Here is a 56,874-nt window from a genome sequence, read left to right as displayed (position 1 = left end):
GCTGCCAATCACAAAGGCAATCAATTGATAGCGGCGCGTGTCATAACCAAGCATTTCAGCGCGATGCGGATTCTCACGAATCGCCACCAGCACATTGCCGAATCGCGAATTGACCAGCACCCGCAACCCCAGGTAGCAAAGCACCAGCAGGGCCAGAAGCAGGTAATAAAGCGGCACGCCCGAATACAGCGCGATATCGCCCCCCGGCCAAGGAATGGTCAACGGCGGCATACCGGTCATGCCATTGTCGCCACCCAGCCGTGCATCGCCGATCGCCCATTGCGAGCCAGCGGTCTGTGCCATAAAGGTGGCAAATACCAGCGTGGTCGACAGCGTAACGATACCCAGGAAGACACCGCTGATTCGCCCGTAGAAAAGAATGTAACCAAGTAGCGCCGCCCCCAGGCACGACACCCCAACCCCAATCAACACGCCGACGAGGGTCATACCGTAAGCCGCGCCAAAGTTGATCGTGACGACACCGTACGTGTATCCGGCAAGCCCGAAGAAAGCCGTCTGGCCAAAGCTGAGCGACCCCGTGTAGCCCCAGATCAACGACAGCCCAAGCGCCATGAACACCCAGCAAAAGAAGTAGGCCGTATTACCGACGCTCCAGGCATCCGCAAAGGCGGGGTAAACGATGGCGGCCCCAATGGCCAAGGCAAAGCCAACCCAAAACAACGGGCCGCGACCCAGTGTTTGCGGACCGTTAACGAGCCGCATCCAGTTGGGAACTCGAGACGACGAAGGTGTCGTCACCGATCCTTCTCGCTGCAACATACCCATTTATGTACGCCCCTTGAGTAACCAGCCAGACAGGCCTTGTGGGAGAATGCGGATAACCACCATGACGGTTATTAATAGCCCCACCTGGCCTATTAGCTGCCCTTGCCAACCGGTCAGAAAGGCCTTGATGACCGCGAGTGTGGCCGCCGCCGGTGCGGTACCCAGGAACACATCCGCGCCACCGACAACCACCGTCACGAAGCTCTCGACCAGGAAATTGGCACCCAGCGTCGGCACGATGGAAATCGTCGGTGCATAAAGCGCACCGGCCAACCCGGCCAGGGCCGCCCCGAGGCCAAAGGTGAGTGAGTACATACGTCCGGTGTCGATACCCGCCGCTTTCGCCATGTGCGGTGCTTGAATGGTGGCGCGCGAGTGGATGCCGAACGTCGTATGGTGAAACAGCACATACAGGCCAACGAGAAGAAGCACGGCGACCCCAAGCAGCACCATCCGATAGGTAGAGTATGTGTAGTCGCCCACCGAAAAGCTGCCAAGCGGCGTACTGATGCCCGACATGCTTGAGCCAAGCAGGATCAGCGTGCCCTGGGTAAGAATCAGGCTGATCCCCCAGGTGGCCACAATAGAGTCCAGCGGCCGGTGATAGAGGCGGTGGATGATCGTGCGCTCTAGCACAATGCCAAGTATCCCGGCGGCCAGACTGCCACACAGCATCGCGATGGGCAGTGGCACCCCCAGGCGTGCCGTTACGACCGTGACGTAGGCGCCGCACATGATGAATTCACCATGAGCCAGGTTGATGATGCCCATCATCCCGAAGATCACCGCAAGCCCCATGGCAGATAGCACCAGAAAAGCAAACGCATCCCCAAACTGATAGAAAGCTGTGAACGCTAAATGTAGGTATTCCATATCCAGCTCCTGGGCAGGAAACGCCCGCGAGGTTTCCCGCTTAATGCAAACTCACAGGTCAGGCAGGGTGACGTTCACCACCCTGCCGGGACGATGCGTGATATTTACTCGTTGGGAGGGCTAGAGGGGGTGTACTGGGCACTTGGGTCGTTCTGGGTCAGGTCGCAACCATTGTCACCCAGCCAGTACGGCTCGATATTTTCCCAGGTTTCAGGGAAGGAGATCTCGTGGTTCTCATCCACTTTTGCCAGGAAGATATTGTGAGACATATGCTGGCTTTGCGGATCGAGACACACCGTGCCAGAAGGGCCATCAAAGCAGACATCTCCCTCGGCGATGACGGCGCGAAGGTCTTCCTTGTCGGTCGAGCCATCGGCACGCTCAACCATCTGCTTGTAAAGGTACATGGCGATATAAGAGTTGGCGGCTTCCTGATTCACATAGGGCGTATCAGGGAAGCGCTCATAGAATTTCTCAACGAACGCATTCGCCTCAGGGGTATCCACTTCTTCGATGAAGTTCGTTGTCACGAACATGTTTGCAAGGCTTGGTGGCGCAAACCGCTTATGTTCGTAGCCCTGCCCAACGTTCACCGATGAAGCCATGGGGATCCCAAGGTCTGCAGACCCCGCTTGCTCGTAGTAGGACGCCTGATTGGAACCGACCAGCAGGGTGACGACGAAGTCCGGGGCTTCCCCCTGAATGTTTTGGATGGTTTGCGAGAACTGGGAAACATCCAGAGGGATGAACTCCTCGCCCACGATTTCGCCGCCTTCCTCTTCAACAATCTGACGCACCCACTCTGCCGAAATCTGGCCAAAGTTATAGTCCGCGGCAATCGTATAGACGTTCGGGCCATACTCTTCCATCATCCAGGGAATCAGCGTCGAGAACTGCTGCTCTGGGACCGCGCCGGTCACGATCATGTTGGCGTCGCACACACCGCCTTCATACTGGTTATTATAGAACGCCAAGCCGTCGAACTGGTTGACTATCGGGCGATACGCTTCACGCGATGACGACGCAAAACCCGCAAAGACGGTATCCACCTGATCACGCTGCAGGACCCGCCGCATCAACTCCTGGTAACGACGATCATCCGATTGCGTATCGTAAACGACCAGCTCGACCTCACGACCCGCAATACCGCCCGCATCGTTGATTTCCTCAGCTGCCAACTCAATGGCACTCACCTTGGCCTGCGTCACCGCGGCAAAGTTGCCCGACTGGTCCTCAAGCACACCTATCTGGATGGGATCATCCGCTGACGCCTGGGTCACGAAAGTGCCCGCCAACAACGTCGTCAAGGTGGCCGTTTTCTGGATTGTTGAGTATTTCATTTGTATACCCCTGATGTAGTTTTACTTTTTCCTTCCTCGCCGTCCTGCAGCAAAACAGCTCCCTAATCGCCTCTGCCTAAAATGAGAAGCGACCTTTTGCTCTTGAAGCCTGACCGATATATTCCGCTTCGACCGATCTCAATCAGTCCGCTATAAATAACCGTTCAATCGGGTCTCCCGAAGACGATGGACCGAGTCGATCTCCTCTTTGAGTGCCGCCACCGCGATCTCACCCGAGACGATCATTGCCGCCAAATCCTCAAGGGATAGCCGGCGGTTCATGCTCGCCGACCGCAATAGGGCAAAGGCGTCATTGACCGAAATTCCGATATCCTCGATGAGCTTGATCGCCGCCGTGCAGACGACCTGGCGGGCACGAACCTGCTGCTCCAGACGATGAAGTTGTTGCTCCGTCTGGCAGGACTCGTTATAGGTTTGGTAAGCGATGATGAGACTGGCCAGAATACCGGCCTTGCGTAACGGCTTGGTCAGATAGCCGCACACACGGCGCTCGATGAACCAATTGACTGAACTCGGCGCATCCGAACCGATCAATGCAATCGCCGGCCCCTGGACGCTGTCGATCATCTGCGTGATGCTGCCAAATTGGCGTCCCAGTTCATCGTCGAAGAACACCAGGTCAAACGGCTTGCCAGTCTCCGCCTCATCGTGACTTTCATGAACGACCGGGGTTACGCCCAGTTCCACAAGGAACTGAGTCAGCACCGCTCGATCCTTTTCAGCGGCACACACAATCAATGCCCGGTGCCCCCTGAAGTTGCGTCGCGTGGTAACCGTCATCGCACGATCCTCAAGCCAATGTTGTTCTGAGCAATGGGCGTTTCCGACTGCGCTGGCCCTGATCCACATGCTTCCGCCCATACGAGATAAGGATCCGGGCGAACGGGTGCCGTGGCTTCTGAAATCACCTCGAACGTCGCGTCTTCGCTGGATATCCCCAGCCGAACAGTCAAGTAACTGTGGTTACTCTCGGGATCGACATGCACCCTTCCCTGGGGCGCCTGGAACGACGCTCCATGCAAGGCTTTTTTCACCCGGTCGATATCAACGGAATCAGCACCAGCCAAAGCAAGGGCGAGTAGATGCACAGTATTGTAGGAAGCCTCTGCGTCGGCACTCGGCAGGGCATCATGGCCGTAACGTTGGCGATAACTGGCAACGAACTGCTTGTTAACCGGCGTGTCGATCGTCGAGAAGTAAACGCTGGATGCGAGATGCCCAGCACACGCCTGAGGACCAATCTGGGCAAGTTCCGGCTCGCAGAGCGTACAGCTGCCAACCACAGTCTTTTGTAGCGCTGCATTTTCACCCCGCGCCTTGGCAAACGCTCGGTAGAACGCATAGCTGGACTCACCGATCAGCATGTTCATGATGAACGCGGGCTGCTTTTCGTGGATCTCTTCAATGATACGGGCCACATCCAGATCACCGACCTGCAGGTAGCGCTCGGCGATCATTTTTCCGCCATGCGCCTTGGTCAGCTCTCTGATGATGCGGCCGTTTTCCCAGGCCCACACGTAGTTGGAGCCCACGAAGTAGACATCTCGGGTGATATGGGCGAGCACATGGTCCATCAGCGGGAGGACATGCTGGTTCTGAACGGCGCCGGTGTAGATGACGTTATTATTGGTCTCAAACCCTTCGTAGTGAGACGGATACCACAGCAAGCCATCGTATTTTTCGAAAATCGGGATTACTTCTTTGCGACTGGAAGACGTATAGCAACCAATCACATGCTTCACGCCCTCATGGCGCAGCAAACGCCGCACGTGGGTGCTGTAAGCAGCGTTGTCACCGGCTGGCTCGCATTCGATAGGTACAAGTTCAAAGGGGAAGCGTTTGCCCTGGTTGACCTCTTCCAGCGCCAGCATCGCCCCATCTCGCATTGAGCGGCCAACGGTGGCGTAAGGGCCCTGGGTGGAAAAGAGTATGCCAACCGGAATACGACTGTTCATTGAACGACCTTCCTGTTTGCGGACATAAAAAAAGGGCTCACAACGCTACCTGACGGTAACGATGGGAGCCCTATTGCTCTGTGCTCTTTCGGCATATGCCGACGCACAATATGTCTATTACAGAATTTAGATTGTGACCCTTTATCGACTTTGTCAACCCACTGACGATATTTTTAAAGTCGAAGATCACACCCTAAAATTCTTAATATTGAGTTAAAGCAACAAGCGTGCCAACTGACCAACGCCTGCCATAACGGCTTTTTCACACGCCTCACCAACCATCGATGCGCGCTTTTGACTCAAAAGTAAGCTGCGACGCCCCGAACAGGTGCAACTGGTCCTCTAAGCCTTCAATTCGTTGGGCAATCATCAAGTATCCCGCTACCAAGCGTTATTCATACGCCGACAGTAAAATAACATTGATCGTCCGCCCGGCTTTTTGGGTCATGGCCTCGATGTAGCGACGTCACGCCCCGATTGAGTAGCACTACCGATTAGAATCCGATCCTATACGTTGGTGGGCGATATCTAAGTGGCGTTGCTTTGTTTTTGATCAAGCCTGAAAAACCAGACCAAAACAACCACATCGAATCGTTCAATGCGCGCTTTGGGGATAAATGGCTGATTGAGCATCGATTCACCAACCTTCATCCCTAACCCATAGCCCGACCTAACCGCATTCGAAGTCGATTTATCCCCACGCCTGATAAACGCTCTTCAGGGTTCAACGGCAACAACAGAGACGATTTCACCCTCTTTGGGTGGCGATTTAGGCTCTGGGCCGGGTGTTTTTTTTTGCGTACAATCGCACACCAACCATCCCCGATTCTATGCGTCCGCTACGGTGTATCATTTCCACTTGTTTCAGGACGTTATTTATACCGCATACCGAGTATGCAAGTGATTGATATGACGAACATTAACCCAGCAGACGCCGCGCGTCGGTTCTCCGTCGCGCCTATGATGGACTGGACAACCCGGGACTACAGAGCCTTTGCGCGCACCTTGACCAGGCGTGCGTTGCTGTATACCGAGATGGTGACCACCGGGGCTATCCTGCAAGGTTCGCCGCGTGCGCGTTTTTTGGGCTTTGACGACGTTGAGCACCCGATTGCCTTGCAGCTTGGCGGCAGCGATGCCGCTGAGCTTGCTGAGTGCGCAGCGATTGCCGAAGCGTGGGGGTACGACGAGGTCAATCTGAACGTCGGCTGCCCGAGCGACCGGGTGCAGAACAATATGATTGGCGCCTGCCTGATGGGTTTCCCTGAAAAAGTCGCTGCCGCTGTGCGTGCCATGCAGGCGTCGGTGTCGATTCCCGTGACGGTAAAATGTCGTATCGGTGTTGATGATCAGGACGAAGATGCTGACCTGACACGCTTTATTGACACCGTGGCGGATGCGGGCTGCCAGACGTTTACCGTTCATGCCCGTAAAGCCTGGCTGCAAGGTTTATCGCCCAAGGAAAACCGCGATGTGCCCCCGTTGAATTACCCGCGTGTGCATCGCTTGAAGCAGCAGCATCCCACGCTGCACATCGGGATCAACGGCGGCATTAAAACGCTTGAGGAATGCCAGGTACAGCTCGAACACGTAGATAGCGTGATGGTAGGCCGTGAGGCCTATCAAAACCCGTGGCTGCTGGCGGGCGTGGATGAGCAACTGTTTGGCACACCAGGACCCGCCGCTAGCCGCCTGGATGCTGCACGGGCATTTCGCCCCTACATACAGTCGCGGTTGGACGAAGGTGCCAAGCTCAACCACATCACGCGTCATTTGCTGGGTCTGTTTCAGGGCTGCCCGGGTGGGCGTCGTTTTCGCCGCCACCTGTCGGAAAACGCGCATAAAGAAGGCGCCGGGCTACGCCTGTTTGACGAAGCCCTGAGTCTGGTCCGCGAGCCCTCACCCCAGCCTGCCGACGCCAAACAGCCCGCCACCGCTTAGCAGTGACGGGCTGCGATTAGGCGATTGCCGGAGCTGTTACTGGCCGCGCACGCCTTGTTCGATGCGCTTGCCAATATCCGGGTCAACGTTGCGCCAATACTCGAACGCGCGCTCCAGCACCGGTTCCGTCACGCCGCCAGAGAGGTGGCCCACCACATTGTTGACCAGCCGTTCACGTTCGGCGTCGTCCATCACGTCACGTACCAACGCGCCAGCCTGGCTCCAGTCATCATCGTCTGGGCGAAGCGTGTACGCCTCACGCACAAACTGACCGTCGGTCGACCAAACGGCATCTTCCGGGTAGCGCTGCGGATCGGCTTTGGGGCCGCCTTTGCTGTTCGGCGCATATACCGGGTCGGTGGCATGCTTGATGCGCATCGCCCCACCCTGGCCGTAGCTGTGCACGGGGCTCTTGGGCGTGTTCACCGGAATATGCTTGTAGTTGACCCCCAAGCGAGCGCGGTGGGCGTCGGCATAGGAGATCGAACGTGCCAGCAGCATTTTGTCCGGTGACAGCCCCGTTCCCGGCACCATGTTGTTAGGCTCGAACGCGGCCTGCTCGATCTGGCTGTGGAAATCCGTCGGGTTGCGGTCCAGGGTGAGCTTGCCGACGTCGATCAGCGGATAGTCGTCGTGGGGCCACACCTTGGTCAGGTCGAACGGGTTGATGCGATAGGTCTTGGCATCGTCGAAGGGCATGATCTGCATCTTGAGCGTCCAGGTCGGGTAATTCCCCCGCTCGATCGCCTCAAACAGGTCACGACGGTGATAGTCGGCATCGCTACCGGCCATCTCATCGGCCTGCTGCTGGGTCATGCATTTGATGCCCTGGTCGGTCTTGAAGTGATACTTCACCCAGAAGCGCTCGCCATCTTCATTGACCCACATATAGGTATGGCTCGAGTACCCGTTCATGTGCCGCCAGGTGGCCGGAATGCCCCGGTCACCCATCAACCAGGTCACCTGGTGGGCGGATTCGGGCGAAAGCGTCCAGAAATCCCACTGCATGTCGTGGTCGCGCAGGCCATTGTCGGCACGACGTTTTTGCGAATGGATGAAGTGCTGAAACTTCATCGGGTCGCGCACAAAGAACACGGGGGTGTTGTTACCCACCATGTCGAAATTGCCGTCGTCGGTATAGAACTTCACGGTGAAACCGCGTGGGTCGCGCCAGGTATCCGGGCTGCCGCTTTCCCCGGCCACGGTTGAAAAGCGAATCACCACATCGGTTTTGGCGCCTTTCTGTAGAAACTTGGCCTTGGTGTATTGGCTGACATCGTGGGTCACCTCGAAATGGCCGAACGCCCCGCTGCCCTTGGCGTGAGGTTGTCTGTCGGGAATCATTTCGCGGTTGAACGCCGCCATCTGTTCCATGAGATAATGGTCGTGCATGACGATCGGACCATCTTGGCCTACCGAAAGCGCATGCTCGTCGCTGGCAACCGGATTGCCTGCTTCAGTTGTCGTGTAGTTGGGGTTGTCGCCTGCCATCGTTAGTTCTCCCTTCATTCGAGGTGGCGCGGTCACTGTCCAGTCACCGTCTCTGCCGCTAAAGCTTGGCCACTGGCCAGTTGGCTGCGTTGGTCACGTCATCAGTTATAGTTAAATACAGCACTTCCCGCCATCCATGGCGGTGGGGCTCCAACTATCAAATCGATAGTTTTCTATTATCAATTTTATTCAGTAAATCGCGTCAGGGGGTGGTGTAAGGCTCGACTGGAAGCTTTCGATCGCTGTCTCGGCCTCCTCGATGGCATCAAAGCGCGCGATATGAAACAGCGCTTCGCCTTCATTGGCCAGCGGCAAGCGGCTCATACCAATCACGATGCCGTCGGCCATTGCGCGCACGTCGCCCTCATCATTGCCGAATGGGTCCGCCACCTTACCCAATACTTCACCTTTGGCAACGCGTGCCCCCAGGCGCACCTTGGGTCGCAGGATGCCGTCGATGGGTGCCCGCGCCCAGCTCGAACCATTGGCGACTTCCGCAGGCGCCGGCGAGCGGCGGCGCTGCTCGCCACTGAGCATGCCGAGGCGGCGCATTACTCGCAGTACGCCGCGTACCCCCGGAGCGATCGCCCATTCATCAAAGCGCAGCGCCTCACCGGCTTCGTAGGTGAGCACCGGAATACCGCGACTTTGCGCATAGTGGCGCAGGCTGCCCTCGCGCAGCTCAGCATTGAGGACCACCGGTGCACCAAAGGCATCGGCCATACGTTCGGTTTCGCTCTCCGGGCTCAGTTGAGCGCGGATTTGTGGCAGGTTCGTGCGGTGGATCGCCCCGGTATGCAGGTCAATGATATGCGTGGCGTGATCGACGATTTCTTCACGGAACAACGCCGCCACACGCCCACCCAGGGAACCGGATTCGCTACCCGGAAAGCAGCGGTTGAGATCTCGCCGGTCGGGCAGGTAACGCGTTTGTTGCAGAAAGGCGAACACATTGACGACCGGCACAGCAATCAAGGTGCCCTTCAGGCTATTGATGGTTTTTGCGCGTAATACGCGGCGAACGATTTCCACACCGTTGATTTCATCGCCGTGAATGCCACCACATACCAGCATGACCGGACCGCTGCGCCGTCCGTGCACCACCTCGACGGGAATGTGCAAAGGCGTATGGGTATACAGCCGGGCGACCGGTACATCGATCTGTAAGCGCTTGCCGGGCGCAATACTGTGTCCGGCAAGTTGAAAAGAGGCTCGTGCCATTATGGATTGTCTCGCTTTGCGGGTTGTATAGCGTGCACTGCCACGACATTTAAAAACAGCGTTTCCAATTATTCTTTATACCCGCCTCGCTCTGAAATATCAGCCCCCTGAATATGTGAGTGCTTACCCATACGTTTCCGCACACCGTTTCCATACACAATTGAATGTAAAATAATTGCAGAATCAGATAAGATATATGCATAAATAACGTCGACGAGGTTGGGTTTCCATGGCAAGAAAAACAAAGGCTGAAGCAGCGGCCACGCGCGAGGCGCTACTCGATGCTGCGGAAGAGATGTTCATGGAACACGGTGTCGCCCGCACCTCGCTGGAGCAAATCGCCCGTCAAGCCGGGATGACGCGGGGCGCGGTTTACTGGCACTTTAAAAACAAGGGCGACATGTTTCGTGCCATGCTCGAGCGCGTTCATATGCCGTTCCAGGACCTGGTGGATGAAATCGAGGCGCTGGAGCACGATGTTTCCTCGCTGGAAGCCATTCGACTGGCCTGCCTAAAGGGGCTGGAGCGCTTTGAACAGAACCCTCGCGCGCGCCGGGTTCACGCCATCCTGATTCATCGCTGTGAATTTTTTAGCGACATCGATCCTATCGCCATGCAGCAGGAAATCGCCGACGAATGCCGCGACTCGCTTTACCAGCACCTGCTGATCTCCGAAGAGCAACAGATGCTCGTTCAGGGCCTATCACCCGACGTTGCCACTGACCTGCTCCAGGCAACCCTCGCCGGGCTGTTCCATGAATGGATCAGAGACCCTTCGCGATTTTCAATCTATGAACGGGGTGTCCCGCTAGTGAACCAGTTGACCAGCATGATGCGCCGTTCAACTGACACCAGCGGGGCAAACTGACCGCTAATGATGCGCTAAAGGCCCAGCCGACCCGGACTTGCCTTTAAGCAGACGCAACCGTGTGCGGGTTTCGAGAAATGCATCCTGCGCAACGCTGCGGAACGCATCCTCTCTAGGCAGGTATTTGACCAGAACGCGGTATTCACCCACGTTTTCTGCCGCGTCATGCTTACCAAGTAACTGCACCTCGCATGAAGGGTCGTCGGTGAGAACCGCAAGCCCAGGATGCCCTTCACTGCTCGCCTGCACCACTTGCACACACTTGCCCAGTAAGCTGCGACGAGCGTGATGGCGATGAAACCATGGCCCTACCTGCCGACACAGGATTTCTGCGATTGGCGACGCCAGGGCAAAGCTTGCCCAAAGCAGCACCACACCAATCGGCACGATAAACAGCCCAACCGACAGCCAGCGCAGCACCAGCAGTTCTACCGCTAGTGTCATCCCAGCCGCTAAAACGATCAGCCAACTCAAGGCAACCGTCGTCGGCACCCCGGCGAACCCAAGGGCGACCAGTGCACTTGCCAGGTGGTCATCGCGTAGGCTGTCTCGCTCGAACAGCTCCACAGGGGCTAACCGTAGTAGCACCAATAGCCAATAAAGCCCGACTAACGGCAGTAATATGCTGAACAGGATAAACGGAAAACTCATCACCAGCTGGCGTACGGTATCCATATTATGCCTCCTACGCTTGCGCTCATGTTATTGAGCTTTGCCCTATCAGCGTAGCGGCCTGCCCTGGCAATAACATGTAGCAGCGCAGCATAAAAAACGGGCATCATCGCTCGCGATGATGCCCGTCAATTTTTGCTGGATCAGCGGGGTGGCTTAACGGCCTTGTTCCATCGCCGACTGATCGCCTTGCTTGGATTTACCGCGGAATATGCGGCCTAACCAGTCAGAGAGCTGAGCGATCATGACGTAGTAGCTTGGCACGAACAGGCTGCCCAGAATGGCCACCGTGGCCATACCCACCGCCACCGTGGTGCCGATGTGGTGGCTGCTGACGTCACTCGCCCCCGTGGCCAAGGCCAACGGCAGGGTACCGAAGATAAACGCCAGCGACGTCATGATGATCGGCCGGAAACGCAGCTCGGCAGCGGTAATGGCTGCCTCTTTTATCGTCTTGCCTTGCTCCTTGCGCTGTAGCTCGGCGAACTCAACGATCAGGATAGCGTTTTTGGCGGCCAGGCCGACCACCACCAGCAGGCCGATTTCCACGTAGATACTGGTATCCAGCCCGCGCAGCACGATGCCGCCGACGCCCCCCAAAAACGCAAAGGGCGTAGAGGTCAGCACCGCCAGCGGCAGCGACCAGCTTTCATACTGGGCCGCAAGGATCAGGAACACCATCAGGATGCCGAAGACAATCGCAAGCGCCGCTGTATTGCCCATTTCGGCTTCCTGGTAAGCGGTACCGGTCCAGCCCATGCCCCAGTTTCTACCCAAATTGTCGGCAACGATTTGATCCATCGCCTCGATCGCCTCTGCCGAGCTGTAGCCTTCCGCCGGGCCGCCCTGGAACTGCGCCCCCAGATAGACGCCAAAGCGCGATACCACGGCAGGCTTGGCTTCCCGCTCGAGGCTGACAAACTCGGACAGCGGAATACGCTCGCCGTCGCCGCCGCGCACGTATACATGATTCACGTCATCCGGCGTTCGGCGGAACTCGTCTTCGTTTTGCAGATATACCTGGAAGTTACGGTTCTGGTAGCTGAAGTAGTTAACAAAGCCGGTGCCGAACGTATTGGACAGCGTCGAATGCAGATCTTCCAGCGACACGCCGTAACTCAGCGCTTTCTGCTGGTCGATATCAGCGCGGTAGCCGGGCACGTTGACGCTGAAGGTCGTGAACACCTGCTCGAGCGCCGGGTGCGCGTTGGCCTTTTGCATGACCTGCATCGAGGCTTCGAACAGCTCCTGGGAGGAGGCCCCGCCGAAAGACTGCAGGTAGCCGGTAAAGCCGCCGGTGGTCGACAACCCCTGGATCGGCGGCGCATTGAACGCCCTGGCCGAGCCGCCGGGTATTTCAGCACCGATCTGCATAATCCGCCCGACAAGCTCAGTAGCGGTAATATCGCGCTCGGGCCAGGGCGCCAGGTTGATGAACATGACCCCGCGGGCGGTATTCACCGAACCCGTCAGGATGTCGTAACCCGCCACTGCTGATGAATAGCTTACCCCCGGAATGGCTTCGACCCGCTCGCTTAGCGCGGCCATGTAATCCTGGGTGCGGTCCAGAGACGCCGCATTGGGCAATTGGATACTCGCCAACACCACGCCCTGGTCGGTTTCCGGCACCAGACTCGAGGGAGTGGTTTGATACAGCCACCATGAACCGCCGATGACCAAGCCAGTCAGTACCAGCGCCAGTCCCCAAAAGCGTACCAGGAACTTCACCGCCACCATGAACACTGCGGTAATGGCGGCAAAAAAGCGGTCAAACAGGCGCAGTGGCGTGTTCACCGCACGCATGAATTTGGACTGACCGTGTTGGGCCTTGTGCTTGATGAAGATCGCTGACAGCGCAGGCGTGAAGGTCAGCGCCATCAGCGCCGAGAACGCCACCGATATCGCCACGGTCAAGGCAAACTGCTGATAGATCTGCCCGGTGAAACCGCCGAGGAACGCCACGGGAATGAAGACCGCCGCCATGATCAGCGAGGTTGCGATAACCGGCCCGCCGACTTCCTTCATGGCGCGAATAGTGGCGTCCCTCACGCTGATGTCATCGTCCTCGCTGAGCACCCGCTCAACGTTTTCGACCACCAGTATCGCATCGTCCACCACGATCCCGATCGACAACACCAGCGCGAACAGCGTCAGCAAGTTGATCGAGAAGCCGAACATGTAAAAGCCCGCGAACGTTGCCAGTACGGACACTGGCACCACCGACATGGCGATCACCGTGAATCGCCAGTTCTGCAGGAAGATGAACAGAATAACGCCAACGATCAGGAAGGCTTCAATAAAGACTTTCACCACGGTCTTGACCGAGGCGTCGATGAACAGCGTGGTGTCGTAGGGCACCGCGTACTCGAGCCCCGGCGGAAAACGCTCGCTCAGCTCTTCCATTGTGGCTTTCACCGCGCGCGCGGTTTCCAGCGCGTTGGCACCCGGCTGCTGATTGATGATGATGGGCGCCATGGCCTCGCCGTTCAGGCGCGCATCCACCCCGTACGACGAGGCGCCGAGCTCGATCCGTGCGACGTCATCCAGGCGCAACGTCGAACCGTCCGGATTGGTGCGCAGCGCAATATTGCGGAAATCGTCGACGTTGTTGAGCCGACCACCCGCCGTGATGGTATAGGTATAGGCACGCGGATCGCTTTGCGGCGTGGCCGCCAGGCTGCCCGCCGGCACTTCAGTATTCTGGGCGCGAATGGCCGAGGCCAGCTCGGTGGGCGTCAGGTCGTACTGAGAGAGTTTTTCCGGGTCCATCCAGATGCGCATGGCGAACTCGCCGCCGCCCAACACCTCGGCTTCGCCCACCCCGGGGACCTGACGTAACTCGTCGATGACGTTGAGGGTGGCGTAATTCTGCATGAAGATGTTGTTGTAGTCGCCCTCCGGCGAGGTCAGCGCCACAAACATCAAGATCGAGCTTGATCGCAGCTCGACGGTCACGCCCTGATCCTGCACGGCTTCAGGGAGCTGCGAGAGCGCCCCCTGTACCCGGTTGTTGACGTTGATGGTGTTAATGTCGCCTTCGGTGCCGATATCGAACGACACGTTGAGCGACATGCTGCCGTTATCGCTGCTGTTCGAGGTCATGTAGATCATGCCCTCGACCCCGTTGATCGCTTCTGCGATCGGCGCTGCGACGGTCTGGGCGACGGTTTCGGCGTCGGCCCCCGGGAACTGCGCCTGCACCGAAACGGTCGGCGGCACGACGTTTGGGTACTGCTCGATGGGCAGCACCCGCATGCTGACGACCCCGATGATGGTCAGGATAATCGCCAGAACCGTCGCGAAGATGGGGCGGCTGATGAAGAAATTAGAGAAATTCATTGCGAGGCGTCCCCTTCCTCACCGCCTTCCTGTTCACCGCCAGCATGGTTTCCCTGGCCTTGCCGTGCCGGCTCGGCAGCTTCCGCCTGCGCTTCATCCAGGTTTTCAATCACTTCCTCGGCGCTGCCGCTAAACGGCTGAGGGTCGATCGCCGTCCCGGGTTCGATACCGGTAGGATCGCCGACCACCACGCGATCGCCTTCTTCCAGACCGTCGCGCAGAATCTGCCAAGGGCCGGCCATCTCGCCAAGGGTGACCGTGCGTGAGCGGGCGCGATTCTCATCGTCAAGTACGAAGACCTGGGGCCCCATCAGGCCTTGGGTAACGGCAATTTCGGGCACCGCATAAACGCCGTAGCGCTTCAGCCCCTCAAGGCTGACGCGGACGAATTGACCCGGCAGAATGTCCCCGTCGGGATTATCAAAGGTGGCGCTGGCCTGCACGGTGCTGGTGCGGTCGCTGACCCGCGACCCCAGATAATCAAGGCGACCTTCAAGGGACTGATCGTCTCCGCCATCACGTCCGGGCAGCGCCAGGGTGGCACGAATGTCTTCAACCGATTCCTCTTCATGCAGCTGTCGACGCAGTGCAAACGCATCGTCTTGCGGCATCTGGAAGCGAACTTCCAAAGGATCCAGCGGCGTGACGGTGGCAAGCTCGGTGCCGGACTGCACCAGATTGCCCACATTAATCTCGCTCAAGCTGATCATACCAGCGACGGGCGCCGTCACTTCGGCATAGTTCAGGTCGATCTGGGCGCTTTCCAGTGCCGCCTGAGCCTGGGCCACATTGGCCTGGGCAACGCCTAGGTCCGCACGCGCCTGGTCGTAGTCCTGACGACTCACCGAATTCTGGTTCAGCAACCGCTCAAAGCGCTCTGCATCACGCTGAGCGCGGGAAAACTCCGCACGGGCGCTTTGCAAATCGGCTTCTCGCTGGTTCACCGTGGCGCGGTAGACATCAGGCTCGATGGAGTAGAGAAGTTGGTCTTCCTCGACAAACTCACCGGGCTCGAAATGACGCTCCTGTAAATAGCCGGTGACGCGGGCAACCAGAGTAACTTCATCGTCGCTGCGGAGCAGCGATGAGTATGATTTTTCCAGCGGCAGATCTTGTCGGGCCGCCTCGGTCACTTCAACAGGATGCGGAGGCGGTTCTTGTTGCTGTCCCTCTGCTTGGCCGGCTTGCTCTTCCTGGCCACAGGCAACAAGCAGCGCGCTAGCGCCAATCACCATCAGCGCGCTACGTACGCCGTAAAACATGTTCTTCATTACTTTTTCCCTTGAGGCGCCTATAAAACCGACACAGACTACAACCATACACGTATGAATGTAAATGTTTGGCGGCTTTCAGTGCCGCCAAAGAGGTAGTTACTGCTCAAGTACCGGTCGCTCACCGATGTTGGTTACGCTGCTGGAGCCAGCGTCTTCAGGCAATGTAAAGGTAACTTCTTCGCCCTGAAGCCAGGCATTGATCTCTTCGACGGCCTCAACGTCCAAACTCCCCGACTGTTGGCGCAGGGACAGCAGATTGACTACGTAGTCGTAACGCGCCTGGGCATAGTCGGAAATGGCGTTATAAAGATTTTGCTCGGCATTCAAGACGTCGACAATGTTGCGGGTACCGACTTCATAGCCTGCGCGTGTGGCATCCAGTGCGCTCTGGTTGGAAACGATGGCTTGCTCGCGGGCATCCACGGTGGAGACATCATTGCTGACCTGGGTATATAGCGAGCGCACCTGCTGAACGGTGTCGCGGCGCTGGGCCTCAAAGTCGAACTGGCTGGCTTCCAACTGGTAAGTGCTTTGACGGATGCTGGCCTGGGTGCTGCCGCCCGTGTATAGCGGCCAGTTGGCGCTCAACCCTATCTGGCTGGATTCGTCGTGACCTTGAATGCCATCGATATCGTTATCGGCATACTGATAACTCGCGAACGCCTCCAGGGTGGGCAAGCGCTGCGCCTGGGCCACGCCCACAGCACTGCGGGACACTTCGACACCCGCCTGTTCGGCGAGCACCAGAGGATTGTTCTCAACGGCGAGATCAACCCAGTAATCCCGATCGCTAGGCGACGGTTGCTGGATGGGATAGTCGTCGCTCAGCGCTTCAATGCTGGCATAGCGCTGGCCGGTCAAGCGCTCAAGGGCCTCAAAACTCACCTGCAGATCGCTCTGTGCGGCAATACGTTCGGCGCGCGACTGATCGAAACTCGCCTGCGCCTCTTCTACCTCGGTAATCGCGATCAGTCCGACCTCGAACTGCTCTTCAGCCTGTTCCAACTGACGACCAATGGCACGTTCCTGAGCCAGGCGGGCATCGAGAATGTCGTTGGCGCGAAGAATGTCAAAGTAAGCCGTCGCCACATCGATCAGCACTTGCTGCTCGGTCGAAGCCAGTGCGTAAATTTGCTGATCGATTTCCCGCTCGGCTTGTTCAACCTCGCGGCTGTTGCGCGCATCATAAAGTGCTTGCGAGGCTTCAAGTGTCAGGCTGACGCTATTGAAGGGATCGTCATTGCCGCTGGTGTTGCCCGTCCCGTTAGCCACCTGACCTGCCTGAGTGCCCGCTGCACTGCTTTGGCTTTCGTAGGTGCGGTTATGCGCCACATTCCCTGACGCGTTCAACTGAGGCAGCAAGTCGCCACGGGCAACGTCACGCCCAGCCTCGACACTCTGGGTTTGAGAGCGCGCTGAACTCAACTCGGCGTTATTTTCCAGCGCATCCCGGGTAATGGTGAGTAGATCAGCTGACCAAGCGGGAACCGCCCATACTGAAAGCAATAGCGCAGGAAGCAACGTGCGCTTTGCCACAAAAGGGCGTGGAGTTTTGAAAGCCAACGTGGAAGGGAGTCGCAGCATAGCGTTTTCCTCATTAATATTAGTCTGAATGCTTACATACATTGTCGCATGTTTTTTTGGCGATACCAGACCTTGGTCAAATATTCGGCTTATATTTCATTTTTCTTTAACGATTGCCTTGGCATTGTTGGCTTTGCACTTTTGCTTTTGGGCCTTTTTCCTTAGGGCCATTGCCTTTCTCCATGGCAACCACATCGCCAGGCCGTACAAGCTGGCTTTATTTGGCTATCCTGTACGTCATCATGCTGCAAAGCAACAAACAGCTTACTGAGGCATATCATGGACCGCATTGAATATATTAGCGTACGGCAGCTCGAAATCGCCGTTCGTATCTGGCATCCCGATGCCTCCAATACCGTGATCGCCTGGCACGGACTGGCCCGTCACGGTGGCGACTTTGAATCCCTGGCCCGAAAGCTCGGCCCCCAATGGCGAGTCATTGCGCCCGATACGCCGGGACGCGGACTTTCCAGCTGGTCGCTTTACCCTGCCAATGATTACTTATACAGCCACTATGTGACGATCGCGTTGGCGGTACTCGACCATTTCCACATTGAGAGCGCTAACTGGGTCGGCACGTCGATGGGCGGTTTGCTCGGCATGCTGCTGGCCGCTGATGAAAACACCGCGCAGCGAATTCGCTGCCTGGTTCTCAATGACGTAGGCCCCGAGCTGGACAGCCAGACGCTGGCCGAAATGGCAAGCTACTTTAGCGTGCTCAAACGTTTTTTGACGCTCAGTGAGCTACAACAGGCACTTGAGCAACATTACCAGGGGTTTGGTGACCTCAGCCGCTTTGAGTGGCAGCAGATGGCACTAAGCAGTGCCCGCCGGCTGCCTGATGGCAGTTGGAGCTTTCATTACGATCCCCGCATAAGCGAGCAGTTTGTTCACGATACGCCCCGCGACACATGGCGCGACTGGCAGCAAATCCGCTGCCCGCTAATGGTTATTCGGGGTGAACATTCCACGCTACTTCGTGCCGGGAGTGTAGAACGCATGCAGGTCGACCAGCCGCATATGGAAACGCTTGAGGCGCCGGGATGTGGCCATGCCCCTATGCTCAACAATGATCAGCAGGTGGCTCCCCTCAAGCGCTTTCTGAGCCGCTATGGCGACATTGCCTCTCCCCAGACAGCTACCCCGGGGCAGCGGATCAGTCGTTGGTGGCAACGTCTGATCCACCCTCGCGGCTAAAAATGATAGTTGATCAGCGCACCACCCATCACTTGGGTCTTGTCACCCACGTCATCCACGATCGGGCTGTCCGCGGCATCGCCTGTTAACCGCGTCACGCCGAGTAACCCCGTTACCGACCAATCGCGGGTCAGGTAATAGCTCAGGCGGCTGTTCAGCCCGTAACGGACATAGCCATCGTTCGGGCGGTAGATGGCTAGCCCTGAGCGCGCACTTTCTGCTGGCGAAATGCCGAACATGTCGCGAGTCCAGTCATCGCTTGAGTAGGTCAACTCAGGACCAATCGAAAACGCCATTTGCTGAGACAGCATGGTGCGCCAGTTGGCTTTAAGGTCAGCTTCATAGCCGTCTACATCGCCGCCTAGAGGAGCTTTCGTCGCGGCTTCCAGCCCCCACGGGCCGTTTGAATAGCGGACACGTACGCCCGCCGCTGCACCATCGTCTACCTCGTCAAGGCCGCTTAGCTCGCCATCGTTATCACGCCCCGGCAGGTAGGTGATGAACGGTGAAACCTTCCAGTTTCCCTGGCGAAGTAAATTCCAGCCAATACCATCACGGACACTGGCATAAAAGGTATCACCATAGGTAACGCTGGCACTTGGCCAGCCACGCGTTTCATTTTTGTCGCTACCCAGATAGTCGGGAACGCTAAATACACCGGCGCCAACGCTGCCTTCCCACTGGGCCAAAGCGCTACTTGATGCAACCATCAGCAACGTGGATAGCGTAAAATATGATAGGGCAGATAGTCTCGATCTCATGGTTAAAACCCACTGTTATCATTTAGGTTTGGAAGCAATGCCTTAACCAACCAAAGGCCGTCTTCCTTGACGTAAGCAATCAGCGACAAATCCTGACCAGGAATGGCCAGCTGCAAATGAATTGACGATCAGCGTGGCGCAGGAGCCACGCCTAACATACATTTATGTATGTAAGCTAGCATTCGCCTTCATTTCCGTCAATTTAACTTCTCCCACCGAATCAACGCTACCACCGAGACAATCAACGACAGAACGGCCTTCTTGCAACAAGATCGTGCACAGCCCACGAGTGTGCCCCTCAGTGGTGCAGCCCTCACCGAGCAAGCCTTGCGATGGCTGATTCTCACCACACCACTGGAAAATATAAATTCGACCTTAAAAAAAATAAATCAATGAAATAAATCGATTTTACGATTTTCTCAGCCCTCCAGTTAATAAATTGGCATGCCAAATGCAGCACCCTGACAACGAGCTCAGCGCCTGCAATACCCAGATCCAATCGAAGAGCTAACTCAAAAAGCTAACGCAAAGGGCTAAAGACTAAAGGACTAACACTGGACATTCAGGCGCGGCGTTAATCAACCGAAAATGACACAGGAAAACCTATTCATGTCATATCTAATGCCCAGTGAGTTTGTTACCAAGCTGGTAGACCAGGGTGAAGCGAAAGTCTATATGGGCACCCGGGATACGCTTATTCGCGCCTTCATGGCGGGGGCCACCCTGGCGTTGGCGGTTATTTTCGCCATTACTATCGCCACCCAAACAGGTAATTTCCTGATTGGAGCGCTGCTCTTTCCCGTGGGCTTTGTCATGCTCTACTTGATGGGTTATGACCTGCTCACCGGGGTTTTCACGCTGGTTCCAATCGCCTGGCTCGATAAACGACCCGGGGTCACCCTGCCACGGATGCTCAGGTGCTGGGGGCTGGTAGGACTTGGTAACCTGGGGGGCGCCTTGTTCATTGCCACGTTTGGCTATATGAACTTCACCATGGGCGGCACTGAGGAAATCAACGCCGTCGGCCAGACCATGATGTCTGTCGGTGAAAGCCGTACTGTGGGTTACCAGGATGCTGGCCTAGCCGGTTGGATTGTGCTTTTCCTGAGGGGCATGTTCTGCAACTGGATGGTTTCCATGGGGGTTGTGGGTGCCGCCATCTCGACAACGGTATCCGGCAAGATCATGGCCATGTGGATGCCGATCATTGTGTTCTTCTATCTTGGCTTCGAGCATTCCGTGGTCAACATGTTCCTCTTCCCGATCGGCCTGATGATGGGCGCTGAATTTACGCTGTATCAATACATCATGTGGAATGAAATCCCCACGGTTCTGGGTAACTTGGTCGGTGGTCTGACATTGGTCGGTCTGGTTCTTTACACCACCCACGTGCGTACCCAGCCCAAGAAAAATTTATCTTGATCGAGATCCATTGATTTAAAACAGCTAACAAAACAGGGCGCCATGCGCCCTTTACCACACGGGAGAACTCTCATGGATAAACTTGAAATGCGCCACACCCTGCTTGCCGCCAAAGCGCGCAAGAAAATGAGCTGGGATGATATCGCCACCGCTGTCGGGATGTCGCCTGTGTGGGTAGCGTCAGCTTGCTATGGCATGAACAGCGCCAGCCCCGATATCGCCCAAAAGATCTGCAACACGCTGGATGTCGAGAGCGACGTTGCCGATGCCCTGGTGACATTCCCGACCAAGGTGTGGGATGAAGCCATCCCACAGGACCCCTTCATTTATCGGCTCTATGAAGTTGTCGGCGTATATGGCGAGACACTCAAGGATGTGGTGCAGGAGCAGTTTGGCGACGGCATCATGAGTGCTATCGATTTCACCATGGACGTCGATAAGGTGGAAGATCCCAAAGGCGACCGTGTTCTGCTTACCCTGAATGGCAAGTTTTTACCTTATAAGTCCTGGTAACGCCTACTTCTGGTACGCCTCGAGCGCGGTAATGCTGCGTTCAACGCCGCTGCGATAGCTCGCCCCAAAGAGCAGCAAATGATTAAGCAGCGGGTAGAGTTGAAATAACGCTTCACGCCTCGGCCAATCGGCCGGGGCGTCGCCGTTCCAGTAGGCCTCGAAAAAGCGTTCATCCAGGGAGCCAAATAGGGTCAACATGGCAATATCGACTTCCGGGTAGTGACGATATATCGCCGGGTCGATAATGGCGGGGCCACGCGGCGTGAACATCACATTGCCCGACCACAGATCGCCGTGCACCAGGCTCGCGGGCCTGTCGGGCAGCCAATCTTCCAACTCATGTGCCTGACGGGCGATGCGCTCATAAAGCTTTTTATCGAGCAAACCGCGCTGATAGCAGGCGTCGCCGAGAGGCAACAGCCGCCGCTCGCGCTGAAAAACACGTCCATCGTCCAACGGTGCATTGGGCTGAGGGGTGCTGCCACAGGCGTTATCCCAGTGCCAGCCATGTTGCTCACCGACGCTTGCGTGAAGCTCTTTGAGGCCTTCACCCAGCGCTGAACTATCGCGTCGGCCGGATGCTTCAAGCGTTTCCATTACCAGCCAGCTTTCGGAAAGGCCCAGCACCTGAGGGACAATCAAGATGGAACACGCTCCCTTTAACGCCCGCAGTGCCTCGGCTTCACCGCGCAGCCGCTGCGCGTCGTCATGTTTGACGACGACGCTGCCCTGTTCGGTATCAAGCTGATAGACGGCCGCAATATCGCCACCGCCAAGCGGCGTTAATGCGCCCTTGGGGGTAAGGTCGAGTGTTTCCAGTAACGCGTCTAGGGCCGAGTCCATTGCATGCTCCTGTGCGCTGAATGTCTGTCTATTATGACTGCCGACTGTCGGCGACGTCGACTCACCCGAGCCGCTGATGAATGAGCTTTTCCAGTTCAAGCTGGTCATCGTGGAAACGACGGATACCTTCCGCCAACTTGTCGTTGGCCATCGCATCCTGATTGTGACCCCAGCGGAAATCAGCTTCACTCAAAGCCGGTAACGGCTGACCGTTGCCGGTATGTGCCGCAATCCGGGGCGTCACTTCACCTTCTGCCGAGGCCAGCTCTTCAAGCAATGCCGGGGAGATGGTCAACCGTGGGCAGCCCGCCAACGCCAGCACCTGGCCGGTGGTGCGGAAGCTGGCACCCATCACGACGGTATCGTAGCCGCCCTGATTAGCGCGTTCACAAACACCACGCACGAACAGAACACCCGGGTCGTTTTCTGGTGTGTAGTCATTGCCGGTGGCGTTCTTGTACCAGTCGGTCACGCGCCCCACGAAGGGCGAGATAAGAAACACGCCCGCATCAAAGCAGGCCTGGGCCTGGGCATCGCTGAACAGCAGCGTCAGGTTGCACTGAATGCCTTCGCGCTCGAGCACCTCGGCGGCGCGAATGCCCTCCCAGGTGGACGCCAGCTTGATCAGCACGCGGTCGCGGCCAACGCCTCGGGCTTCATAAAGCTCGATCAACTCGTGGGCCTTGGCGATGCTCGCCTGGGTGTCAAACGACAGTCGGGCCGCCACTTCGGTGGAAACACGCCCCGGTACCACCGCGGCGACTTCACTACCCACGGCAACCGCCAAACGGTCTACCGCGTGGGTGACCTGCTGCTCGCGAGCACCACCGGACGCCTTAACCTGGCTCAGCTCCTCATCGATCATCGCCTGGTAGCCCGGCAAACTAAACGCTTTGAGCAACAGCGACGGATTGGTGGTGGCGTCTTGCGGCTGGTAACGACGAATCGCCTCCAGATCACCGGTATCGGCCACCACCAGTGAGTGTTGTTTTAATTGCTGTAGTTGATCCAACATAAATGCTCCTTATTAACCGGGTGCCTTCAATGAATGAGTGCTGCCGTGGCGTTGCTCGAGCGCACGACAATAACGCGCATAGGCTGTTTGGTAAGCCGCCACTTGTATGGGGTCAGGATCTGCCTGCGATTCAGCATCCAGCGTTACCAGCCGTTCACACAACGCTTCCAGGGTAACCCCATCTTCCCGCTGGTCACACCAAGCGGCCTGCAGGGCGGCACCCAGCGCCGCGGCATCGGTGATTTCCGGGCAGATCACCTGCGTATTGGTGATATCCGCCACCATCTGCCGCCATACCGGGCTCTTGGCGCCGCCGCCAATCAGGCGAATCTGGCTGGCCCCCGCGGTTAAGTCTCCGAGCAGTTCCAACCCATACCGCAGTCCAAAGGTTGCCCCTTCCATCACCGCACGGCACAGGTTGGCCTGGGTGGTATTCAGACTGGTCAAGCCCAGGAAGTCCGCGGACGCCTCCGGCAACATGGGAACCCGTTCACCGTTGAAAAACGGCAGCACCGTCACCCCTTCGGCGCCAACCGGGGCACTGGCCACCCGCTCGCCAAACGCAGCCAGGTCCAAACCGAACAGCTCGCGCACACGGGTAGTGGCAGAGGTCACGTTCATGGTGCAGATCAGCGGCAACCACCCGCCGGTGCTCGAACAGAAATTGGCGACCATGGCATTATCGCAAACCACAGGGGCCGGTGAGTATGCACACACCGTGCCTGATGTTCCCAAGCTTAACGTAATCAGCCCCGGGGTTATATTGCCGGTACCAATCGCGCCAAGCATGTTATCCCCGCCGCCTGAAGACACCACGACATCATCCGCCAAGCCCAATTCGGCGGCTACGGCACTTTGCACAACACCAGCGGGTTCATGCGCCTCAATCAACCGGGGAAGCACGCGCTTGGCATCCAGCTCAGGGGCTATCTCGGCAAACACATCCAGCCGCCAGCGGCGCCTTAGCGTGTCGAAGTAGCCAGTCCCGGAGGCATCGCCTGCCTCGGTCACGCGGTTGCCGGTGAGCCAGAAATTCAGGTAATCGTGAGGCAACAACAGACTATCGATACGCTGATAAGCGGCAGGATGATGGTCGCGCAACCACGCCACCTTGGAGGCGGTATAGCCGGTTTGCAGCACCAGGCCAAGCTTTTCCAGGCAGCCCGTTTCTCCGCCAAGGCGCACCATCAGGTCGCTGTTATGGGTACTGGTTTCGGTATCGCACCACAATTTGGCGGGATATACCGGCTCGCCCTCGGCGTCCAGTGCCACCATGCCATGCTGCTGGCCGGAGACACCGATACCGCGCACCTGGCTGGCATCGACTTCAGCACGCTCAAGCGCCTCGAAGAAAGCGCCTTTCAGCGCTGTCAGCCACTCGCTTGGGGCCTGCTCACGGCGGCCATTTTCACCTTCATCCAGATGGTGGGGGCGGCTCGCCTCCCCGCGGATAAGGCCTTGCTCAACATCCACGACCACCACTTTGGTACTTTGCGTTCCGCAATCGACTCCGATATACATTACTGAATTCCTATGGAAGAGACCAGATCCTCAAGCGTAGCGCGTGCGCCGCGTTCGTGCAGCGATGTCAGCGCCTCAAGGTAGGCCGCCAGAAAACGGGGTTGGTCTGCCAGGTCACCAAACACCTCACGGTTTTCAACAAACGCCGTTGGCTGGGTGCGATTATTGGCGGCAATCTGCATGAGTGACGCTTTCAGACGATCGACGATCTCGATCGGTTCGCCCTGTTCGTCGACCCCTTCAGCATAGCGCGCCCAACTGGCTACAACCGCCGCGCTGCGTTTGATCTCACCGCCATCGGCCAACTGCTGACGAATCACCGGTACCAGCCACTTGGGTATACGGTCAGAGCTTTCTGCGCACAGGCGCGCCAGTGTGTCCTTGATTTGGGGGTTGGCAAAGCGCTCGATGAGCGTCAGCCGATAGGCTTCCAGGTCAACGCCAGGCACCGGCGCCAGCGTGGGTGAGCCCTCTTCACGCATGTAGCCTAGCAAAAAGTCGACAAATAGCGGGTCCTGGCAGACTTCGTGGGCGTAGCGATAACCGGCCAGATAGCCAAAGTAGGTCAGCGCCTGATGGCTCGCGTTAAGCAGCCGCAGTTTCATCAGCTCGTAAGGCTCAACATCATCAACCAACTGTACGCCCACCTTGTCCAGCGCCGGACACCCCAGCGGAAAATGGTCTTCCAGCACCCACTGCGTGAAAGGCTCACAGACTACGGGCCAGGCATCGTCAATCTCAAAATGCTGCGAAAGCTCGCTGATATCCGCCTCTGAGGTCACCGGGGTAATACGGTCCACCATGGCGTTGGGAAACGCCACTTGGTCGGCTACCCACTCCCCCAGCGCGTTATCCCGGGCACGGGCGTAAGCGCTGAACATGCGCTTCGCCACATCGCCGTTGCCCTGAATGTTATCGCAGGACATGACCGTAAAGGGTGCGATCCCCCGCTCGCGGCGGCGTACCAGCGCTTCTACCACCAGACCAAAGCTGGACGAGGGTTGGGTAGGATTCATCAGATCATCGCGTATCTGGGGGTTGTCCAGATCGAACTCGCCGGTCACCGGGTGAAAATTGTAGCCGCCTTCGGTGACTGTCAACGACACGATGCGAATCTGTGGATCGGCCATCTGTTCGATCACCGCCTCGGCGGCCTCAGGCGCGAATAGGTAGTTAACCATGCTGCCGATTATCCGCGGCTCATAGCGGCCATCCGGGTGTTTGACGACCAGCGTATAAAGGTGGTCCTGCGCTGCCAGCGCCTGTTGCATGCGTTTATCACCCGGCATTACGCCCACACCGACAATCCCCCAGTCCAGCGCTTCGCCCCTGTTCATCAGGGCATCCAGATACATCGCCTGGTGGGCGCGATGAAAGCCGCCCACACCAATGTGAACAATACCCGGGGTAATCCTGCTGCGATCATAGTCAGGCGTGGCAATGGGGGAGCCTAGTTTGCCCACATTGTGATTATTGAGTTGGGTCATCGTCGCTCTCCAGGTTATTCGTTGGACATGACGTGCTAACGCCAGTACTGATCGGGCGAAAAACTGCCTGTTTTCACCAGTTGAGCATTGAGCATGTCTTTTTGGTGCGTGCGCTCAATGGCGCCTGCGTGGTCCTGGCCCATGGCTAACCAGCGGGCCACCAGGCGCTGCGCCAAGATGTCATCGTCGACATCAAGCATCAGCGTCCAGTCAAACAAAGGTTGCAGGTCGCGCCATATCGGGCGGTCGAGCAATAAATAGTTGCCCTCGACAATCACGATGCGCTGTTCAAGGCGGATGAGCCGCCCACCGGCGCGAGCCAGATCCAGCGGGCGGTCGAACACGGGGACAGCGACCGCCTGGTCAGCGCGGCGAAGTCGCTCCAGATCAACACGCAGTCCGTCCACGTCGAAGGTGTGCGGCGCGCCCTTGAGTGGCAGCTGCGCCTCACCGAGCACGGCATTGTCGAAGTGATAGCCATCCATCGGCACCACCCCAGCCTGCCCTGGCAACTGTTGGTTAATCGCTGCACACAGTTGCTCGCTGCGGTAAGACTTCCCGGCACCGGGCGGACCCGCCAGGGCGACGATATAACGAGGAATGCCGGCTGCCGCATCGATAATCTGGCGGCTGATATGGTCAATATCCGGGGTCATGGCAAGTCAGCTCATCCAATTGCCGCCATCGACGTTGAGCGTCTGGGCGACGATATAGTCACTGTCCTGGCTGGCCAGGAAGACCGCTGCACCAGTATGGTCTTCCGGCAGCCCCATACGGCCAAACGGTACGGCCTCGCCGACCAGGCGCTTTTTCTCGCCCAATGGACGGTTTTCATAGCGGGCGAACAGCGCATCCACGGTTTCCCACATCGGCGTATCCACCACGCCGGGGGCAATGCCATTGACGTTGATGCTGTGCTTGATCAAGTCCAGCCCACAGGACTGGGTAAGGCTGATCACGGCCGCCTTACTGGCGCAGTAAACGCTCACCAGTGCTTCACCACGGCGCCCCGCCTGGGACGCCATATTGATGATCTTGCCACCCTGCCCCTGGTCCACCATCGCTTTGGCCACCGCCTGAAGGGTGAAAAACATGCCTTTGGTATTAACGGCGAATTGCTTATCAAAACTCGCCTCCGTGACCTCAAGCACAGGCGCCATATCAAATACCGCCGCGTTATTGACCAGAATATCGATGCGCCCCATGCGCTCGCGAACCTCTGCCACCATGGCGTCGATGGACGCTGTATCGCAGACATCCAGCTCAATTCCCAGCACCCGTTCCTCACCCGCTTCCTGGCGTAGCAGATTAACAGCGTCATTGACGGCCGCTGTATCAATATCGGCGACCACCACGCTGGCCCCTTCGCTGAGGTAGCGCGCGGCGATCGCCAGTCCGATACCTTTCGCCCCACCAGTCACGATGGCTACCTTACTGGTTAGCTTCATGCCGACCTCCATTGCGGGCAAGATCTTGCCACTCGCTAACCAGGTCATTTAGCCCCTTCATGTGCGGCAAGATGCGCCAGGCGCCCGCCTTACGAAGCCGCTCCGATTGGCCATCATCGACATGGCTGGCCCCCACAAAGCCAATCACCCACATACCTGCCGCGGTGGCCGCCGTCACGCCGGCCACACTATCCTCCACTACCAGACAGTCATGGGGCGCCTCTCCCAGGATCTCGGCCGCCAGTTGATAGAGCGCGGGGTCTGGCTTCGGTTGGTCGACCTGTTCTGCGGTAAAAATCGGTACATCGCCAAGAGCGGCATCCAGCCCGGTACCCGCAAGCGATGCCAGCACTCGACAGCGACGGCTGTTGGAAACCACCGCCTTGGGTAGCGTCACCGCCCGCACAGCAGCTTCAGCACCGTCGATCGCGATGAGTTCACGTGCCAACCTCGCCTCAATGGCGGTATCGACCCGCTCCGCCGCATTCGCGGGTAACGGATAGACGCTTAACTGCTCGGCATGACGCAAAATGTTAGCAGTGGTCATGCCTAACGCCTGTCCAAGCGATTGCTCAACATCAATATCCGGCAGCCAGCGGCCAAGGTGTTCCGCCAGGGTGCCTTCGGCCAAGGCTTCGCTATCGACAAGAACACCGTCACAGTCGAAAATAAGCGCCGTCATACCGACGCCTCGGAAGACGTATTGTCCCCGTTGGCGCGATTGTCCTCGCGTGTGAGGCCCGCCAGAGGGTGCTGCTGCAAACTCGGCAGGGCCTGGCCGTCAGCCTCGAACAGGTGAGCCCGCTCCGGGGCAAAACCAAAGTGCACCGTATCGTTAACCCGGTAGGCCACATCGCCGTCGGCCATGATGGTGACGAGCTGGTCGGCCATCTGCACATAGAGCGAGGTTTGGCCGCCAAGACGTTCCAGCACCTGTATTTGCCCGACCAAGGGTCCCTGCTCTTCAAGCACCAGATGCTCGGGCCGAATACCCAGCTCCAGCGCCGCGTCGTCACCCAGATGCTGACCGTCCACCGGCACATGGCGCTCGCCGCCGCCAGGCATTCGAATACCTACCCCGTCGGGCTTGACGCCAAGCAGCGTCACGTCGAAAAAATTCATCTTCGGCGAGCCAATGAATCCGGCGACAAAACGGTTTTGGGGATGGTGATACAGCGCCATCGGCGAGCCGACCTGCTCGACGACCCCATCGCGCAGCACAACGATCTTGTCCGCCATGGTCATGGCTTCGATCTGGTCGTGGGTGACATAGATCATGGTAGCGTCGAGCTCGTCGTGCAGACGCGCCAGCTCGATACGCATCTGCACACGCAACGCCGCATCCAGGTTGGAGAGGGGTTCATCGAACAGAAAAATGCTCGGGTTACGTACGATGGCGCGGCCAATGGCCACGCGCTGACGCTGGCCGCCGGACAGTGCCTTGGGTTTGCGGTCCAGCAGCGGTTCCAGCTGCAGAATCTTGGCCGCTTCCAGGACCTTGGCCCGGCGTTCCTCCTTGGAAACACCGGCCAGCCGCATGCTGAAGCCCATGTTGCCTTCCACCGTCATATGGGGATAAAGCGCGTAGCTCTGGAAGACCATGGCAAGCCCGCGATCGGCGGGCCCCACATCGTTCATCCGTTGGCCGTCAATCAGGATATCGCCGCCTGTGGCACTTTCCAGCCCGGCAATCATGCGCATCAGAGTGGATTTGCCGCAGCCTGAAGGACCCACAAAGACCACAAATTCACGATCTTCAACGTCAAGATCAATCCCTTTGATGACCTCGGTGTCGCCAAACTGCTTGGTAATATTGTTGAGTTGTAGGGTTGCCATAGGAAAACTCCTTTACTTGACGGCACCAAAGGTCAGGCCGCGCACCATTTGCTTCTGGGTCATCCAGCCGAGGATTAGAATGGGCGCAATCGCCATCGTGGAGGCCGCTGATAACTTGGCCCAGAACAGCCCCTCGGGGCTTGAAAACGAGGCGATATAGGCGGTCAGCGGCGCCGCTTTGGACGACGTGAGATTGAGGCTCCAGAACGCTTCATTCCAGCTCAGGATGACCGACAGCAAGCCTGTCGACGCGATGCCCGGCAGGGTCAGCGGCAAAAGCAGAAAGAACACCTCCTGGAACGTCGTGGCGCCGTCCATGCGGCCAGCTTCGAGGATGTCCTTGGGCATGTCCTTGAAGAAGGTGTAAAGCATCCACACCACAATCGGCAGGTTCATCAGCGTATAGATGATGATCAGTCCGGTGCGGGTATCCAGCAGCCCAACATCGCGGAAGATCAGATAAATCGGCACCAGTACACCAACAGGTGGCAGCATCTTGGTGGATAGCATCCACAGCAAGGTGCCTTTGGTACGCTTGGTCGGCAAAAACGCCATCGAATATGCCGAAGGAATCGCGATCAACAAGGCCAGTAGCGTCGAGCCAAAGGCCACCACGACGCTGTTAAGCGCGAAGCGTGCATAGCCCGACCGCTCCTGAACCGCTTGATAGCTCTCGAGGGTAGGCGAAAAAATAAACGACGGGTCGGCAATCGCCGCTGTCTCGGTTTTAAAGCCTGTCAGAACCATCCACAGGATGGGGAAGAAAATCACCAAGGCCACCGACCAGCCAAAGACCGTCAGCAGCAGTTTTTTGCTGTTAATGGAACGTAAGCTTGTCATCACAACACTCCCAGGACACTTACGTGCCGGTTACTCTTCCAGGTTTTTGGCGACCATGCGGACCAGGAAGATAGCGACGATATTGGCGAGAATGATCGCGATCACCCCACCGGCGGAGGCAGTGCCGACATCGAAATCCAATAGCGCACGGATATAAATCAGATAGGCCAGGTTGGTCGTGGCAAGCCCAGGCCCGCCGGAGGTGGTGACAAAAATTTCCGCGAAGATGGTCAGCAGAAAAATCATCTCGATCATGACCACCACGCTGATGGCGCGCTTGAGGTGCGGCAGCGTGATAAAGAAGAAAATGGCGACCGGCCCCGCGCCATCCATGCGGGCGGCTTCGACCTGATCTTCGTCCAGCGACTGCATCGCCGTCAGCAGGATCAGTAGCGCGAACGGTGTCCACTGCCAGGCCACAATAATCACGATTGAGGTCAGCGGTAGCGATGAAAACCAATCCAATGCGGGCAAGCCAAACGACTCAGCCAGCCAGGCCAGCACCCCATTGGATGGGTGCATCATCATGTTTTTCCACACCAAAGCACTGACGGTGGGCATGACAAAAAACGGTGAAATCGCCAGCACGCGGGCAATGCCCCGCCCGGCAAACTCCTGCTGAAACAGCACGGCCAGCAGCGTACCGCCGACCACGGTAATCACCAGTACCCACCCCACCAACAGCAGGGTATTGCCCATCGCCGCCCAGAGCGACGGATCGGTCAGTAGATACTGATAGTTCTCGAATCCGGCAAAGCCGGTCATCTCCGGCATCAACAGGTTATAGCGCTGCAGCGAAAACCAGATCGTCATGCCCAACGGCACAACCATCCAAAGCAGCAGTAGCGTGACAGCGGGTGCTTGAAGCGACAGCGTTCTCAGCCCGCCGACGGTGCGGCCGGAAGTACGTTTCGTATTCATGGAAGTACCTGCCAGAAGGCGCAAGGAAAAACGCCTGGGCTCGAAGGCCCAGGCGTTAACCGCGTTAGTCTAAGTAACCTGCTCGCTGCATGGTGCGCTCGGTGGCGCGCTGGGCAGTATCGAGCGCCTCTTCCACCGTGCTATCACCGGTTAGCGCCGCCGCGATGCTTTGGCCGACTCGGGTACCAATCGACTGGAACTCCGGAATGCCGACGAACTGCACGCCAATGTAGGGATTGGGTTCGAGCGTCGAGTCGGTGGGATCAGCATCCTGAATCGCCTGGAGCACGAAGTCGGCAAACGGGGCCGCGTCGGTATAACGCTCGTCTTCGTAGGTGGATTCACGCGTGCCGGGAGGTACGCTCGTCCAGCCTTCGGTTTCACCGACCAGCTCAACGTATTCTTGCGAGGTCGCCCAGGTAATAAACTCACGAGCGGCATCCTGGTTTTCGGACGAGGCTGGGATGGCTAGCGCCCAGGACCACAACCAGTGCGAGCCTTTCGGCGTTTCGGCAACCGGGGCAGGTGCGAAGCCTAAGCTATCAGCGACGTCAGACTCGTCTTCATCGTACAGCTTACCCGCCGCTGAAGTGGCATCCACCCACATGCCGCAGTTGCCACGTGAGAACAGCGCCAGGTTTTCGTTAAAGCCGTTGGAACTTGCCCCGGGTGGGCCGTAATCGTTAAGCAGGTCAACGTAGAACTGGACGGCGGTCGTCCATTCCTCGGAATTCAGCTCAGGGTTCCAGTCTTCATCAAACCAGCGCCCGCCAAAGGTGTTCACCAGGGTGGAGACAAACGCCATGTTCTCACCCCAACCGGGCTTACCACGCAGGCAAATACCCGCCAGGTCTTCTTCCATGCCGTGCAGTTCACCAGCCCATTCGCGCACCTCTTCCCAGGTGGGCTGCTCGGTCATCTCGATGCCCGCTTCCTCGAACAGGTCCTTGCGGTAGTACATCATCGAGCTTTCGGCGTAAAACGGCAGCGCATGGAGCGTGTCGTCATGACTCAGACCATCGCGGACAGAGGTCAACAGGTCGTCTTCATTGTAGTCGTCGGCCAGGTTGTCAAGCGGTGACAGCCAGCCGCGTTCAGCCCAGATCGGCACTTCATAGGTGCCAATGGTCATCACATCGAACTGCCCACCACCGGTGGCGATATCCGTCGTCATGCGCTGACGCAGCACGTTTTCCTCCAACACCACCCAATCCAGGGTGATGTCAGGATGCGCCTTCTCGAATGCATCGGTGAGGCTTTGCATGATGACCATGTCGTTGTTGTTCACCGTTGCAACGGTCAGCTCGGTTTCGGCCTGGGCCTGACCAGCGAAGGCAATGGCCGCCGCCAGACTGGTAAGGGGTAAGTAACGTGCAAGTTGCATAAGGCACTCCTGTTGGCTTTGTATTGGCATTGTTTTCGCCAGATGTTTTCTCTCAAACTGATCTCATTGATCAACTATCGATCAAATGATCGTACGAAAGCCAAAAAAAAGCAAAGCCCCGGCACTTAGACTTTACGCTAATGAATCAGCAAAAAAGCATGTTGCGCCGCCACATACCTATCTCAAAGGGCTCCCAGTTCTTCCGTATTGACAATGTGCCGGGCCGCTATCTCATCGGTAATCAAGCCTTTCAACCAGCCCCCCTTCAGAGCCGCATGAATGGCAGGGGCTTTGTCACGCCCGCCCGCCATGGCCACCATCATGTGTTTGCCAAAGCGTTCAAGGGGCAGGCTTGTGACCCGGCGGGTAATCGAGCAGTCGATCACCTCCCCCTGACGATTGAGCGGCCAGCCCAGCAATTCGCCGACGGCCTCCAGGCCAAGCAGCTCATCGAGCTCATCTTCACTGATGAAATGATCCTGAAACAATGTCGCCTGCCGATCGATACGGCCCACACCAATAAAGGCCGCCTCGGACTCTCTAGCCACATCGGCAATCGCCTTGAACAGGCGCTGCGACAGCATGGCCTGTTTTTCATCAAGTGACTCGGCTACTACCGGGGCGGGCAACAAGAAGCGTTCGCCACCGGTTTTATCGGCCAGCACCATCACCGCGTCGTAGCGGTTCGCCGAGCCATCCCGAGCGACATTGCCCACCAGCGAGACGAAACGGTGCTGAGGACGCTCAACGCGGCTCAGCGCCTCCACCGTCGCGCGCACCGAGCGGCCGGTGCCCAAGGACAACGTCAGCGGTTCGCTACGCTCAACGAGCCGGGAAATCCGTTCCGCCCCGGCCACTGCCAGGTAGTAAGCAGCGCTTTCAGGGGCATGGCTGTCAGCGGGCACCACATCACAGTAAGCCAATCCAAAGCGCTCGCGCAGTGCACTGCCCAATGCCATGCAGGTGGAAATCGGGTGATCGATATGCACCTTTACCAGGCCTTCCTGCCGGGCGAGAGCCAACAGTCGCTGCACTCCCGGCCTTGAGACGCCCAATTGAGTGGCAATGTCATCCTGCGTCATGCCGCCGACGTAGGACATCCAGGCGGCTCTGGCCGCCTGATCTATTTTTACCTCAAATTTATCCATTCGCTGGCTCGCTACCCAGGTGGTTAAATTGCATCATACAAAGTCAACGGGAAGACCAGAAGTCGCCTGTTCGCTAATATGACGATAGCGCAACCCTACATCATGGTGGAATCAGGAGGCGTTAACCCATGTATAAGCTGGCATTTTTTGTCCCCGTTGAGGAAGCAGAAAGCGTCAAGGAAGCCGTGTTTGAAACCGGCGCGGGGCGCATCGGCGATTACGAGGCCTGCTGTTTCCAGACCCGGGGTACGGGTCAGTTCCGCCCGCTTAACGGAGCAGACCCGCATATTGGCAAGGTCGGCGAGCTTGAGTTCGTGGACGAGCTGAAGGTTGAACTGGTTTGCGACGACGACCATATTCAAGCCGCTATCGCTGCGTTAAAACTGGCGCATCCCTATGAAGAAGTTGCCTATGATGTTTGGGCACTGGCCGATCTCTAGGGCCTCTCAGGCACTACCGGCGTAGCGCTCACGATCCTCAGGATTGATGGCGCTGATATGCAGCGGATATTCGTGACGCACGCGATCGGCATAGAAGTGTCGGAGCGTTTGCTCAATGGTGGGAAACGCCAGCTCATCCCAGGGGATTTCGTGTTCCTCGAATAGCGCCACCTCAAGGCTTTCCGGTCCGGCGTTGAAGCCACCGGTAAGTTCCGCCCGAAAAATCATATAAACTTGGTTGATATGCGGTAAATCGATCAGCGTGTAGAGATTGGCCAGCGCCACCTCAGCGCAGGCTTCTTCACGGGTTTCGCGAGTGGCGGCCTGTTCGGTGGTTTCGGCGTTTTCCATATAGCCGGCCGGCAGGGTCCAGTACCCTCTACGCGGGGAAATGGCGCGTTTGCATAGCAATACCTTGGTACCGCTCACGGGTAGCGTCCCTGCCACAATGCGAGGGTTCTGGTAATGGATGGTGCCGCAAGTATCGCAAAGATAGCGCGGGCGATCATCGCCTTCAGGAACGGCAAAACGGACGGTATTGCCACACTGGCTGCAAAAGTTCATTGCGATTTCTCTACGGCTGCTGGGAAAAGATAACAACGCTTATGGATGCTACATGTTAGAGACACTTCGCAATCGGCTGCAACAACTCTCCCCTCAACGGCTAGACCACGCTGGCTTGCCCGAGGCGGCTGTTTTGCTGCCTATTGTCGAGCGCCCGGCCCCGACCCTGCTGTTTACCCGGCGCGCCCGCCACCTCAGTACCCACAGTGGCCAGGTGGCTTTCCCCGGCGGTATGCGCGAGCCGTACGACCACGACCTTTACGCCACGGCGCTGCGCGAGGCCCAGGAAGAGGTTGCCCTCGACCCAGGGCACGTCACGGCACTGGGCCGATTATCCGATGTCATCTCGCTGCACGGTATCCGGGTAACGCCCTGGGTGGGGATTATTCCGCCCGACCTGCCGCTGGTGGCCGATCCCGGTGAGCTGGACGCTATTTTTGAAGTGCCGTTAAGCCATTTCCTGGACGATCGGCGAACGCATACCGATGTGATTACCGTCGATGGCGTCGCCCACTACGTGCCCAGTTACCAGGTTGACGGCCATATCATTTGGGGCCTGTCTGCCATGATGCTGGTGGAACTGCTGGCCGAGGGTTTTGACATGCCGATCGACCTTTACCAGCGTCCTGACGGTGCATTGCGTCATTACCCAGAACGCAACTCGCCGACCTTGCATTCAAAACCTTTGAGAACCAACGAATGACCCCAAGCATGCATTTATCGCCTTCCGTTCTGTCATCAGCTGCCCAGGCAGAGCTGGTGGATGCGCTGGTTGAACAAGGCTGGTATGTCGGCCGGGGTGTTATTGACCTTGATCTGTGCCATGCCCTTCATCAAGAGCTGCATCATATGGCCGCGCATAACGCCTTGGATGAAGCGGGTATCGGCCGAGGAAAACAGCATCACCTGCGCAAAGACGTTCGTGGCGACGCGATCCACTGGCTCGACCGTGAAAGCGACGCTCAGCGGCGCTACTTAATGGCAATGGAAAATTTACAGCAGGTGCTCAACCAGACACTGTTCCTGGGATTGTTCGAGTACGAAGCCCATTTTGCCCACTACCCGCCCGGGGCATTTTACCAGCGCCACCTGGACAGCTTCCGCGGGCGAGCCAATCGCGTGATCTCCACGGTAGGCTACCTGAACCCTGCCTGGCCTGCCGATGGCGGCGGTGAAATGGTTCTGTACCATCCCGACGCACCCGACCAGGCAGTAGCCCGAGTGGTACCGGAAGCGGGTACCTTTGCCTGTTTCATGTCGGACACCATTCCCCACGAAGTGCTCCCCACCCAACAACCACGGGCCAGCATCGCCGGCTGGTTCCGGCGCAATGCGTCGATGGGGGGCGTGCTCGACCCGGCGCGCTAAGCCATAAACCCAACATAAAATAAAAAACGCCCTGGCCATTGCCAGGGCGTCAGTATCTGAAACAGTCAACATTGGTCAAGCAATCAGCTTGACCCGTTCGTTGTCAGCGGAGACTCAGTGTTTGAGCTTTGCCGTCATGCTGATCTCGGCGTTGAGCACCTTGGAGACCGGGCAATTGGCCTTGGCCGTTTCTGCCGCTTCTTTAAAGGTCGCCTCATCGGCACCGTCCACCTGAGCTTCAACGTCCAGATGAATTTTCGAGATATCGAACCCGGCGTCGCTCTGAGAGAGCGTCACATTGGCGCTGGTCTCGATAGAGGTGGCGGTTAGGTCTTTTTCACCCAACACCATCGACAAGGCCATGGAAAAACAGCTGGCGTGGGCGGCGCCGATCAGTTCTTCAGGGTTGGTGCCTTTTTCGTCTTCAAAGCGCTTCTTGAATGAATAGCTGGCGTCGAGTACGCCGCTTTCCGTGGCAACATGGCCACGACCATCTTTCAGTCCACCTTCCCAACGTGCGCTTGCTTTACGATCCATGGATAGCTCCTTTCGCGTCAAATGTCAGGTTATTGATGGAGCCGCAAGTAACGGCAGCCACTTCACCAGCGTAGCTGATTTTTGCCGCCCTGCCGACAGCCCAGGTTCCATTGACGCCAGGACGGTCGTAAGCTGTCGGCTCAATGCCAACCCTTTTGTGCAAGGACTCGCCATGTCGTCGGCAGATGCGCTGAAATTAGTGCTGCTTTCCTCTCTCTGGGGATTATCGTTTATTTTTATGCGCGTCGCCGTACCCGAGTTTGGTCCGATTCCGCTGATATTGGTACGTATGGGGATAGGTGCATTGCTGTTACTGCCGTTTCTTCTCAGCGCCCGCTATTTGCATCTGATATGGCAGCACAAGGGACCGCTACTGTTACTTGGCATTATCAACCACGTGCTGCCTTTCTCACTGCTGGCCCTGGCGACGACGCGCCTGGAAGCAGGGTTCACGTCGCTGATCAACGCCACCACGCCAATTTTTACAGCGCTTATCGGGGCATTCTTCTTTGCCACGCCGATCATCCGCCAGCAATACCTCGGGTTGGCACTCGCCCTGGCAGGTGTTTATGTGCTGTCGGCCAATCGGCTCGACTTCGCGGTAGGCGGCGACGGCTGGTTTATCCTGGCGGTGTTGGGGGCGACATTCTGCTACGGCATTGCCGGTAACTATTCGAAAACCCGCTTGAGCCATCTACCCAGCCGTGTGCTGGCGGCCGGTAGCTGTGCGATGTCGGCCACCGTGCTGTTGATACCGGGCATTCTACTGTGGCCAGACGAGTCTATATCTCCACTGGCGTGGGGTAACGCCTTGGCACTGGCGATCCTAAGCACCACGCTGGCTTTTTTGCTTTACTTCGGCTTGCTCGCCAGCGCCGGAGCCACCGCAACATCCACCGTCACGTTTCTGGTGCCGGTCAGCGCGTTACTTTGGGGCTACCTGCTGCTGGGCGAGACGCTCAGCCTGCAAATTATCGCAGGGATGTTGATCACGCTACTGGGCACCGCGATTGCCACACGCCTATTACGTTTCAGGCGTCGCGCTCGCTTGCCTCAAGCGCCGCCCCCACCCGGATAATCGCACCGTCTCCGCCGGTCAAGGTGGCATTCTGACCAAAATGGGCGCCTTTCAAGTCAGGCTGGGTATTCAGCGACAGCAGCGTTTTCAGCGGTTCACCCGGCTCGGGAACCGCAGCTGTCTGCTGGTCGATGGTGGTGATCTTGCAGCGCTGGCAGGGTTTACGCAGCGTAAACTGAAATGTCCCCGTGGACTCACTTAACGTGGCCCAGCGGTCTTCCGCCCAGGGTAGGTCGCACTCGATCACCACATTGGGGCGAAAGCGACTCATCGGCACCGGCGCTTGACCACCTGCGGTCAAGGCATTGTTCAAGGCGTCGAGCGAGCCGGTGGTGGTCAATAAAAAGGGGTAACCGTCGGAAAAATAGGTATGCGCCGCCCCGCCATCCAGAAAATCCTCTTCGACGGCACGGGTAAATTCGGTGGCAAAACGCACCAGACTCATCCCCTGGGCTTGCTCGCCGAGCGCAGCCTCAAGCCAATGTGTCACCTCTGGGCCTTCCGGAAGCGCTTTGCAGTGGTCATTCCAGACGCTAACCAGGCGTAACTTACCTTCAGGCTCTGCCAAGGGTACGCTCAGCGGCTCGACGTCAGGATGCGAGAGCACCAAGTGTTCGTCGGTCAGCGCAACGCCAATCGTCGCCAGAGCGGGTAGCTGACGCTGGGTGACAAAGCGTTGCCGGGGGTCGACCAGCATCCAGCGGCGGTCCCAGGCCAGCCCATGCGCATGTAGCCGGGTTTGCTCCAGGGTGATTCCCTGCAATGATTTAACCGGGTAAACGTTCAGTTGGACAATCTTCATGGCGGCCCCCTTAAAGAAAACGCTTACTCTAGCCAGTTGTCTGCTGCTTCGCCAGACGTGAAAGACCTACAGGGTGCTACCGGCTTCAATGGCATAGCCCAAATCGACCACTTCTTGTTTTACAGGCGCGCCTTCGATACGGGCTAGTAGCGCCTCGGCTGCCGCTTTACCGATAGCTTGGCGAGGGGTAATCACGCTAGCGAGCCTCGGGGTCATCGCCTGGCCAACATCGTGGCCGTGAAAACCGGCAATTGCCATTTTTTCGGGTACCCTGATGCCACGCCGCTGGCATTCAAAAAAGGCCCCCACCGCAACGTCGTCATTGGTACAAAAGATCCCGTCAGCGGTCGGGTAATCGGCCATGATCCGCTCCATCAGCGCCGCCCCCACGGTATAGGACGAGCGTTGAGTACTGTACAGCGTGACCGGCGCCAGGCCATTGGCCTGCATGGCATCGCGATAGCCCTGCTCGCGTTGCCGGGTACGTTCGTCAAGACGCACTGCCAGGTAAATAATCTGTCGCCGACCGCGCCGTATCATCTCGCTGACCATATCGAAAGCCGCATTGACGTTGTCGTAGCCCACTGCCTGCTGAAGTGGCGCACGATGGGTGTCCATGATTTCAACAATCGGAATACCTGCGGTTTCCAGCATCCTCAGGCTCCGGTCAGTGTGTTCATGGTCGGAAAGAATGACACCGTCGACATTGTAGGAAAGTAACGATGCCAGACTGCGCTCTTCCAGCTCGGGGCTATAGCCGTAGTGAGACAGCATCAGATGGTAGCCAGCGGGCTCCGTCAGGGTTTCAATGCCGACGATAACGTCGGCAAACACCTGGTTGGTGAGCGACGGTACCAGCACGCCTATCGAATGACTGGTCGCCCGGGACAGCAGGTCTGGCGCACGATTGGGGATATAGCCGATCTCTTCAGCCGCCGAAAAAATGCGCTCACGCAAGCCTTCCGACACCGTTTCGGGGTCGCGCAGGCAGCGGCTCACCGTCATTTTGGTGGCACCAACGCGATCCGCTATATCTTGCAAGGTGGGGCGTTTTTTCTTCAAACGAGGTGCCTTCTTCAACCTGAGTCCGGGGCCTTAGCCTAACGAAACCTTGGCCCCAGAGCGATACCCGCTTAGTAGGGGGGCTCGGTTGAGGCAGGCAGTGTGGCCAGGAAGTCGCGTACAATCTGACTGGGTGTTAATGCTATCGACAAGCTGACCGCTTCTGCTGGCCCTGGTGGCTCCAGATCAGCCAATTGGCTTGCCAGCATGCCGTCGCCCTTGAAGAAATGATCCGCCCGCTCGCTCAACCGCTCGCGTAGCAGCTCTCGACTTCCTTCCAGATACAGAATGCGTAGCTCCGAGTCCCCAGCGCGCAGCCGATCACGGTAGCGTTTTTTCAGCCCCGAACAGGCAATCACCACCGAGCAGTCCTGGCGGTAATACTCGGCAAACAGATCGGCAAGCGTATCCAGCCATTCACGCCTGTCATCATCATTGAGCGGTGTCCCGCTGGCCATTTTCGCTACATTAGCCGGTGAATGGTGATCATCACCGTCAATAAATGTCGCCCCCAAAGAGGCCGCCAGCGCTTGTCCAACATGAGACTTACCCGAACCGGACACTCCCATCACTAGAATGCGCTGAGAAGCACTTTCCATACAGACGCTCCCTTAGTTACCGCGCACAGCGGTGAGATCAGGTAGCCAGGTCACAATGCCAGGGAAAGCGATCAATATCACCAGCACCACCAGTAGCGCAGCATAATACGGCAGCATCGCACGCACTAATGACTCCATGGATACCTTACCAACCCCGCACCCTACATATAGACAGGTGCCAACCGGCGGCGTCAGCAGGCCAACCCCGAGAATAAAGGCCATCAGCACGCCGAAGTAGACATCATCTACGCCTACGGAAGTGACGATCGGGGCCAGCATCGGTGCCATGATCACCATGGCAGGCGTCAGATCCATCACAAAGCCCACCACCAACAGCAAAGCAGCCACGATCAACAATAGCAAGAAAGGATCCTGGGTGATCGACTGCACTTGAGACACCAGGGTTTGTGGAACCATGTTGATAGTCAGGAACCAGGCAATCACGGTGGCAAACGCCAGCAGCATCATCACCATGCCGGTGAGGCGAGCCGTGCGAATTAACATGCCGCCCAGCGCCTTGATGCTGAACTCACGATACACCAGCAGGGAAATCGCCAGCGCATAGAGTAATGCGGCTACGGCTGCTTCAGTGGCCGTAAAGATACCGCCAATGATACCGCCAATCACAATGACCGGAAGTACCAGCGCCAGCCAGGCGTCTTTAAAGGCTTTCCAGAGTGCATCCCAGCGGAACTTTCGCACCCCGCCGCCCTGCTTGCTCGCCAGAATAAAAGTAGTCACCATCAAGGCAAAGCCAATCATCATCCCCGGGACAATACCGGCAATGAAAAGACGACTGATCGAAGTTTCGGTCACAATGCCGTAGAGAATCAGCGGAATTGACGGTGGAATGATAATCCCGATGACCGATGACACGGTATTGATTGCCGTGGCATTAGCCGCACTGTAGCCCTGCTGCTTCATCGACGGGATCATCATGGCCCCGGTAGCCGCCGTATCGGCCACGGCGGAACCGCTGATACCGCCAAAGAACATCGAGCCGGTGATTGCGACCTGGCCCAGGCCGCCGCGCATAAAGCCGACCAGCGCCCCAGCCAGTTCCATCAGGCGACGCGCAATGCCGCCCTGGCTCATCACTTCCCCCACCAGAATAAAGAAAGGAATGGCCAGCAGCGGAAAACTGTTCACCCCTCGAATCGATTGCTCGATCATGATCGACAGCGGAATATCCGAGAGCACCGCCATTACCACCGCGGCAACGCCTAAGCCAAAGGCAATCGGCAACCCCAGCACAATAGAAATCAATAAGATACCAAGAAAAATCCACAACATGGCTCAGACCCCCTTTTCTGGCTGGCGAATGATGCAAAGACTCACCCACATCCGCCATAGCGACACCACGGCGATAAATAAAACGCACAGCACCAGTGACAAACTCAACAAACTCAATGGCACATTCAAAATCGCCGAGCGGCCGCTGGAGTTCGCGATGACTTGGTACCCGCCAACTAACATCACGCCCATCAAGGCGGTAATGATCAAATGCTGAATACAATAAAGCGCATGGGCAAATCGTATGGGTAGACGACGTACCAGGGCGTCTACCGCAATATGTTCATAGCGCGCAAACGCTGCCGCGGCCCCGACAAACACCAACCAGATAAACAACATGCGTGCCAACTCATCTGCCCAGGGCAGAGAATGATTGAACAGCGCGCGCCCCACCACATTGCAGGAAACAGAAGCAATCAACGCCACTAGAATAGCGCCAATCAGATACTCCATGCCGAGCGTTAGCCAGCGAAACACCGCGGGACCCTGACGGGTGTCAGTATCGAGTTCTAACTGTTTGCGATTGGGATCATCCAGATATACCGAAGGATCTTCCATCACGGGATCGTTAAGCTTGGTCGTCTGGGAAGTGGTCATGATAACTCCAGAGATACTGACAACTCGGGCAGGCCAATGGGCCTGCCCGATCACCTGCAAAGAAAGGCGAGGGTTATTCGGTGCTGTCGTCGACAATCGCTTGGATGTCTTGAATCAGCTCTTCGCCAATGCGCGGCGCCCACTCTTCGTATACCGGCTGCACCGCTTCCTGGAAGGCAGCCAATTGCTCGTCATTGAGGCGAGTGATTTGCATGCCACGCTCTTCAAGCTGCTCACGCGACCACGTATCGTACTCCGCCGACAGCTGAATTTCGTATTCGGCCGACTGGCGCGCCGCTTCCATTACCAGTTCCTGATACTCAGGTGCCATGCTGTCCCAGGTGCGCTCCGAAAGCATCATGATGAATGGTGTGTACACGTGGCGCGTTTCGGTGCCGTAATCCTGCACTTCATGGAAGTTAGACGTCAGGATGGTGCTCCAGGGGTTCTCCTGGCCATCAACCACGCCTTGCTCCATCGCCGAGAAAAGCTCGCCAAACGCCATGGGCGTCGGGTTGGCCCCCAGCGTTTCCCAGATATCCAGGTGCACCGGGTTTTCCATGGTGCGGACACTCAAGCCACGGACATCAAGGCCCGCAACATCTTCCGGCGTTTCAACCGGGCGAGCGCTGTTGGAAAGCTGGCGATAGCCATTTTCAGAAAATGCCAGCGGCTTCAGGCCGGAACCTTCAAAGCCTTCCAGCAGTTCCAACGCCACATCGCTTTGCAGGACCTCGATGGCGGCTTCACGGCTTGGCAGCAAAAACGGCAGGTCAAAAACGGCGAGTTCTTCAACATAGCCCGTGGCTGCCGAGCTGGACGGATAGGTCATGTCCAGCGTGCCGGTTTGCAGCATTTCGAGCATCTGGACATCGTCACCCAACTGGCTGTTGGGGAAGACATTGACGGTGATACGCCCATCTGTGCGCTTTTCGAGGATCTCACCAAAATACTGGCTGGAAATGTACTGCGGTGAGTTTTCAGATAGGCCGATACCCATACGCAGCGTATGAGTACCGTGGTCGCCGACCTTATCGCCATCGATTTCAGGCGGGTCGGAAAGCTCGGGACTTTGGGCATGGGCCATGCCCAGCGTCAGGGTGGTCGCGCCAACCAGGGTAAGCGTGTTGCGCCAAATTGCAGTCATGACGTATCTCCATACAAATCATTGTTGTTGATGATGGTGATTGATAGCGGATGAATGGCATCGCCACCGAGAGAACGTTGCCGGTCACGACGATTATCGACGCTTTGTTACCGGTAACATTTGTTAAGCGAAGGCTAGCCATCTACCATCACGGTGTCAAAGCGAAACAGACAAATTGCGACCAAGGTATAGGCCGCTAGCCACCTAGCGGCCTATCACGCTACATTAGGGACAAGTATTTCTTGAGGGAGCCATCATGGCCGACACCCCGACCTGCAGTGAACTGGAGCTTGATAACCAGCTTTGCTTCGCGCTCTATTCCACGTCCTTGATGATGACCAAGGTCTACAAACCACTACTCAAAGAGCTAGGCCTTACCTACCCTCAATACCTTGCAATGCTGGTGCTGTGGCAGGAAGACGGCATTACGGTCAGCACGTTGAGCAAGCGCTTACTCACTGACCCCGGCTCGGTCACCCCCCTGCTTAAGCGGCTAGAAGCCGATCACCTGTTGATCAGACAGCGTAGCCGCCAGGATGAGCGGGTAGTAGAGCTGTTTCTGACCCAACATGGCCGGTCGATGCGCGAACGGGCGCGTCATATCCCTAGCTGCGTCGTCAATGCAAGCGACCAGTCCATCGAGGCACTTACCCAACTCAAAGACGACCTGGTTAAACTCCGCGATAAATTACAAACCTTCCAGTAGTCCCCCTTGCCAGCAAGGATCAAAAACGCTCGGCCATTTAGCTTGCGCACAAACTAAAGCTGCACTAAATTATTGCCACGCCCACGTTATGTACAGCTTGGGTGAAGCTTACTTATCGAGTCATGCAAGGAGTATTGACGATGTCGATTGAAACGATTGCCTACCGTGCCCATGCCACCGCTACCGGCGGCCGCGAGGGTCATGCCAAATCGTCCGACGGCGCGTTGAGTGTCAAGCTCAGCACGCCCAAAGAACTGGGCGGCCCCGGCGGCGACGGTACCAATCCCGAACAGCTTTTTGCAGCAGGTTACTCAGCCTGTTTTTTAGGCGCCCTTAAACACGTTGCCAGCCAAGAAAACGTTAAGCTGCCAGACGATACCCAAATTAACGGCCACGTTGGCATTGGGGCTATTCCGACCGGTTTTGGCATTGAAGTGGAACTCGAAATCAGCCTGCCCGGCCTTGAAAAAGACGTTGCGCAAATGCTGGTCGATAAGGCCCACGTTGTCTGTCCCTACTCCAATGCAACGCGCGGTAATATCGACGTCACACTGACAGTGGTATAAGGTCGATAGTCAGCGAACCATCAGCCACTGCATCATTTGGTGCGGTGGCTTCCTTTAACAGGAGGGAACGATGAGCGAAGACACCTACACCCCGCCGCGCGTATGGCAATGGGAACCCGGCAACGGCGGCAAATTTGCCAACATTAACCGCCCTGTCGCGGGCGCAACGCATGACAAACCGCTGCCGGTTGGTAAACATTCCCTACAGCTTTATTCACTGGCCACCCCCAACGGGGTGAAAGTCACCGTGATGCTCGAAGAACTGCTGGAGAAAGGCATTGCGGGTGCTGAGTACGATGCGCACCTTATCCAGATTGGTGAAGGCGACCAGTTTGGCAGCGGTTTTGTTGAGGTGAACCCCAACTCGAAAATCCCCGCGCTGATGGATCACAGCACACAGCCGCCTCAGCGGGTGTTTGAGTCCGGCGCCATCCTGCTTTATCTGGCCGAGAAATTTAACGCCTTCTTGCCCACTAACCCGGCAAAACGCACCGAGTGCTTGTCCTGGTTATTCTGGCAAATGGGCAGCGCGCCGCTACTCGGTGGCGGCTTCGGCCACTTTTACGCGTACGCGCCGGAGAGCTACCAGTATCCGATCGATCGCTACACCATGGAAGTCAAGCGCCAGCTTGATGTACTCGACCGCCACCTGGCCGAAAACCGCTTCATGGCAGGCGATGAATACACCATTGCCGACATGGCGATCCATCCCTGGTACGGCGCACTGGTCAAGAATCGGGTCTATGAAGCGGCCGAGTTCCTTGAAGCCCATACCTACCAGAATGTCATTCGCTGGACCGAAGAGATCGACGAGCGCCCGGCCGTCAAGCGTGGCCGCATGGTCAACCGCACCTGGGGCGAGCCCCATGAGCAGTTGCATGAGCGCCATGATGCCAGCGATTTTGAACGTCGCACCCAAGACAAGCAATAATGACGCCTTCGCATTCGCTTGAGCATTACCCCAAGCGGCCCATCACGGGCCGTTTTGCGTCATGCCGTGTATAAGCTTAGCCATATGAAGAGAGACGTCATGATTGACCCTAAATATAGTCAGTTGCTGTTTACCTTCTTGATGGCGTTGTTCATGTCAGGCGTTATGTCGCTGGTGATTACGCTTTACAATATCGGCCTTGTTGACGGCATTGTGATGATTTGGCTGGAAGCCTGGCTGTTTGCTTTCGTCGTGGCCTTTCCGGTCATCAATCTGGTGTTGCCCATTGTGCGCCGACTCGTCACCCTGCTGGTGAAGCGGCCGCCCGAGCGGGACAAAGCCTGAATCACACCAAGCCAAAAGGGGCGTCATTCGACGCCCCTTTTTAGCTTTTCAGCCTCGTTCAAATCCTTAGAATTGGTAGCGGACGTTGGCTGTCACATTACGCCGTTCGCCGTAGCCACAGTCCCCGCCTTCGTAACGGCACCAGGAAATGAATTCCTCGTCGGTGAGGTTCTTGGCATCCAGACTAATGTCCCACTGCCCGACAGTGTAGCCGATCATGGCGTCATACAGCGTCTCGGATGGCACCACCGGCGAGCCACCAAAGCCCACATTGTCACCGATGTAGCGCACCCCCGCACCCAACCGCCAGTGGTTGCCTACGTACAGCTTGTTCCACCACGAGGCTTGTTTTTCGGCCACGGCGGAAAGCCGCTCACCGCTGCTATCGTCGTTGGCGTTCATGTGGGTATAGCCCAGTTGGGTTTCAAAGTCCTGCCAGCGTTTGTTGATCTGCAGTTCCCAGCCGTCGATCACAGCGCCGGTCTGTTCAACGCCACCGGGAGTTACCCCGTCGCTGACCCGGTTTTCCTGGGTGATATCGAAATACGCGGCGTTGATGGCCAGCGACTTGTCCGGTGACAGGTACTTGATCCCCGCTTCTTCCTGCTCGCCCCGTGTGGGCTCGAGCGCACTGGGGTTTGCCGTGCCGTCGGTGCCCAGGTTCATGGTGAAGGCTTCGGAATAACTGACGTAGGGAGATACCCCATTAGCAAACCGATACATCAGCCCCAGGCGTCCCGTCGTCGCTTCCTGATCGCTGACCGAATCAGACCCGGACACCGCCAGCTCGCGGTTTTCCGCCCAATCATGGCGTAGCCCCGCCGACACCACCACCGGGCCGACTTCAATGTGATCAGCCAGGTAAATCCCTACCTGCTCGATTTCATTATCGGGACGATCTGAAGGGTTCAGCGAGTCCAGCTGTAAATCACCGTACTGAGGGTTATAAATATCGATGTTGCCGCCGCCGCCAGGGACCGAGTCATAGTTATCCTGCTCCCAGCGGGCGTCCTGACGGTCGATACCGGCGATCAGGTTATGCTGGGTATTTCCAAGCTCAAAATTGCCTTGCAGACGCGCGTCCACATTGAATATTTGCGTGGCGGCATCGGCAGTAAAGATCGTCCGCGAGACCTCGCCATTGGCGTCGGGCACGCTTGGGATATCAACCCAGTGCTCGCGAGTTTCAGTGCTGGAGTCGGTATAACGCGCCGTGGCGGAAAATGCCCAGTCGCGATTCAGTTGATGGTCGAAAAACAACGTGGTTTCGGTTTTCTCGCGGTCGTAGCGGTCCCAGCCCGGCTCACCGACAAACCGCTCCGAGCCGATAAAGCCCTGGGAACCCGGCTCCAGCGTACCCGCCTGGGGCAGGAACTGCGCCGACACCTGGCCTTTATTCTCCTGGCGATTGACCAGCAGGGTAACTTCCGTGTCGTCGCTGGGCCGCCAGGTCAGCGAGGGCGCCACCACATAACCGTCATCCTCGACGTGATCCACCTGGGTATCGCTATCACGCTTCAAGGCCACCAGGCGATAGAGCAGCGTGCCATCCTCGTCGGCGGCACCCGTAACATCCACGGCCAGTTGCTTACGGTTATGCGAACCGTACTGCGCCCAAACTTCGCCGCTGCGCTCTTCCTCGGGCAGCTTGGACACCCCGTTGATAATGCCGCCCAGATCCGCCTGCCCGTAGAGCATCGACGACGGCCCTTTCAGCACTTCCAGGCTCTCCAATGCATAGGGATTGGTGCGCACTGAATTGTAGGAGCCGTAAAGCTGGCGCAGGCCATCCAGATAGCGACCGGCTTCGATACCGCGTACAGAGGCCCCGTCGATGCGCGTGTCAAAGCCATAGTTACCGGCGTAGACGCCGGGCGTATAGAGCAGCGCATCCTGAATGGTTTTGCTGCCGGTATCCTGCATGAATTGCTCGTCCACCACCGACATGGAGAACGGCTGCTCGTTTAACGGTACGTTCAGCTTGCCCACACTGGGCTGTTTTTCCGCTTCGATATAGCCCATTGCATCCACGGCAGTACCCACGACCTGAATGGCGTCCAGCTCGACGTCACTGTCGGATTCGGCTTGCTGGGCCGCGGCAAACGTGGGTGCGATAAGCGACGCAAGCGCCACCGCACTGGAGAGCTTGCGCACATGAAAGGCTGAATTTTGCATGATAGGTTGATCCCGGAGCTAATATTAATAACAATGATAGTGATTTTTATTTGCGCATTAATATAAAGACTTGGGGGGCGCCTGTAAAGCACCTGGCTGGAACGCGAGAGGAATAAACGGATAGCGCCGACAAAGGCGTACGCCCTGCCGGCCATAATGGATTAACGAGGTAAGGTGGTGCCGTGAGGGTTATACGACGCGGGCATTGTTCAGTGCATAATTCCACACGCGATAAAAGTAGAACAGATACCCCAACCCAAAGGTGAGCAGCGAGATCAGCATCCACAGGATAATATGCCCAACATTGCTGAACAGGTTGATATCGCACACCATTTTCCGCTCCACGCCGCTACTGGGGTCGATCACCGAGGTCCGGTTGATCACGAAGCGGGCAAACGAATAGGGAAAGAAGAAAAGCGCGATACCGAAGGTAATCACGCTCAGCACCACCCAGATAAGCAGGTGGCCCACAATGTCGAGAATCGATAGATCTGCCTTGATATTCACCGCAAGTCCTTCATCAGCATGGAAAGCGGCGCAGCGTACCAGCAGCAGGCCCTGGCGTGAATCGCTGCAGGACGAAATGGGGGCCGAGCAGGCTTACTGACGACTCGCCCACCACTGCGCATACGTGCTGTTATCGGGCGCCAGTCCCCCTTCGTCGGGCGCATCATCGTCCCACCATACCGGCCCGCGCTCGCCCAATGCTTCCTTGGCAACCTGCACCGCGTCACGCGCCTGGCGCAGCGCGTCGGGGTCGTCTTGCTGTTGCGCCGTTCGCACCGCCCGGCGCGCTTTCATCAGCGCCTTGATATGGGTGCGTTTTTCATCCTCGCTCAAGCGTGGATCGGTACACCGCCACAGGCGATTTTTGGCCACAAAATAGCGGCCATCGGGCGTGCGGGGGTATGCTTTCCTGGCCATCTGACACCCTCTCCAACGGTCAGTCGGGTGGAATCGATAACAGCCTAGCGCGTTTTGCCATCAAAAACGTTTCGACAGCGTCAACGCACCGAACTTATCCTGCTCTTCCTGGCCGTCGAATTCCCGCGATCGCACCACGGCGGCATAGGTCACCTGCCAATCTTCCCAGGCCAGCGCCAATCCACCTGACACGTCCCCGACCCACTCCTTGCGATCCACCGAGTGGCTATTTCTGAAGGAATTGCCATCCAAAGTCAGGTTTTGCGCCATGTAATAGCCGTCTACGCTGGCAAACAGGTACCACTGCCAACCATCGTTACCGGTTATATGATGACGGCTGCCGGGAATAGGGGTCAGCGTGGGAATGCCTGAGGCTTCATCGCCCCAGCGCACGCTGTAACCGGCGCTGGCGTAAGTGTATAGATTACCCAGAGCACCGCTGACGCTGGGCCCATGGGCAAACTGCTTGCCACCCAACGGCGTGCTGTGCCACCACTGGCGGCGCATTGCCGCATTCAGTATCGCTTCATCCCCCAACTGATTTTTCCAGCCGCTAGGACGTTCGCTATCGGTAACACGGTGCACTTCGCGCTGAATGCTATCGGCAAGCGACGACGGCCCGACCAGACCGACATCCAGGTGCAGGTCCGTCGTCTGCAGCCAGTTGCCCATCGGCAGATCTTCGTAAAGCGAAATACCGCCGTAGACAAGCCCCGCATAGGGCCGATCATCCTCGATCAGCTCACTTTGCCTAATATTGTTCGGCGTGTAGATCTGATGCACCAGCCGGTAGGCGGCTCTATCGGCACTACCGATCAGACTATCGGGTAATGCGGTAGCCAGGTGCTGGGTCCAGCTATCCGCGTCAGGTTCATATGCATAGTTAAGCTCAAAGCCGCTGGTGAAGTGACCATCGTCACTGCTGGCCAGACTGTCGTTTTCAAACTTGACTGATAACGCATCATCCGCTGCATTGGCCAACCCGGGCAGCAGGCAAACGCAGGCAAAAAAGCTGGCAAGTGACCAGCGCAAAGAGAAATATCCATTCATCGCTCATTCCTTGAGTTGAGGAGGGGAGAAGAAGCTCGTCGGGCATCAATCGTCAACAAACATTGTTGATTGTATGTAATTGTGCAGAATGATAGCAAGCATACGTGTTGGCCGACGGCAGAAAAAGGTTACCGGTCGCGTAACAGCCATTGCGGCGTGATCTCGTGCTGGCCGTTTTCATCGGTAATGAACAGCGATCCTTCGCTGATCATCACGGCCCAGTTAATCGCCCTTGGCAGATCGTTGGCAATGGTCGCAAGCGCTTCCTGGGGCAGCCCTGCCACATGCACATTTCTCAGCGATGCTACATTCGGTAGTACTTTGCTCTCCCACTGATCCACCCGCCCGTAGGCAAGCAGCGATACGCGTTCGGCCCGGCGTGAGCACCAGGTAAGACGATCAACATCCGGCAGGCCGACTTCGATCCAGTGCAAGACACGGCCATCCAGGCTCTTTTCCCATAAAGCAGGTTCATCGACATCAGAAAGGCCACGCCCAAAGGCCAGGGCTTCGCTGTACCACAGCACATAAGCAAGCAAGCGTGCGGTCATGCGCTCTTCTGTCTCTGACGGATGGCGTGCCACGGTAAAGCGCAGCGACTCATACACCCCGCTATCCAGATCGGTCAGATTAATATCCACTTTGTAGGGTGTTGCGCTAAGTGCCATTGCAGTTTCCAAACGAAAATTTTCGTCAGTGTACCTGATACATGGGTATGACAGGTTATGACTGGCGGTAATCCGCCTTGAGAGTGCCATTTTTCAGCGTTTCGGCTTCGTGCATGGGCTCACGCCATGATTCTTCTAACGCCGCTTGATACCAGGCTTGCATGGCAGGCAGCGCGAGCAAACGTTCCACATACGCCTGGGAAGCTCCACTGATCGGTAACTTGAACGTCTGCGCGCGAAACGCCACGGGGGCATAAAACGCATCAACCGCAGTGAAATGCTTACCCGCCAAGAACGGCCCGCCAAAGCGTTCAAGCCCTTGCTGCCACAGCGCATCCAGGCGAGCCACGTCGGCGCTGAGCTTGGCCGATAAGCGATTCAACGCCACCCGCATACCGCAATTCATCGAGCACTCATCGCGGAGCGCACCAAAGCCGCTGTGCATCTCGGCGCTGGCCGAGCGCGCCCAGGCACGGGCCGCTCTGTCAGCAGGCCAAACCTCATCGTGTTGCTCGGCAAGGTACTCGACAATCGCCAGAGAGTCCCATATGGCCGTTTCCCCGTCGACTAAACATGGCACCAGCCCCGAAGGCGAAAAACGTTTAAACGCCTCATGACTAGCACCAAAACCACCCTCAAACGGCATGAGATGTTCGTTAAACGGAATCTCCAGCGCTTTCATCAACACCCAAGGGCGCAGCGACCAGGAAGAGTAATTCTTGTTGGCAATATATAAATCAAACATGCTGCGCACCTTGCAGTGTCGATAACGGCGACGTTAATCAAATGACGTGTTTCATCGAGCATAAAACGGGGGTGACGCAAGCGCCACCCCCTAAATCAGCAAATCTTGAATGAGCGAAGGCTTAAAAGCTCGGCTTGCGCTTCTCGACAAACGCGGACATACCCTCTTTCTGTTCGTCGCCGGCAAAGCAGAAGGCGAACAGGCTGGTTTCCAGCGCCAGGGCGCTGTCCAGGTCTTGATCCAAGCCGTCGTGGACCGCCTGCTTGGCACCGCGCACCGCCTGTGGGCCGTTACCCGTAAGCTGTTTGGTGAGCTCTTCAACGTAGCCCTCAAGCTCCGCTTGCGGCATTACCCGGTTCACCAGGCCGATACGCAGCGCTTCCTGGGCGTCAATTTTGCGTCCGGTGGTGACCAGGTCAATCGCCATGGCAGGGCCAACGCGGCGCGGCAGTCGCTGGGTACCGCCAAAGCCGGGGATGACCCCCAGCAGCACTTCAGGTTGACCGAACACGGCGTTGTCGGTGGCTACCGCCCAGTCGCAGGCCAGCGCCAGTTCGCAGCCGCCGCCAAGGCAAAACCCGTTCACCAGCGCGACCACCGGCACGGGTAACGTCTCTAGGCGTTTAATGGTACGCAGCGCTTGGCTGGCAAAGGCGCGCGCTTCTTCTGGCGTCTTGTCACGCATCTCGGTGATATCAGCACCGGCCACGAAGGACTTCTCACCGGCACCGGTAAGCAGTACGCCGCGTAGATTCGGGTGGGTTTCAAGCTCCACCAAGTGGGTTTCCAGCGCTAACAGCACATCGCTATTCAATGCATTCAGTGCTTTGGGACGATTGATGGTGAGGCGCACCATCCCATCGTTATCAACCTTTTCGATCACTGCTTCGCTCATGACAGGCTCCTTGTTTGATTTATTATGGAATTGTAAAGTGGATACCACCCAACCCTAGCGAACGCTTGGTTGAGTGGCAATGACTTATTTATGCCGCGCTCTTCACATCAGTGCAAGCTACTCGTAATGATAAAAACCGCGTCCGCTCTTACGGCCTAGATAACCCGCCGCGACCATACGCTTGAGCAGCGGGCAGGGACGGTATTTGGGGTCACCAAAACCTTCCTGCAGCACCTCCATAATCGCCAGGCAGACATCCAGGCCAATCAGGTCCGCCAGCGCCAGCGGACCCATGGGGTGAGCCGCACCGAGTTTCATCGCCTCATCAATGGCTTCAGGCGTTGCAGTGCCTTCCTGAACAATAAATGCCGCTTCGTTGATCATGGGTACGAGTAAGCGGTTGACCGCAAAGCCAGGCGCATCGCCCACCGGCACGGCGGTTTTGCCAAGGGTCTTGGCAAGTTTTTCAATCTCGGCCACGGTGGCATCGGCGGTCTGCTCGGCGCGAATCACTTCCACCAGTTTGAGCACCGGCACCGGGTTGAAGAAGTGCATCCCCACCACGCGCTCTGGGTGCTCACACACCGATGCCAGGCGAGTGAGTGATAGCGAAGAGGTGTTGGAGGCCAGTATCGCGGTGCTGCTCAACTGGCTGAGATCGCGAAACAGCTTCTCTTTCAGCTCGGGTTGCTCAGGGGCAGCTTCGATAATCACCGCGCAGTTGCTTAGTGCGTCCAGCGTGGTGGTGGTAGAAAGGCGCGCCAGCGCAGCGTCTTTCTCCGCCGCGCTGATTTTTTCTTTCGTGACCAGCTTACCCAAACCTTTATCGATATTTGCCTTGGCACGGCCAAGCGGCTCCTCGGCCACGTCATAAAGGTGCACATTAACGCCACTGGCAACCGCCACTTGGGCAATCCCCTGCCCCATGGTGCCTGCGCCGACGACACCGATATTCTGATCACTCATGCATTCTCTCCCCGGTCGATGACTGATTCTGCTAGCGATTATTGATGCTGTTTGGCTTCTTCCCGCAGTACAAATTTCTGAATCTTGCCCGTCGAGGTTTTCGGCAGGTCGCTGAAGATAACCGTTCTAGGGACTTTGTAGCCTGCCAAGTGTTCACGGCAGTGGGCGATAATATCGGCTTCGCTGACTTCACCATAACCGACTTTGAGCTTCACAAAGGCACAGGGGGTTTCGCCCCACTTCTCGTCAGGCTTGGCCACCACCGCTGCCTCTTCCACGGCAGGATGGCCGTAAATAGCGTCTTCCACTTCAATGGTCGAGATATTTTCACCGCCGGAAATAATGATGTCCTTGGAGCGGTCCTTGATCTCGATATAGCCGTCCGGGTGCCACACGGCCAGATCCCCGGTGTGGTACCAGCCCCCTTCCAGCGCCTGCTCGGTGGCTTCGGCATTCTTTAAATACCCCTTCATGACGTTGTTACCGCGCATCAGAATCTCGCCGATGGTCTGACCATCCTTGGGGACCGGCTCCATGGTTAGCGGGTCGGCCACACAGAGGGCTTCGAGCATGTGATAGCGCACCCCCTGGCGGGCTTTGATCTTGGCCCGCGCTTCCAGCGACAACTCATCCCACGCCTCGCGCCAGGCGCACACGGTCACCGGCCCATACACTTCCGTCAGACCATAGACGTGGGTGACGTCAATGCCCAGCTTCTCTACCCCGGCAATTACCGACGCGGGAGGTGCCGCACCGGCGGTGGTCACTTTCACCGGGTGATCAAACTCGCACTTGTCGTCGGCCGGTAAGTTCACCAGGCCATTGAGAATAATCGGCGCCCCGCTGAAGTGAGTGACCTTCTCGGCGGTAATGAGTTGCATGATCTTTTTGGGGTCGACTTTGCGCAGGCAAATATTGACCCCGGCGTTGGCGGCAATCGTCCACGGGAAACACCAGCCGTTGCAGTGAAACATCGGCAGTGTCCAAAGATAGATCGGGTGGTGGGGCATCGCCCACTCCATAATATTGCTCACCGCGTTCAGGTAAGCGCCGCGATGGTGATAAACCACCCCCTTGGGCTTACCGGTGGTGCCGGAGGTGTAGTTGAGCGAGATCGCATCCCACTCATCCGCGGGCAGCTGATAGGCAAATTCAGCATCGCCCTCTTGGAGTAGCGCTTCGTATTCAATTTCCCCAATGCCCTGGGTGTCGCCAAGAAACTCCACATCGGCGACGTCAATGATCAACGGTTTATGCTCAAGCTTGGCCACCGCTTGCTGGATGACGTCGGCAAACTCGGGGTCAACCAGAATGGCTTTGGCCTCGCCGTGCCCCAGCATATAGCTGATCGCCTCGGCATCCAGACGGATGTTCAGGGTATTCAATACACAGCCGGCCAGCGGCACGCCAAAGTGAACTTCAAACATAGCGGGCACGTTGGGCAGCATGGCCGCCACCGTCTGGCCCGGCTGAATACCTCGCTGCTTGAGGGCAGAGGCCAGCCGACGGCAACGCGACCAGGTCTCACCCCAGGTGCGCCGCGTGCTGCCATGAACCACCGCAGGGTAATCGGGATAGATCGACGCCGAGCGCTCGATAAAGGTCAGCGGTGAAAGCGGTACGTGGTTGGCAACGGTCTTCGGCAACCCCTGCTCGAAGATAGAAGTGTTCGTCATGGTCGGCTCCTGGCATTATAGAAATCGTTATTATTAATAAGCGCACGTTTTAAATGACTGTTTTGATAGCCTAGAAACAGCACCGCCGCCTCAAAGGGCGGCGGTGCGAAGCTAACAATTAGCGTCAATGAACCTCAAAGTCGCTTAAACATTGTATACCTGCCTCAATCACCGCCCGCTGGGCCCGGCCAACCGGCAGCCATTGAGTGATGGCAAAGTCGGCGCTACGCATCTTGGCAGTATAGAAGGGATCGTCGCTGCCATTATGAATGGCAGCTTTGGCACTCAACGCTGATTGACCCATTTGCCACGCGCACAGCACATGCCCCGCTAGATTCAGGAACGGTGTCGCGTAGGCCTGAACGGCGTCTGCGCCGCTATCGGGGTCTTTACCCTCTGCCAGCACAATGGCTTGGGCGGCTTTTAAATCGTCAAGCCCGGCGGCCAAGCCGCGGCCCAATGCTGCCAAGGCGGGGTCGGCATTGAGCTGCTCCACCGTCGCGGCGACCTCTTTCAAGAGCGCGGTGAGCGCTTCGCCGTTGTCACGCTGGAGCTTCCGCCCCGCCAGATCGAGCGCCTGGATACCGTTGGTGCCTTCGTAAATCGGTGCAATGCGGGCATCGCGCAGCAGCTGGGCGGCGCCAGTCTCTTCCACATAGCCCATGCCGCCGTGTACCTGAATGCCCATAGAGGCAATATCCACGGCCTGATCGGTGGAGAAGCTCTTGATGACGGGAATCAAAATATCGGCGCGGGCCTGGGCGGTTTGGCGGGCATCGCTGTTTTCCGCATGGCGGGCGGTGTCCAGTTCGGCGGCGCAGTACAGGGCCAGCGCCCGCAGCGCATCGGTGCGTGAACGCATGGAGAGCAACATGCGGCGCACATCCAGGTGGTCGCTGATGGTGCAGTCCTTACCGCCCCGGGCTTTAGGGGAACGCCCCTGGGTGCGCTCCAAGGCGTAGGCAAAGGCGTGCTGACAGGCGCGCTCGGCCACGCCAATGCCCTGAATACCAACCTTGTGGCGCGCTTCGTTCATCATGGTGAACATATGGTTGAGGCCACGCCCCTCCTCGCCGACCAGATAGCCAACCGCGCCGCCATTTTCGCCAAAGCTCAGGGTGCAGGTGGGCGAACCGTGGATGCCCAGCTTGTGTTCAATGGAGGCGCAGGTGACGTCGTTGCGCTCACCCAGGGAACCGTCGTCGTTGACCAGAAATTTGGGCACCAGAAACAGCGAAATGCCTTTGTTGCCTTCCGGCGCGTCGGGTTTGCGGGCCAGTACCAGGTGAATAATGTTCTCGGCGGCGTCGTGCTCGCCCCAGGTAATGTAGATTTTCTGGCCGCTGATACGGTAATGACGGCCTTCGGGAATGGCTTTAGTACGGACCTTCGAAAGATCCGAGCCGGCCTGGGACTCGGTCAGGTTCATGGTCCCGGTCCAGGTACCTTCTACCAGCTTGGGGAGATAGACCGCTTTCTGGTCGTCGTTACCATGGTGGGCCAAGGCTTCGATAGCACCGGCTGTCAGCATGGGGCAAAGACCCAGCGCCATATTGGCGCCGTGGAGCATTTCCTGGACGGCGCTGGCCACCACTTCCGGCAAATTTTGTCCGCCCAATGATTCAGAGACGCCAATGCCGTTCCAGCCCCCCTCCACATACGCCTGGTAAGCCGCCGCGAAGCCTTCCGGCGTCGTTACCCTGCCATCTGAATGGCGCTTTGCTCCCTGCTTGTCGCCAACATCGTTCAGCGGCCCCCAGACATCACCGGCCAGCTTGGCAGCTTCTTCAAGCACTGCCTCGACCAGATCGGGGGTGGCTTCTTCAAAGCCCGGCAGGTTCAGCGAGCGATGCGCTAGCAGTTCTTCAAGCACAAAGCGCAAATCGCGTACCGGCGCGGCGTAATAGTTCATAACAAGACCTCGGGCTGAGAATTTAAACAATTGTTTGAAAGTCTACAGTGATACTAGTAATCCTCGCCACTACACACCATTAGCCCAAGGTCTCAACAAAACGTCACGCAATTAACGACGGCGCCTC

At 57.4% G+C, this 56,874-nt stretch carries 56 protein-coding genes and 1 pseudogene (2 of these 57 cut by a window edge); 14 read left to right on the top strand and 43 right to left on the bottom strand.

Features of this window, described 5'->3' with window-relative positions:
• The 5 genes from QC816_RS02665 to QC816_RS02645 form a co-directional block, all read right to left on the bottom strand.
• A protein-coding gene (locus QC816_RS02665; protein ID WP_217807976.1) for an ABC transporter permease subunit crosses the window boundary here: on the bottom strand, positions 1-786 show its 5' portion. Its footprint begins 318 nt before the window's first position; 786 of the gene's 1,104 nt are visible here — the first part of the coding sequence; it begins with the start codon at positions 784-786; its stop codon lies off the left edge, out of view.
• Complete coding sequence (locus QC816_RS02660) at positions 787-1,659, bottom strand: ABC transporter permease subunit (RefSeq protein ID WP_085917740.1); 873 nt, start codon at positions 1,657-1,659, stop codon at positions 787-789.
• 104 nt (positions 1,660-1,763) lie between these two features.
• Entirely contained in the window at positions 1,764-2,999 is a 1,236-nt protein-coding gene (locus QC816_RS02655) for an urea ABC transporter substrate-binding protein (RefSeq protein WP_085917739.1), read from the bottom strand.
• Between the two features lie 150 nt (positions 3,000-3,149).
• A complete protein-coding gene (locus QC816_RS02650; protein WP_176243630.1) occupies positions 3,150-3,800 on the bottom strand; it encodes an ANTAR domain-containing response regulator in 651 nt (216 codons plus the stop codon).
• Positions 3,797-4,975, bottom strand: a complete 1,179-nt coding sequence (locus tag QC816_RS02645) for a transporter substrate-binding domain-containing protein (RefSeq protein WP_085917737.1) — start codon at positions 4,973-4,975, stop codon at positions 3,797-3,799. Before QC816_RS02645 ends, QC816_RS02650 begins: the two co-directional genes overlap by 4 nt.
• A 534-nt stretch (positions 4,976-5,509) precedes the next feature.
• Here QC816_RS02645 and QC816_RS02640 point away from each other — a divergent pair.
• Together QC816_RS02640 and dusA are read left to right on the top strand one after the other, a co-directional pair.
• Positions 5,510-5,623: pseudogene (locus QC816_RS02640) on the top strand (integrase core domain-containing protein); the annotation flags it as partial.
• A 261-nt stretch (positions 5,624-5,884) separates the two neighbouring features.
• Complete coding sequence (gene dusA / locus QC816_RS02635) at positions 5,885-6,916, top strand: tRNA dihydrouridine(20/20a) synthase DusA (protein ID WP_309780859.1); 1,032 nt, start codon at positions 5,885-5,887, stop codon at positions 6,914-6,916.
• 36 nt (positions 6,917-6,952) lie between these two features.
• Here dusA and QC816_RS02630 read toward each other — a convergent pair whose 3' ends face one another.
• Complete coding sequence (locus tag QC816_RS02630; protein ID WP_309780857.1) at positions 6,953-8,407, bottom strand: catalase; 1,455 nt, start codon at positions 8,405-8,407, stop codon at positions 6,953-6,955.
• A 189-nt stretch (positions 8,408-8,596) separates the two neighbouring features.
• Positions 8,597-9,628 carry a succinylglutamate desuccinylase/aspartoacylase family protein gene (locus tag QC816_RS02625; RefSeq protein WP_085917734.1) on the bottom strand — a complete coding sequence of 344 codons (1,032 nt, stop codon included), beginning with the start codon at positions 9,626-9,628 and terminating at the stop codon, positions 8,597-8,599.
• 229 nt (positions 9,629-9,857) lie between these two features.
• On the opposite strand from QC816_RS02625, the gene QC816_RS02620 reads away from it, so the two are divergent.
• Entirely contained in the window at positions 9,858-10,496 is a 639-nt protein-coding gene (locus QC816_RS02620) for a TetR family transcriptional regulator (RefSeq protein ID WP_085917733.1), read from the top strand.
• Between the two features lie 3 nt (positions 10,497-10,499).
• Here the strand turns inward: QC816_RS02620 and QC816_RS02615 are convergent, their stop codons facing one another.
• The 4 genes from QC816_RS02615 to QC816_RS02600 form a co-directional block, all read right to left on the bottom strand.
• Positions 10,500-11,171, bottom strand: a complete 672-nt coding sequence (locus QC816_RS02615; protein ID WP_309780854.1) for a hypothetical protein — start codon at positions 11,169-11,171, stop codon at positions 10,500-10,502.
• 153 nt (positions 11,172-11,324) lie between these two features.
• A complete protein-coding gene (locus tag QC816_RS02610) occupies positions 11,325-14,507 on the bottom strand; it encodes an efflux RND transporter permease subunit (protein ID WP_264823434.1) in 3,183 nt (1,060 codons plus the stop codon).
• On the bottom strand, positions 14,504-15,778 hold the full coding sequence (locus QC816_RS02605) for an efflux RND transporter periplasmic adaptor subunit (protein ID WP_085917730.1): 1,275 nt from the start codon (positions 15,776-15,778) through the stop codon (positions 14,504-14,506). The genes QC816_RS02610 and QC816_RS02605 overlap by 4 nt, the downstream gene beginning before the upstream one ends.
• A 99-nt stretch (positions 15,779-15,877) precedes the next feature.
• A complete protein-coding gene (locus tag QC816_RS02600; protein ID WP_264823435.1) occupies positions 15,878-17,365 on the bottom strand; it encodes a TolC family outer membrane protein in 1,488 nt (495 codons plus the stop codon).
• Between the two features lie 279 nt (positions 17,366-17,644).
• On the opposite strand from QC816_RS02600, the gene QC816_RS02595 reads away from it, so the two are divergent.
• Positions 17,645-18,562, top strand: coding sequence for an alpha/beta fold hydrolase (locus QC816_RS02595; RefSeq protein ID WP_309780848.1), 918 nt, complete (start codon positions 17,645-17,647; stop codon positions 18,560-18,562).
• Here the strand turns inward: QC816_RS02595 and QC816_RS02590 are convergent.
• Entirely contained in the window at positions 18,559-19,272 is a 714-nt protein-coding gene (locus QC816_RS02590) for a MipA/OmpV family protein (protein WP_309780846.1), read from the bottom strand. The two genes, QC816_RS02595 and QC816_RS02590, sit on opposite strands and share 4 nt — an antisense overlap.
• Before the next feature lie 660 nt (positions 19,273-19,932).
• Here QC816_RS02590 and QC816_RS02585 point away from each other — a divergent pair.
• Together QC816_RS02585 and cynS are read left to right on the top strand one after the other, a co-directional pair.
• Positions 19,933-20,745 (top strand): formate/nitrite transporter family protein, encoded by an 813-nt coding sequence (locus tag QC816_RS02585; RefSeq protein WP_085918896.1) that lies wholly within the window; start codon positions 19,933-19,935, stop codon positions 20,743-20,745.
• Positions 20,746-20,817: 72 nt separating this feature from the next.
• The gene (cynS, locus tag QC816_RS02580; RefSeq protein ID WP_199283701.1) at positions 20,818-21,258 is read left to right on the top strand and encodes a cyanase; all 441 of its coding nucleotides are present in this window, start codon (positions 20,818-20,820) and stop codon (positions 21,256-21,258) included.
• A 3-nt stretch (positions 21,259-21,261) separates the two neighbouring features.
• Here the strand turns inward: cynS and QC816_RS02575 are convergent, their stop codons facing one another.
• The 12 genes from QC816_RS02575 to QC816_RS02520 form a co-directional block, all read right to left on the bottom strand.
• Complete coding sequence (locus tag QC816_RS02575; RefSeq protein WP_309780843.1) at positions 21,262-22,101, bottom strand: fructosamine kinase family protein; 840 nt, start codon at positions 22,099-22,101, stop codon at positions 21,262-21,264.
• A 61-nt stretch (positions 22,102-22,162) separates the two neighbouring features.
• Positions 22,163-23,116 (bottom strand): transaldolase, encoded by a 954-nt coding sequence (tal, locus tag QC816_RS02570; RefSeq protein WP_309780841.1) that lies wholly within the window; start codon positions 23,114-23,116, stop codon positions 22,163-22,165.
• A 12-nt stretch (positions 23,117-23,128) separates the two neighbouring features.
• Positions 23,129-24,637 carry a xylulokinase gene (gene xylB / locus QC816_RS02565; RefSeq protein ID WP_309780839.1) on the bottom strand — a complete coding sequence of 503 codons (1,509 nt, stop codon included), beginning with the start codon at positions 24,635-24,637 and terminating at the stop codon, positions 23,129-23,131.
• Entirely contained in the window at positions 24,637-26,124 is a 1,488-nt protein-coding gene (locus tag QC816_RS02560) for a mannitol dehydrogenase family protein (protein ID WP_309780837.1), read from the bottom strand. The genes xylB and QC816_RS02560 overlap by 1 nt, the downstream gene beginning before the upstream one ends.
• 35 nt (positions 26,125-26,159) lie before the next feature.
• Positions 26,160-26,780: a nucleoside/nucleotide kinase family protein gene (locus tag QC816_RS02555; RefSeq protein WP_309780835.1), complete on the bottom strand. Its 621-nt coding sequence runs from the start codon at positions 26,778-26,780 to the stop codon at positions 26,160-26,162.
• 6 nt (positions 26,781-26,786) lie between these two features.
• On the bottom strand, positions 26,787-27,572 hold the full coding sequence (locus tag QC816_RS02550; RefSeq protein WP_085918889.1) for an L-iditol 2-dehydrogenase: 786 nt from the start codon (positions 27,570-27,572) through the stop codon (positions 26,787-26,789).
• Positions 27,556-28,254, bottom strand: coding sequence for an HAD family hydrolase (locus QC816_RS02545; RefSeq protein WP_309780833.1), 699 nt, complete (start codon positions 28,252-28,254; stop codon positions 27,556-27,558). Before QC816_RS02545 ends, QC816_RS02550 begins: the two co-directional genes overlap by 17 nt.
• Positions 28,251-29,408, bottom strand: coding sequence for an ABC transporter ATP-binding protein (locus QC816_RS02540; RefSeq protein WP_264823439.1), 1,158 nt, complete (start codon positions 29,406-29,408; stop codon positions 28,251-28,253). The genes QC816_RS02545 and QC816_RS02540 overlap by 4 nt, the downstream gene beginning before the upstream one ends.
• A gap of 12 nt (positions 29,409-29,420) precedes the next feature.
• Positions 29,421-30,248: a carbohydrate ABC transporter permease gene (locus QC816_RS02535; RefSeq protein ID WP_264823440.1), complete on the bottom strand. Its 828-nt coding sequence runs from the start codon at positions 30,246-30,248 to the stop codon at positions 29,421-29,423.
• Between the two features lie 30 nt (positions 30,249-30,278).
• Positions 30,279-31,169: a carbohydrate ABC transporter permease gene (locus QC816_RS02530; RefSeq protein ID WP_085918885.1), complete on the bottom strand. Its 891-nt coding sequence runs from the start codon at positions 31,167-31,169 to the stop codon at positions 30,279-30,281.
• Between the two features lie 64 nt (positions 31,170-31,233).
• Entirely contained in the window at positions 31,234-32,553 is a 1,320-nt protein-coding gene (locus QC816_RS02525) for an ABC transporter substrate-binding protein (RefSeq protein ID WP_309780828.1), read from the bottom strand.
• A gap of 182 nt (positions 32,554-32,735) precedes the next feature.
• Positions 32,736-33,701, bottom strand: coding sequence for a sugar-binding transcriptional regulator (locus QC816_RS02520; protein ID WP_309780826.1), 966 nt, complete (start codon positions 33,699-33,701; stop codon positions 32,736-32,738).
• Between the two features lie 128 nt (positions 33,702-33,829).
• On the opposite strand from QC816_RS02520, the gene QC816_RS02515 reads away from it, so the two are divergent.
• A complete protein-coding gene (locus tag QC816_RS02515; RefSeq protein WP_085918882.1) occupies positions 33,830-34,141 on the top strand; it encodes a YqfO family protein in 312 nt (103 codons plus the stop codon).
• 6 nt (positions 34,142-34,147) lie between these two features.
• Here the strand turns inward: QC816_RS02515 and QC816_RS02510 are convergent, their stop codons facing one another.
• Entirely contained in the window at positions 34,148-34,705 is a 558-nt protein-coding gene (locus tag QC816_RS02510) for an NUDIX hydrolase (protein ID WP_085918881.1), read from the bottom strand.
• A 52-nt stretch (positions 34,706-34,757) separates the two neighbouring features.
• Here QC816_RS02510 and QC816_RS02505 point away from each other — a divergent pair, with 52 nt between their 5' ends.
• Both QC816_RS02505 and QC816_RS02500 read left to right on the top strand, forming a co-directional pair.
• A complete protein-coding gene (locus QC816_RS02505) occupies positions 34,758-35,408 on the top strand; it encodes a CoA pyrophosphatase (RefSeq protein WP_085918880.1) in 651 nt (216 codons plus the stop codon).
• 8 nt (positions 35,409-35,416) lie between these two features.
• A complete protein-coding gene (locus tag QC816_RS02500; RefSeq protein ID WP_233337244.1) occupies positions 35,417-36,073 on the top strand; it encodes a 2OG-Fe(II) oxygenase in 657 nt (218 codons plus the stop codon).
• A 114-nt stretch (positions 36,074-36,187) separates the two neighbouring features.
• Here QC816_RS02500 and QC816_RS02495 read toward each other — a convergent pair whose 3' ends face one another.
• Positions 36,188-36,610: an OsmC family protein gene (locus tag QC816_RS02495; RefSeq protein WP_085918878.1), complete on the bottom strand. Its 423-nt coding sequence runs from the start codon at positions 36,608-36,610 to the stop codon at positions 36,188-36,190.
• Between the two features lie 172 nt (positions 36,611-36,782).
• Between QC816_RS02495 and QC816_RS02490 the strand changes: the two genes are divergently transcribed.
• The gene (locus QC816_RS02490; RefSeq protein ID WP_309780823.1) at positions 36,783-37,688 is read left to right on the top strand and encodes a DMT family transporter; all 906 of its coding nucleotides are present in this window, start codon (positions 36,783-36,785) and stop codon (positions 37,686-37,688) included.
• Here the strand turns inward: QC816_RS02490 and QC816_RS02485 are convergent.
• The 6 genes from QC816_RS02485 to QC816_RS02460 all read right to left on the bottom strand — a co-directional run bounded on the left by QC816_RS02485 (position 37,642) and on the right by QC816_RS02460 (position 43,188).
• Positions 37,642-38,490: an MOSC domain-containing protein gene (locus tag QC816_RS02485; RefSeq protein WP_309780822.1), complete on the bottom strand. Its 849-nt coding sequence runs from the start codon at positions 38,488-38,490 to the stop codon at positions 37,642-37,644. The genes QC816_RS02490 and QC816_RS02485 overlap by 47 nt on opposite strands.
• A 66-nt stretch (positions 38,491-38,556) precedes the next feature.
• On the bottom strand, positions 38,557-39,552 hold the full coding sequence (gntR, locus tag QC816_RS02480; protein ID WP_309780820.1) for a gluconate operon transcriptional repressor GntR: 996 nt from the start codon (positions 39,550-39,552) through the stop codon (positions 38,557-38,559).
• A 71-nt stretch (positions 39,553-39,623) separates the two neighbouring features.
• A complete protein-coding gene (locus QC816_RS02475; RefSeq protein ID WP_264823444.1) occupies positions 39,624-40,151 on the bottom strand; it encodes a gluconokinase in 528 nt (175 codons plus the stop codon).
• Between the two features lie 12 nt (positions 40,152-40,163).
• A complete protein-coding gene (locus tag QC816_RS02470; RefSeq protein ID WP_085918874.1) occupies positions 40,164-41,444 on the bottom strand; it encodes a TRAP transporter large permease in 1,281 nt (426 codons plus the stop codon).
• Between the two features lie 3 nt (positions 41,445-41,447).
• The gene (locus QC816_RS02465; RefSeq protein ID WP_268902459.1) at positions 41,448-42,041 is read right to left on the bottom strand and encodes a TRAP transporter small permease; all 594 of its coding nucleotides are present in this window, start codon (positions 42,039-42,041) and stop codon (positions 41,448-41,450) included.
• 73 nt (positions 42,042-42,114) lie between these two features.
• Complete coding sequence (locus QC816_RS02460; RefSeq protein WP_264823445.1) at positions 42,115-43,188, bottom strand: TRAP transporter substrate-binding protein; 1,074 nt, start codon at positions 43,186-43,188, stop codon at positions 42,115-42,117.
• A 256-nt stretch (positions 43,189-43,444) separates the two neighbouring features.
• Between QC816_RS02460 and QC816_RS02455 the strand changes: the two genes are divergently transcribed.
• The 4 genes from QC816_RS02455 to QC816_RS02440 all read left to right on the top strand — a co-directional run bounded on the left by QC816_RS02455 (position 43,445) and on the right by QC816_RS02440 (position 45,736).
• Complete coding sequence (locus QC816_RS02455; RefSeq protein WP_085918871.1) at positions 43,445-43,894, top strand: MarR family winged helix-turn-helix transcriptional regulator; 450 nt, start codon at positions 43,445-43,447, stop codon at positions 43,892-43,894.
• Positions 43,895-44,034: 140 nt separating this feature from the next.
• Positions 44,035-44,460 (top strand): organic hydroperoxide resistance protein, encoded by a 426-nt coding sequence (locus QC816_RS02450; RefSeq protein ID WP_085918870.1) that lies wholly within the window; start codon positions 44,035-44,037, stop codon positions 44,458-44,460.
• 70 nt (positions 44,461-44,530) lie between these two features.
• Positions 44,531-45,391, top strand: a complete 861-nt coding sequence (gene yghU / locus QC816_RS02445; RefSeq protein ID WP_085918869.1) for a glutathione-dependent disulfide-bond oxidoreductase — start codon at positions 44,531-44,533, stop codon at positions 45,389-45,391.
• A gap of 99 nt (positions 45,392-45,490) precedes the next feature.
• On the top strand, positions 45,491-45,736 hold the full coding sequence (locus QC816_RS02440) for a DUF2798 domain-containing protein (protein ID WP_085918868.1): 246 nt from the start codon (positions 45,491-45,493) through the stop codon (positions 45,734-45,736).
• A gap of 66 nt (positions 45,737-45,802) precedes the next feature.
• On the opposite strand, the gene QC816_RS02435 is transcribed toward QC816_RS02440, so the two are convergent.
• The 11 genes from QC816_RS02435 to QC816_RS02385 form a co-directional block, all read right to left on the bottom strand.
• Positions 45,803-47,911, bottom strand: coding sequence for a TonB-dependent siderophore receptor (locus QC816_RS02435; protein ID WP_264823446.1), 2,109 nt, complete (start codon positions 47,909-47,911; stop codon positions 45,803-45,805).
• 189 nt (positions 47,912-48,100) lie between these two features.
• Positions 48,101-48,418, bottom strand: a complete 318-nt coding sequence (locus QC816_RS02430; protein WP_085918866.1) for a DUF6693 family protein — start codon at positions 48,416-48,418, stop codon at positions 48,101-48,103.
• Positions 48,419-48,511: 93 nt separating this feature from the next.
• Positions 48,512-48,835: a hypothetical protein gene (locus tag QC816_RS02425; RefSeq protein WP_085918865.1), complete on the bottom strand. Its 324-nt coding sequence runs from the start codon at positions 48,833-48,835 to the stop codon at positions 48,512-48,514.
• A 60-nt stretch (positions 48,836-48,895) separates the two neighbouring features.
• Entirely contained in the window at positions 48,896-49,885 is a 990-nt protein-coding gene (locus tag QC816_RS02420; RefSeq protein ID WP_268902462.1) for a lipid A deacylase LpxR family protein, read from the bottom strand.
• Between the two features lie 128 nt (positions 49,886-50,013).
• Entirely contained in the window at positions 50,014-50,553 is a 540-nt protein-coding gene (locus QC816_RS02415) for a YaeQ family protein (RefSeq protein WP_309780812.1), read from the bottom strand.
• Positions 50,554-50,608: 55 nt separating this feature from the next.
• The gene (locus QC816_RS02410; RefSeq protein WP_085918862.1) at positions 50,609-51,298 is read right to left on the bottom strand and encodes a glutathione S-transferase family protein; all 690 of its coding nucleotides are present in this window, start codon (positions 51,296-51,298) and stop codon (positions 50,609-50,611) included.
• Positions 51,299-51,419: 121 nt separating this feature from the next.
• The gene (locus QC816_RS02405; protein ID WP_085918861.1) at positions 51,420-52,193 is read right to left on the bottom strand and encodes an enoyl-CoA hydratase-related protein; all 774 of its coding nucleotides are present in this window, start codon (positions 52,191-52,193) and stop codon (positions 51,420-51,422) included.
• A gap of 117 nt (positions 52,194-52,310) precedes the next feature.
• Positions 52,311-53,159 carry a 3-hydroxybutyryl-CoA dehydrogenase gene (locus QC816_RS02400; RefSeq protein ID WP_309780809.1) on the bottom strand — a complete coding sequence of 283 codons (849 nt, stop codon included), beginning with the start codon at positions 53,157-53,159 and terminating at the stop codon, positions 52,311-52,313.
• 38 nt (positions 53,160-53,197) lie between these two features.
• The gene (locus tag QC816_RS02395) at positions 53,198-54,835 is read right to left on the bottom strand and encodes an acyl-CoA synthetase (RefSeq protein WP_309780807.1); all 1,638 of its coding nucleotides are present in this window, start codon (positions 54,833-54,835) and stop codon (positions 53,198-53,200) included.
• Between the two features lie 124 nt (positions 54,836-54,959).
• On the bottom strand, positions 54,960-56,747 hold the full coding sequence (locus tag QC816_RS02390) for an acyl-CoA dehydrogenase (protein WP_309780805.1): 1,788 nt from the start codon (positions 56,745-56,747) through the stop codon (positions 54,960-54,962).
• Positions 56,748-56,872: 125 nt separating this feature from the next.
• Positions 56,873-56,874: a 2-nt sliver of an MFS transporter gene (locus QC816_RS02385; protein ID WP_085918857.1), read on the bottom strand. 1,372 nt of this gene lie beyond the right edge of the window; just 2 of its 1,374 coding nucleotides fall inside the window; the start codon falls outside the window, past its right edge; only part of the stop codon is in view: it crosses the right edge, with 2 bases visible at positions 56,873-56,874.

The sequence above is a fragment of the Vreelandella janggokensis genome, from assembly GCF_031451615.1.
GTDB lineage: Bacteria > Pseudomonadota > Gammaproteobacteria > Pseudomonadales > Halomonadaceae > Vreelandella > Vreelandella janggokensis.
Note: the sequence above shows the minus strand (reverse complement) of the source record. Positions and strands in the feature narration are given on the sequence as shown.

Bases quoted from the DNA above. Each gene is read 5' to 3' on its own strand.
- QC816_RS02660 (WP_085917740.1), bottom strand. From the start codon at position 1,659: ATGGAATACCTACATTTAGCGTTCACAGCTTTCTATCAGTTTGGGGAT.
- QC816_RS02655 (WP_085917739.1), bottom strand. From the start codon at position 2,999: ATGAAATACTCAACAATCCAGAAAACGGCCACCTTGACGACGTTGTTG.
- QC816_RS02650 (WP_176243630.1), bottom strand. From the start codon at position 3,800: ATGACGGTTACCACGCGACGCAACTTCAGGGGGCACCGGGCATTGATT.
- QC816_RS02645 (WP_085917737.1), bottom strand. From the start codon at position 4,975: ATGAACAGTCGTATTCCGGTTGGCATACTCTTTTCCACCCAGGGCCCT.
- dusA (WP_309780859.1), top strand. From the start codon at position 5,885: ATGACGAACATTAACCCAGCAGACGCCGCGCGTCGGTTCTCCGTCGCG.
- QC816_RS02630 (WP_309780857.1), bottom strand. From the start codon at position 8,407: ATGGCAGGCGACAACCCCAACTACACGACAACTGAAGCAGGCAATCCG.
- QC816_RS02625 (WP_085917734.1), bottom strand. From the start codon at position 9,628: ATGGCACGAGCCTCTTTTCAACTTGCCGGACACAGTATTGCGCCCGGC.
- QC816_RS02620 (WP_085917733.1), top strand. From the start codon at position 9,858: ATGGCAAGAAAAACAAAGGCTGAAGCAGCGGCCACGCGCGAGGCGCTA.
- QC816_RS02615 (WP_309780854.1), bottom strand. From the start codon at position 11,171: ATGGATACCGTACGCCAGCTGGTGATGAGTTTTCCGTTTATCCTGTTC.
- QC816_RS02610 (WP_264823434.1), bottom strand. From the start codon at position 14,507: ATGAATTTCTCTAATTTCTTCATCAGCCGCCCCATCTTCGCGACGGTT.
- QC816_RS02605 (WP_085917730.1), bottom strand. From the start codon at position 15,778: ATGAAGAACATGTTTTACGGCGTACGTAGCGCGCTGATGGTGATTGGC.
- QC816_RS02600 (WP_264823435.1), bottom strand. From the start codon at position 17,365: ATGCTGCGACTCCCTTCCACGTTGGCTTTCAAAACTCCACGCCCTTTT.
- QC816_RS02595 (WP_309780848.1), top strand. From the start codon at position 17,645: ATGGACCGCATTGAATATATTAGCGTACGGCAGCTCGAAATCGCCGTT.
- QC816_RS02590 (WP_309780846.1), bottom strand. From the start codon at position 19,272: ATGGTTGCATCAAGTAGCGCTTTGGCCCAGTGGGAAGGCAGCGTTGGC.
- QC816_RS02585 (WP_085918896.1), top strand. From the start codon at position 19,933: ATGTCATATCTAATGCCCAGTGAGTTTGTTACCAAGCTGGTAGACCAG.
- cynS (WP_199283701.1), top strand. From the start codon at position 20,818: ATGGATAAACTTGAAATGCGCCACACCCTGCTTGCCGCCAAAGCGCGC.
- QC816_RS02575 (WP_309780843.1), bottom strand. From the start codon at position 22,101: ATGGACTCGGCCCTAGACGCGTTACTGGAAACACTCGACCTTACCCCC.
- tal (WP_309780841.1), bottom strand. From the start codon at position 23,116: ATGTTGGATCAACTACAGCAATTAAAACAACACTCACTGGTGGTGGCC.
- xylB (WP_309780839.1), bottom strand. From the start codon at position 24,637: ATGTATATCGGAGTCGATTGCGGAACGCAAAGTACCAAAGTGGTGGTC.
- QC816_RS02560 (WP_309780837.1), bottom strand. From the start codon at position 26,124: ATGACCCAACTCAATAATCACAATGTGGGCAAACTAGGCTCCCCCATT.
- QC816_RS02555 (WP_309780835.1), bottom strand. From the start codon at position 26,780: ATGACCCCGGATATTGACCATATCAGCCGCCAGATTATCGATGCGGCA.
- QC816_RS02550 (WP_085918889.1), bottom strand. From the start codon at position 27,572: ATGAAGCTAACCAGTAAGGTAGCCATCGTGACTGGTGGGGCGAAAGGT.
- QC816_RS02545 (WP_309780833.1), bottom strand. From the start codon at position 28,254: ATGACGGCGCTTATTTTCGACTGTGACGGTGTTCTTGTCGATAGCGAA.
- QC816_RS02540 (WP_264823439.1), bottom strand. From the start codon at position 29,408: ATGGCAACCCTACAACTCAACAATATTACCAAGCAGTTTGGCGACACC.
- QC816_RS02535 (WP_264823440.1), bottom strand. From the start codon at position 30,248: ATGACAAGCTTACGTTCCATTAACAGCAAAAAACTGCTGCTGACGGTC.
- QC816_RS02530 (WP_085918885.1), bottom strand. From the start codon at position 31,169: ATGAATACGAAACGTACTTCCGGCCGCACCGTCGGCGGGCTGAGAACG.
- QC816_RS02525 (WP_309780828.1), bottom strand. From the start codon at position 32,553: ATGCAACTTGCACGTTACTTACCCCTTACCAGTCTGGCGGCGGCCATT.
- QC816_RS02520 (WP_309780826.1), bottom strand. From the start codon at position 33,701: ATGGATAAATTTGAGGTAAAAATAGATCAGGCGGCCAGAGCCGCCTGG.
- QC816_RS02515 (WP_085918882.1), top strand. From the start codon at position 33,830: ATGTATAAGCTGGCATTTTTTGTCCCCGTTGAGGAAGCAGAAAGCGTC.
- QC816_RS02510 (WP_085918881.1), bottom strand. From the start codon at position 34,705: ATGAACTTTTGCAGCCAGTGTGGCAATACCGTCCGTTTTGCCGTTCCT.
- QC816_RS02505 (WP_085918880.1), top strand. From the start codon at position 34,758: ATGTTAGAGACACTTCGCAATCGGCTGCAACAACTCTCCCCTCAACGG.
- QC816_RS02500 (WP_233337244.1), top strand. From the start codon at position 35,417: ATGCATTTATCGCCTTCCGTTCTGTCATCAGCTGCCCAGGCAGAGCTG.
- QC816_RS02495 (WP_085918878.1), bottom strand. From the start codon at position 36,610: ATGGATCGTAAAGCAAGCGCACGTTGGGAAGGTGGACTGAAAGATGGT.
- QC816_RS02490 (WP_309780823.1), top strand. From the start codon at position 36,783: ATGTCGTCGGCAGATGCGCTGAAATTAGTGCTGCTTTCCTCTCTCTGG.
- QC816_RS02485 (WP_309780822.1), bottom strand. From the start codon at position 38,490: ATGAAGATTGTCCAACTGAACGTTTACCCGGTTAAATCATTGCAGGGA.
- QC816_RS02475 (WP_264823444.1), bottom strand. From the start codon at position 40,151: ATGGAAAGTGCTTCTCAGCGCATTCTAGTGATGGGAGTGTCCGGTTCG.
- QC816_RS02470 (WP_085918874.1), bottom strand. From the start codon at position 41,444: ATGTTGTGGATTTTTCTTGGTATCTTATTGATTTCTATTGTGCTGGGG.
- QC816_RS02465 (WP_268902459.1), bottom strand. From the start codon at position 42,041: ATGACCACTTCCCAGACGACCAAGCTTAACGATCCCGTGATGGAAGAT.
- QC816_RS02460 (WP_264823445.1), bottom strand. From the start codon at position 43,188: ATGACTGCAATTTGGCGCAACACGCTTACCCTGGTTGGCGCGACCACC.
- QC816_RS02455 (WP_085918871.1), top strand. From the start codon at position 43,445: ATGGCCGACACCCCGACCTGCAGTGAACTGGAGCTTGATAACCAGCTT.
- QC816_RS02450 (WP_085918870.1), top strand. From the start codon at position 44,035: ATGTCGATTGAAACGATTGCCTACCGTGCCCATGCCACCGCTACCGGC.
- yghU (WP_085918869.1), top strand. From the start codon at position 44,531: ATGAGCGAAGACACCTACACCCCGCCGCGCGTATGGCAATGGGAACCC.
- QC816_RS02440 (WP_085918868.1), top strand. From the start codon at position 45,491: ATGATTGACCCTAAATATAGTCAGTTGCTGTTTACCTTCTTGATGGCG.
- QC816_RS02435 (WP_264823446.1), bottom strand. From the start codon at position 47,911: ATGCAAAATTCAGCCTTTCATGTGCGCAAGCTCTCCAGTGCGGTGGCG.
- QC816_RS02425 (WP_085918865.1), bottom strand. From the start codon at position 48,835: ATGGCCAGGAAAGCATACCCCCGCACGCCCGATGGCCGCTATTTTGTG.
- QC816_RS02420 (WP_268902462.1), bottom strand. From the start codon at position 49,885: ATGAATGGATATTTCTCTTTGCGCTGGTCACTTGCCAGCTTTTTTGCC.
- QC816_RS02415 (WP_309780812.1), bottom strand. From the start codon at position 50,553: ATGGCACTTAGCGCAACACCCTACAAAGTGGATATTAATCTGACCGAT.
- QC816_RS02410 (WP_085918862.1), bottom strand. From the start codon at position 51,298: ATGTTTGATTTATATATTGCCAACAAGAATTACTCTTCCTGGTCGCTG.
- QC816_RS02405 (WP_085918861.1), bottom strand. From the start codon at position 52,193: ATGAGCGAAGCAGTGATCGAAAAGGTTGATAACGATGGGATGGTGCGC.
- QC816_RS02400 (WP_309780809.1), bottom strand. From the start codon at position 53,159: ATGAGTGATCAGAATATCGGTGTCGTCGGCGCAGGCACCATGGGGCAG.
- QC816_RS02395 (WP_309780807.1), bottom strand. From the start codon at position 54,835: ATGACGAACACTTCTATCTTCGAGCAGGGGTTGCCGAAGACCGTTGCC.
- QC816_RS02390 (WP_309780805.1), bottom strand. From the start codon at position 56,747: ATGAACTATTACGCCGCGCCGGTACGCGATTTGCGCTTTGTGCTTGAA.